We start from the raw sequence: 49,800 nt of genomic DNA, 5'->3' as shown, positions 1-49,800 counted from the left end.
ATACATATAATCAAGGAGGAACATTTACTGTTACCCTTACAGCTTGTGAATATACTTCATATGATACTTGTATTTCAGTACAGAGTGCTACAATAACAATTTATCCGTTACCAGTAGCCTTGTTTATTCCCCCACCAACACAGGTTCTGATTGGCAACCAGGCGTGTTTTAATAATAAATCACTAAATTACGTTCAATTAGAATGGGATTTTGGTAATGGCAAAACTTCTAATTTAACTGATCCCGTTGTGTGTACAAGTTACTCACAAGAGGGTACCTATGATGTAGAATTAATTGCAACGAGTAGTGGAGGATGTAAAGATACGTTTAGATTAATTTCAGCAGTAACGGTTATAAAAGGTACTAAATTATTAATTCCAAACGCATTTACAGGATTAGCAAGCGGTTCATCAAATGGAGAAGAAAATGTTGATCCAACTCTAACAAATATTAGTACGGCAGAAAACCAGGTTTTTTATCCATATATAGTTGGCATATTGAAAAGTTATGAAATGCGAATATTTAATAAATGGGGTGAACTGATATTTGAAAGCCACGAGGAAACAGACTGCCCCCCTGCCGATCCTGACGGATTAAAAAACTGGAAGGGCTGGAATGGATTTTACAGAGGGAAAATGGCCAAACAAGATGTTTATGTATTTACAATTGATGTAGTATTTTGTAGTGGCGATGAATTATCTAAAACAGGTTATGTGATGTTACTTAGATAATTTGTAAATTAGAAAATTAACAAAAAAATCAACGTAATGTATTCTAAAAATATCTCTTACATATTATTGATAACTATTTTGCTTACAACCGGCTTTGGGAAAGTTGGGGCACAAAATATTAAAGAAACTGTTGATTCTTTAGCTACAGATGTTGTTTTCTTTACAATATGGTCAGAAGACGATAAAGCCATTATTTATTGGGTAACATCCTCTGAACACAATAACGATTATTTTACCGTACAGCGAAGTAATGATGGCGTAAATTTTGAAGATTTAATTAATATTGATGGCGCTGGAAATAGCAGTGTTGCACTATATTATACGGTAGTTGATACAAGTCTTTCACCTAAAATCCCTTACCCATACTATCGCTTAAAAATAGTCGATTATGATGGAAAAGCAGCATATTTGCCGGCGTTAGCGCTATATTTTTTCACGGATAAAAATTTACTACAAAATGGTGTTATTGCAAATACAGACTCAATAAGTATAAACAAAAGGGAAAAAAAGCTTAGCACTAAACTTGCAGACTATTATTTTGATGGGGGGCTTTACCAGCGTGCACTTCCTCGTTATATATCTTTATATAAAAATGATATCGCGAATGCCGAATTAAATTATAAAATCGCAATTTGTTATTTATATACCACGAAATATCATCAGCAGGCGATAACATTTTTTGAGAAAGCTATTGAGGCAGGTAAAACCGATGTCTATTTTGACCTGGGATTAGCATACCATTTAGACAGCCGTTTTGACGATGCCATTAAGGCATTTCAGAAATACAGAAATTCTTTAACTGTTAAAGAATATAAGAATTCTGACGTTAACAGATATATTGAGATTTCAAAAAGAGCCAAACAAATGATTGCAAATCCTGTAGATGTGAAAATTGAAAACCTGGAGGAAAATATTAATTCTCCCTATGCCGATTATGTACCGGTAATTACAGCAGATGAATCTGTGATGATATTCACGTCAAGACATGAAGAAAGTACAGGGAGATTATTAGACCCCAACAATGAATATTTTGAAGACGTTTACATATCTTATAAAAAAAACGGAGCATGGACTAAAGCTGAAAAAATTGATACAAATATAAATACAAATACACATGACGCCTGTATTGGCCTGTCTACTGATGGCCAGGAGCTTTTTATCTATAGAACTGATGAAGAACAATTGCTTACCGGTGATATCTATGTTTCCAGTTTAAAAGGAACTTCATGGTCAGTTCCAAGAAAATTAGGGAGAAATATAAATACCAATTGGCAGGAATCAAGTGCAAGCATGACGGCTGACAGAAAAGTTTTGTATTTTTCAAGCGACAGACCAGGAGGATATGGAGGCAGGGATATATATAAGGCAGAGGCGGATCCAATTTATGAATGGGGACCAGCTCAAAATCTTGGCCCCACTATTAACACTCCATATGATGAAGATGAGCCTTTTATACATGTGAATGGCAAAACATTATATTTCGGCTCACAAGGTCACAATACCATGGGCGGTTTTGATATTTTCAAGTCTGAGTTAGGTGAAGATGGATTATGGAGTGAGCCGGAAAATCTTGGTTATCCTATTAATCATGTAGGTGATGACCGTTTTTTCGTTATCTCTGCAAGCGGTGAAAGGGGCTATTATTCATCCGATATGAAAGGCGGTTTTGGAGGACACGACATCTATGTTGTACACATGCCCACTAAAATGGTTGACCTGATCGTAATGAAAGGCGTAATCAGGTCATCTGAAACAAAAGAACCCTTGGGAGCGACAATCATGATGATTGACAATGAGACAAGGAAAACAGAGGGAATTTATCATTCGAATTCTTCAACGGGACAATATATGCTGGTAATACCTCCCGGAAAGGTTTTTGAAATGACAATATTAGTGAAAGGGTACAAACCCTATCATTCAAACTTTGTATTAGAGGGGGAAAATTCATATAAAGAAATTGTTAAAGATTATGAACTTAAGCCGTGGCAGAGCGGAGTACCTGATGAGCAATAGTACGCAGTAGACAGTAGACAGTAGACAATAGACAGTAGACAATAGACAATTGAATATTGATAGTAAACAATATAACAATTTAAAAATGAAACGACTTTTACAACATATAGCCCATTTCCGGTTGTCAATTGCATGTTTTTTCTTCTTTGTCAACTGTCAACTGTTCCCGAGTATCTGGATCAACTGTTTTTCTCAGGATCCGCAATTTTCCCAGTTCTATGCAGCTCCCCTATACCTGAACCCTGCACTTACAGGCACAACACCTTTCGCAAGGTTGGTCGTCAATGCCAGAAATCAATGGAAAAAAAATGTAAACCGTTTTGATTCAAGGGCCGTCTCACTGGATATTAATGTCAGAAAATGGAAAAGTGGTTTTGGATTTTTGGCTACAAGGAGTTACGCAGGAGTTGACAAGCAATGGTACGATGCTATAGGCATTGGTAAAAGTGTAAAGTTACAGAGCCAAACCAATCTGGGTTTTCTGTATTCATACATGCTACCAATTGCCCGGCATTGGTATGCAAGGGGTGGATTGAATTTTTCATACACGTTTAGAAGTTATGATTTTAGCTTGCTCACGTTTAGAGATCAATTTGGCGTTGGTGGCACAATCTCTCCTCTTACACAAGAAGACCGAGGTAGTGATAAGATAAGATACTTTGATTTTTCTGCCGGAGGATTGACGTATTCAAATTTTACCAGGGATAATGCTATTAATTATTGGTTTGGTATTTCAGCGAATCATCTAACCCTGCCCAATCAATCTTTCGTGGAAACTAAAAGTGTTTTACCATTGAAAACAACCTTCCATGCAGGCGCTAAAATACCAATAGGCAGTATTATAGCCAGGAAGAAGAATAGCCAAAGTATTTCCCCGGCAATCAATTACAAGATGCAGGGAAAATTTGACCAGTTAGATCTAGGGATCTATTGGAATTATCGTCCTGTTATGTTTGGAGTTTGGTACAGGGGGCTTCCGGCTATTAAAAAAGATGCTGAAAAGGATGTGCACCATGATGCACTTGTTTTCATGGGAGGAATTAAAGAAGAAAATCTGCTGGGATTTGATAATGACCTGATCATAGGATTTAGTTACGATCTTACAATTTCAAAACTTAGCTCTACTACTACCGGCTCCTTTGAAATTGCAATTATTTACGAATTCATGCTTTATGGCTACAGTAGGGCAAAGAAGCCTAAATTCAAGGAAATGGTTATCCCTTGTCCGAAACTGTAAACACAGATTACGAGAAGTCAGGAGTTTCTGAACTGTAGCGCGATATTTATATCGCGGGATATATAATTTTACCACGAAATAAATTTCGTGCTACAATAATTTCGTATAGTTTATCAGCAATTTCTATTGCCAATTCTCATATCCTCCTGTCCGTTGCTTTTAAGTAAAAAGTAAAAAGTAAAAATAGGGAGGCAGTTTTTTTCATTTTAAATTTTCTTTGTCTTTGGATTTACTTTTATTTTCATTTAAAAACTGCCAACCCACCCGACAAAGTTCCAATCCATTTATAATCGTTTTCATCAATTAATATTGACCATATCTTATTATGTGGAAGCTGTGAATTTGATTGATCATAGACCTTCCAGTTGGTACCATCATATTTCACCAATCCCCCACCCCATGTACCGATCCATAGATTTCCACCTTTGTCAAAGGCAAGCGCACCAATTGAGTTGATGGGCAATCCTGAATTTAATTTATTATATACAATACATTTCTCACCTGGCTGTCCATCTGCCTTTAATTTCACCAATCCATTACCTGTTGCAACCCACTTATTACCAATAGTATCAATTGCGATAATTCCTACACCGCCCTGGGTAGGTAAACCGGAATTTTCCTGGTTATAAACAGTGCATTTTACTTCATCAAAACTTGCTAATCCTCCATAATAAGTTCCAATCCATTTAAGTCCTTGTTTATCAATCGTGACTGACCCAATTTCATCATCAGGTATGCTTGAATTTGAAGTATTATAAATCTTCCACTTATCAGGGGATCCCTCGCTATCACCCTGAACAAACTTCATTAATCCTGCTTCAGACCCAAACCATTTTATTCCTTTTTCATCTATTGTAACAGATTTGACAGGATTATACACATAATCCTGTGCAGATGGATTTGATTTTTGATAAATTGTCCACATTTTTTCTATTTCCCCATCTGGGTCAAACCTGGCAATGCCATCATCGGTTGCGATCCACACCTTTTCACTTTTGTCTATGGCTATTGCATTTACATATTCGTCAGGAAGCTCACAATTCAATGTATTATAAACGGTAAAATCTTTACCGTCAAACTGAACCAGCCCCCTGCTGGTTCCGATCCATTTATTACCTTTTCCATCTATTGTAATTGCTCTGATATAATTGTCTGGAAGTCCGGAGTTGGTGGTATTATAGATGACCCATTTTTTTTCAGCCTCAGGCAACTCTATTTTTTCTTCCGCTGTTTTTTCTTCTGCTTCTGCCACTTTTTCTCTCTCTTCTCCCGCTGCTCCTTCTACCACATCTTCTCTCTCTTCTCCTACTGCTCCTTCTACCACTTCTTCTCCCTCTTCTCCTGCTGCTGCTATAGTTTTGTCGGCAGATTGAGTTTCCTCAAACTGTCTTAGCCTCGAATTAAATTCTTCTTTTACCTTTAAAAACTGAGCTTGCTCCTGCTCAAACATCTTTTTCTTTTCTTCAAAAAATTTCATTTGTTCTCCAAAGTCATTTCTTTGCGCTTCTAACAAATCAATCTCTTGTTCACTAGGTTCAGGCGTCACATTTTTTTGAAAAATGTTTTGTTTTGTCTCTTTAATACTATCTAACTGAACCCTAATTTCCAATTCTTTACTGCTTAATTTATTTTCTCTGGCATTGAGTTCTTTCTCCCTGTTATCCAACGTAAGAGCAATTATTTCAAGTTCTTTTTTAAAATTAAAAAGTTCTTCTTCCTTTTGTTTGATTTTCTGTAAAAAAAGAGGATCCGGGAAGGGCTTATCTTCCGTTACTTCGGTACTCCTCGTAATCGTCAATTCAATGTTAACCAAACTATCTGCTATTGACTTTTTTACGTGGGCTAATGTGTCAATAATAGTTTCTTTCGCTATTTTTTCCTTTTCTTTGTGTTCCGATTCACAGGAAAAAAAGATTATAATAACCGCCCAAAATAATTTATTTTTCATTTTTAATTTGTTATTAGTCTAAAAATATATCCCAAAGAAAATATAATTTTTTTAGAATTCATAGAAATAAATAAAAATTCTTATATTTACAAAATGAAAAAAAGTATATTCTCAATTTTAATTGCCATATATGCTCACTTTGTTTTCGCCCAAGATGCCATTGATTTTTATTTTGTCAATCCTAAAGGGAAAAAGACCTTGCTGAGCAGCCTACAAGGTAAAGTAGTTATACTGAACTTTTGGGGCACATGGTGTGCTCCCTGTATTAAAGAAATTCCAAAACTTAATGCTTTAGTTGATAAATATAAAGAGAAACCAGTAGAATTCCTCGCAATCACCACTGAAGATGAAGAAAAAGTTTTCAACTTTTTCAAAAATAAAGATGTGATCTTTAAATTTCAACAGATCACTAATGAACAAGAGCTTATTAACAAGTACTCTAATTTTGATAGTGAGCAATGGAATAAAGATGCTTTAAAGCAAATTGTTACCGTTCCGCTTCATGTAATAATAGATAAAAAAGGTAAAGTAATTTTTTATCACAAAGGTTCTTTGGAAAGAACTTTAAAAGATGATGAAATGAGCAATTTTAATTCTAACATAATTTATAAATATATAGAGAAGGCATTAGATGGATAGCTGTTAGCTTTTAGCTATTAGCTGTTAGCTGTTAGCAATAGATTTGATAACACAAAATCAAAATGAAGAACTTTAGAAGATTGAAAATTTGGGAACGAGGAATGGAATCTGTTAGCTTTTAGCTATTAGCTTTTGGCTTTTAGCTAACAGCCAACAGCTAACAGCTAACAGCTTTTTGAAGGGTTGCATGAAGAGCAACGCATGATCAACAGTTTCATTATTATACTGAAATTAACAGCTAACAGCTAACCGATAATGGTTGATGGGAATATTCGGTGTATCCTTTATCCGTACATCAAACATCTTACATCTAATAAACTAGCTATTAGAATGCAACGCCATCAAACTTCCTTCCGAATCGTAAAAAAGGGCATAATACCCGATTTTTTTATCAAATTACACAAAAATTATTAATAACATTTAATTTTACGTATTCAACCGATCTAAGCCTTGTTACCAGAATCTGGCAAGCCCCGCACATAAGTTATGTGCGGGGCAAGCAGTAACCAGTTTATTTGATGAATGACAAGTTGTTATATGAAGTTGCACTAGGCTTGCTTTCAGGAATCGGAAATATGCTTACCAAACAATTAGTAAGCTATTGCGGTTCAGCTGAGGCAGTATTCAAAACACCAAAAGGCAAATTATTAAAAATTCCAGGGATTGGGGAGCACCTGGCAAAGGTAATATTAAATCAAAATGTGCTAAAACTTGCAGAAAAAGAAATTAATTTTGCCAGGAAGTATGATATAGAACTGATATTTTACACTCACCAACGTTACCCAAAAAGGCTTAAACAAATTATTGATGCCCCGGAGTTAATTTACTTTAAGGGTAATACAAACCTGGATAATACGAAAGTTGTTAGTATAATAGGAACACGGCAGGCAACAGAATATGGAAAAAGAATTGTAAATGAATTAATAGAAGAATTTACTCAATTCAATGCCCTGATTGTAAGCGGTTTAGCTTACGGTATTGACATAACTGCACATAGACGTGCATTGTATCATCACCTTCCTACAGTGGGAGTAATGGCAAGCGGCATAGACATTATCTATCCTGCTGTGCACCGGAACACAGTAGTAAAAATGCTTGAAAATGGCGGCATTCTTACAGAATATCCCTTTGGTAAAAAACCCGATGCGCCCCATTTTCCTACAAGAAATCGCATTATCGCAGGATTGGCAGATTGTATCATTGTAATAGAAGCCGGAAAAAGAGGAGGAGCACTCATCACAGCCGAAATTGCCAATAGCTATAATAGAGACGTATTTGCTGTACCCGGTAATATCGGTGAGAAATTTTCAGAAGGCTGCAACAATCTTATAAAATCGCATAGAGCAAATTTACTAACATCAATTGAAGACATCAAATATGTGATGAACTGGGTTACAAAACAAGAAAAACTTTCCTCAGGTCCTGGTAATAACCGGGACAAGGGAACTAATAATCTGAGTTATTCGTTTGATATATCAAAATTAACAACTGATGAAGTAAAGATCTATGAATTGCTGAAAGAGGCGGGAGAAATGATGATTGATGATCTCAGCATAAAAACGCAATTACCTATAAGTAAAACAGCTTCGCTTTTGTTGAATTTAGAATTTCAGGGTATCGTTAAAGTCTTGCCTGGGAAAAAGTTTTCTATTAATTAGTAAATGTAAGCAAGAAAGTGGAGATTTGGCAGCTTATTTACAGATTAAATAGAATATGAAAAAAAAAATATTCCTATCCCTTTATTTACACAAGATGGTAAATATTGCATGGTTGCATGGTTGTATGCATCCATGCAATCATGCATTCATGCATTATAATTGTACTGACACAAAAAAGCGAATAGTCATTAAATTTCTTTTTTATCTGTGCTTGTGCATTTTCATCTTTTCTTGCAATACAGATTCAAAAAAAATACCCCGAATACCCGGGAATAAAAGTGATGAACAGGCAGCATTTGAATCTAATCCAGCAAACAAACAGGCAAAAAATATTATTTTCTTAATTGGTGATGGGATGGGGCTAAGCCAAATTTATGCCGGACTGACAGCAAACAGAGGTTCGCTTAACTTAGAACGGATCAAATACATAGGATTGTCTAAGACCAATTCTGCAAATAATTATATTACAGACTCAGGCGCTAGTGCAACAGCATTTGCTACCGGGAAAAAAACCAATAATCTGTCAATAGGTGTTGACATAAATGGTAAGCCATTACCAACGATCCTTGAAATAGCTGAAGCTCATGGCCTGGCTACCGGGTTGGTAGCAACAAGCTCCATCACGCATGCGACACCGGCAGCTTTTATCGCTCATCAACCACACAGAGAAATGTATGAAGCAATTGCTGCAGATTTTTTAAAAACAGATATAGATGTATTTATTGGCGGTGGCAGCAAACATTTTAACCAGAGAAGCGATGGTAAAAACTTAATTGATAGCTTAAAAGTAAAAGGTTACCAGGTTCTTTTTGATATTGATGCCATTGCTCAAATTGATAGCAACAAACTGGCAGGTTTTATTGCTGAAGACCAGCCAGTTAAAATGTCAGAAGGCAGGGGAGACTATTTGTCTAAAGCAGCAATGACAGCGATCAATATATTGAATAACAATGAAAAAGGATTCTTTTTAATGATAGAAGGCTCGCAAATAGACTGGGGAGGCCATGCAAACGATGTTCAATATATTATTGATGAAATGCTGGATTTTGATAAAGTAATTGGGTTGGTATTAGATTTTGCCCGGCAAGATGGTCAAACATTAGTTGTTATCACTGCTGACCATGAAACCGGAGGACTGGCAATAAATGGAGGTGATTTTTTATCCGGAACAGTAAATGGTACTTTTACTACAACTAATCATACAGGAGTGATGGTACCGGTATTTGCTTATGGGCCTGGAGCAGAAAAATTCACAGGGATATATCATAATAATACTATATTTGATAAATTTATTAAAGTATTTGGGTTTAATGATGATTAATAGTTCAAAATTTTGAATTTTGAACTTTAAATTGTAAGATTGCTGATAATAGCTTGAAGTAAGAAATTGGATTAATGAATATTTGATAATGATCAATGGTTCAATGAAGTATCCCCAAAAAAAGAAAACTAAAATCTATTCTAACTGGAGAATAATCTATGGCTTTTTATTAGGAACTTCTTTTGTTTTAATAACCTGGAGTATTGAACTCAATATGTTGATTGGGAACCCCTTTCGTTTTTTTATTTTTAATGTTAGAATTTTGCATATTGATCCTCTGCAATGGTTCATTGATCTGGGAGTTTTTCTGTTAGGGTTATTTACATTTATTATTGGCGTAATAGTTAACTACAGGGTCCTTAAAATACGAAGGGAGAAAAGAAGAATAAGTCATAAAACACGGTAAAGTAAATAATTTTTCCTATTATGTGATAATCCCACTACGAATCGACTCTATCATTTCAATGATCTGCATAAATAACTCATCAGAGATATTTATAGTCGTTGTACTATTATCTACTACTGCCATCTTTCCATCTACTTCCGTAAAATCAGGTTCAGCGTAATGATACACGATCTCTACCTGGTCATAAAGATTTTTCAGTTTCATAAATTTATTAAGTAATTTTCTTACATCAGGGTCAACCTGGTAGACAGATAAAAGCAGCATGATGTTATCAAGGGTTATTTTCTGTTCACCTACCCTTTCTTTTAATTCATCATTACCGCTTTGCTTAGCTACCTGTGATAAGAGGTATATAGATTCTAACCAACCCCCGGTAAGCATTAAGACACTTAACTTTAATTGATCTTGCTCACGTAAATATTTATTCATCCTTTCGTAATTTACAGTAGTCATATATAATAACGAATCTAAGTTTTCACTGTTTAGAGCCACCCTTTTGATTGAATTAAAGTCAAAAACATGACCTATCGAAATTTCATTAGCAAGTTCATAGACAAGATTCAGGTACTCTATCACATCTCTTCTCTGTGCATATATGTTTGTATAGCCAAGATCTGCTCCATAAGTACCAAGATTTATAGCTTTCTTATAGCTTGTTATATATTTATTTTTGTTATCTGCAGGATTTAAAATATTATAAGAATAACCAGTACCAACAGCTTTAAGAAGGTAAGATATTTCTACAGGTGATGGGAAAGAATTTAGAATACTTTCAATTATTTGATTAGACAGGTCTGGGATATTTTCTACTGATACTATTAAATCTCCCACGCTTTCTACATCATACTCCCGTGCTATTTTTTTCTCTTCGTTATTATTAAAACCACAACCTGTTAAAAATAGGGTTAAACTAACGATTAGGATTACAATGATTTTTCTCTGAAAATACATGTTATTAAATTTGTAATGAATTTTATTATTCTATTATAAAATTATCGCTTAAAATATACTATCTTTACACCGTTTAAAAAAGTAATAGATATAGACAGTGATTATCTAAAATGAATAAGCAAAAACAGTTTAATATCACTATTTATTTATATTTCTTTAACAGGGTTTACGAAAAAAAATTAATATTGTTATGAAAAAATACAATTTTAATCCGGGTCCTTCGCTTTTGCCCGGTTACACTATAGAAAATTCGGCAAAAGCTGTGAATGAGCTTTACAATAGCGGATTGTCCATTCTCGAAATTTCTCATAGAAGTAAAGAATTTACCGGGATAATTGAAGAAGCTACAACGCTTATAAAAGAATTACTCAATGTGCCGGACGGGTATTCCGTTTTGTTCCTGCAAGGCGGTGCAAGCCTGCAATTTTGCATGATCCCATATAACCTTTTAGATGAGGGACAAACTGCAGCATATCTTGAGACCGGTTCATGGGCAAAAAAAGCCATCAAAGAGGTTAAGTTTTTCGGCAATGTAAATGTTGTCGCATCTTCTTCCGACTCAAATTACAACTACATCCCCAAACAGTATGATCTGCCGGAAAATGCTGCCTATTTTCATATCACCACCAATAATACCATTTTCGGCACCCAGATCTATGAAGATTATAATGTGAATATTCCATTAGTTGCCGACTTCTCATCAGACATATTTAGCCGTACTGTTGATGTATCAAAATATGCGCTCATTTATGCAGGAGCTCAAAAGAACCTGGGACCAGCCGGAGTTACATTAGTGATCGTTAAAGATGAAATTTTAGGAAAAGTGAAACGGGAAATTCCAACTATGCTGGATTACAGAACACATATAGAAGGCGGTTCTTTATTTAATACGCCCCCCGTATTTGCGATTTATGCCTCTTTACAAACCTTAAAGTGGCTAAAAGAGCAGGGAGGGTTAGCTGAAATGGAAAGAAAAAATATTGAAAAAGCTGATTTGCTTTACGAAGAAATCGACAAAAACCCATTATTCAAAGGAACAGCAAATAAAGAAGACCGTTCTAAAATGAATGTCACTTTCATTATGGACAATCCTGATCTAGAATCAGAGTTCCTGGCGCTCGCTGCCGAACATGATATTATTGGAATAAAAGGGCATCGGTCTGTAGGCGGTTTCAGAGCTTCTATATATAATGCTATGCCTCTTGAAAGCGTTGAGGTATTGGTTGATGTGATGAAGGTTTTTGCTGGGAAACATGAAGTAAGTGAGGTCTAAATTTGAACAGGAAAAATAAAGAATAAATAAAAAACATATATGAACAAAATACTCGCAAATGACGGCATAGACGACTCCGGGAAATCAAAATTACAGGAAGCTGGTTTTCAGATTGATACAGATAATATCGCCCAGGATAAATTGGAAGATGCCCTGAAAAGCTACGATGCGGTTTTGGTACGCAGCGCCACTCAGATCAGAAAAGAGATCATTGACGCATGTCCTGATCTGAAATTAATAGGCAGAGGAGGGGTTGGAATGGACAATATTGATGTGGAATATGCAAGAAGTAAAGGAATTGAAGTTATCAATACGCCTGCTGCGTCTTCCTTATCTGTTGCCGAATTGGTATTTTCGCATCTGTTTGGCCTTGTAAGATTTTTACCTGATTCTAACAGGCAAATGCCCTTGTTTGGTTCTTCTGACTTTAAATCACTCAAGAAACAATATTCCAAAGGAATCGAATTATGTGGTAAAATGCTTGGGATCATTGGACTTGGAAGGATCGGCCAGGAAGTAGCAGGTATTGCTTTTGGTATAGGAATGAAAGTGTTAGCCTGCGATATAATGCTAAATGAAACGAATATTGAGCTTCAAATAGCCCAAGAAAAAATCTCTGTTTCTTTGAAAACTGTAAGTATGGAACAAGTATTAAAAGAAAGCGACTTTATCTCTATGCATGTTCCTTTTAAAAAGGGAGAAAAACCCATGATTGGAAAGGCTGAATTTGAAAAAATGAAAAATGGTGTGTACATCATCAACTGTGCCAGGGGTGGATGTATAGATGAAAGCACCCTGATAAAAGCATTGGATAACGGCAAGGTTGCTTATGCAGGGATTGATGTTTTTGAAGAAGAACCTACACCAAAACCTGAACTTCTGAAGCACCCCAAAGTGTCATTGACTCCACATATTGGCGCTTCTACTATTGAGGCACAGGAAAGAATAGGGTTGGAATTGGCTGATAAGATCATTGAGTTTTTTAATAAATAATTTTGATTTACGAATGACAAATTTTCTACTTCATACTTCGTACTTCGTACTTCGTACTTTCTTACATGGCTATTATAAAACCCTTCAAAGGCGTAAGACCCATCAAAAAGCATGTGCATAAGGTAGCATCAAAACCTTACGATGTACTAAACTCGGCTGAAGCAAGGGTAGCGGTTAAGGGAAATCCTTACTCTTTTTTGCATATTATAAAATCGGAAGTTGATCTGCCCGAAGATGTAAATCCCCACAATCAGGCTGTATATGATAAAGCAAAAGACAACTTTGATAAGTTTATCTCAGATAGCATCTTGTTCCAGGAAAAAGAGGAATGTTATTATCTTTATCAGCAGGTTATGGGTATGCATCGGCAAATTGGACTTTTTTGCTGCTCAGGCATTGCAGATTACAGGAAAAACATCATCAAAAAACATGAACATACACGCCCTTCAAAAGAACAGGACAGGATAAACCATATAAAAACTACCAGAGTACATACAGGGCCTGTATTTTTAACCTATCCTGATGTTTCCGAAATTGGCGAATTAACCAATAACTATATTTCCAACAATACACCCGAATACGATTTTACCGCAGATGATGCTGTTCAGCACACCGTATGGGTGATAAATGACAAGTCAACTATAGATAAGATCACCAAATTATTTAAAACCAAAGTACCCTTCACTTACATCGCTGACGGGCATCACAGAGCAGCCTCCGCATATAAAGTGAGCGATGAAAGAAAAAATCTTAATCCGGACCATACCGGAAATGAAGAATACAACTATTTTCTAACCGTTCTGTTTCCTGCAAACCAATTAAATATTATTGATTATAACAGAATTGTAAAAGATTTGAATGGTTACTCCGAAAAAGCGTTCTTAAAAAAAATATCAGGGTATTTTATTATAGAGCGCATTGAAAAAACCCAGATAAAACCTGTAAAATATCATGAGTTTGGGATGTATTTAGCTCATAAATGGTACGCTTTAATTGCAAAGGATGGCACTTACAAGAATGATGACCCTACTGGCGCCTTAGACGTAAGCATACTACAAAACAATATTTTATCTTCGATTTTAAATATTAACGATCCTAGAACTGACGAAAGGATTGACTTCGTGGGCGGTATCAGGGGATTGGAAGAACTGGAAGAACGCGTAGATAGTGGAGAAATGGCTGTGGCTTTCGCATTATATCCTGTTACGATAAAACAACTCATCAATATCGCTGATTCAGGTAAAGTGATGCCTCCAAAATCTACATGGTTTGAGCCGAAGTTGAGAAGTGGAATAGTTTCGCATTTGTTAGATTAAATCAACCTATGGAATTTAACCTGAACCGACCTCTGATCCTCGCCTCCAATTCCCCAAGAAGACAACAAATATTAAAAGAAGCAGGATTTGATTTAGTGGTAAAAACAAAACCTTCAAATGAAGATTATCCTTCCCATCTTAAAATAGAACAAGTAGCTGTTTATCTCGCGGAATCAAAAGCCAAAGCTTTAAAAGATGAGATCACTAAAGAGATCGTTATTGCGGCAGATACGATTGTTTGCTTACCTGCCCGCCAACACGATAGCTCAAGCCAGGCAGGCGGGAATGATGAGATATTAGGGAAGCCACGAAACAAAAGTGAAGCATTTGAAATGCTAAAAAAGCTCTCAGGGTCTAAACATGAAGTGATAACAGGGGTGTGTTTATTGAGTAGGGATAAAGAAATTTCCTTTTATGATAAAACAGAAGTCTGGTTCAGGGAAATAAAAGAGGCTGAGATCAATTATTATATAGAAAATTATAAGCCTTTTGACAAAGCAGGAGGCTATGGTATCCAGGAATGGATCGGGTTGATCGGTATAGAAAAAATTAATGGCTCCTATTTCAATGTGATGGGGTTACCGGTTCATAAAGTTTATCAGGAGCTAAAGAAGTTCGCAGTTGACAATTGATTCCCCCGGGTACTCTGGGGAATCAACATGCTGTTACTTTAATATTGTGCGAACTACTATAGTTCCTCCTGAAAAACATATTCTAATATTGAAATGATTATCCTTCGCTCATGATCTTATTTCCAATAATTTTTTAAAATTCTATCAACTGCTTAGTGTATACATCTTCCCCTGCAATAAGCTTCAGGATATAAATCCCGGATGAATAACCCAGCTCCTTTGCACTGAAGCTATATTGATACGCTCCGCTTTTTTGTTCCCCGTTAGCCAATACTTCTATCTTTTTGCCCAAAACATTAAATACTTCTAAGAGCACATCTGCTTTTTCAGGTAAAGTATAGCTTATCTGAGTCACACCCGAATATGGATTGGGAAAAATTCGAAACTCGAAACTCGAAACTCGAAACTGATCAATGCCGGTAGGCAATAGCCTGTTGGATACATTTGACCTGGCAGAATTGTAGGTTAATACTTTACTCAGATTAGGATCACAGCCCGTAGGATGCTTTACCACAACAACGTAATAGAGGTCTTCATTAGGAGGTAAAGGGTCTGTCCATGAGGTGAGGTTGCTCGCCATAGAATCTATTTCTTCCCAACCGGTTGATGTTGTGTATCTATGAATATAATAAGTGCCAAAATCGAACCCCTGGTAATGATCCCATATCAAATTGATGGTGTTATTTATTCCCATATTTATGGTGAGGTGCGTCGTCTTGTGCTCTTTGCTCAATTCGGATTCATTATCGCAGGAATCCACTGCAGCTATTTTATACCTCCACGACCTTATGACGGGATTGGATAATGAATCGGTGAAAGCGCTAAGAGCATTAAACGGCACAGCGCCTATGAGGAAATAAACCCCGGCTTGTGTGCTCTCTTTATAAATATTGTATGATTTAATATTGGCCCCCGTCGTCTTCTCCCAAACGATGAGGTTTTTACCACTCGCACTATCCACCGTAACGACACAAATGGAATCTCCGGTGGGTAGGACGCCTAATATTTCCATACTCGCTGTTGCGACACATCCGCTCGTATCTGTTACGGTTACATCATATATTCCTCCCTGGATGTTGAGCAGGTCCTGGGTTATATCGTTATTTGACCATAAATAAGTATAGGGCGTATATCCTCCTGTTACGGTGATATATATTGACCCGCCTGAGGGATTATCACAACTGATATCAATGATTGAATCCACGGTAATGAGGGGGCCGTTTATATTACTGACTGCAACAGCAGCAGAGTCAATACATCCGCTTGCATCTGTAACGGTTACGTTATACACACCTGCTCCCAATCCCGTTGCAGTTGCAGTGGTCTGAAAACCCGTTCCGGCACCCCATTGATAAGTGTAAGCGCCCGTTCCTCCGCCCACGTTCACCGTAGCGCTTCCATCTGTATTGCCACAAGTGGCGTCTATCGTGCTTATCGTTAGGGATAGAGCATCGGGCTCTGTAATTGCAATACTTTGCGTTGCAACACAGCCATTGGCATCTGTAACATTTATCTCATAAGGTCCTGCGGGCAGATTAAAAATGAAATCCCCCGAACTTCCGTTTGACCACTGCAAAGTGTATGGAGGTGTGCCATCGGTTACATTGATACCGATAACTCCATCTGAACCTCCATTGCATGTCACATCTGTTGACGTAACGACAGTAATGGTAGGCCCGTTTGCATCGCTGATGGTGACGTTGGCAAAATTAGAACATCCAACGGCATCGGTCACTGTTACGATATAAAAACCAGATGCCAAACTATCGGCAAATGAGAGCGTATCTCCACTCGACCATGAATAGATATAGGTAGGCGTTCCGTTGCTGACAACAACTGATGCACTTCCATCTGTATTACCGCAAGTGGCATTTGTTATAGTTATATTCAGTATCATTTCAGGGTTTGAATTAACCGTAACACTTGCAGTATCCGGGCATCCAGCGGCATCGGTCACTGTTACAATATACGTACCTGCACATAAGTTATTTGCAATGGAATTTGTCTGTGCCGATGGGTTATTCCAGAGGTAAGTGTAAGGTTGTGTACCTCCTGTTGCAAAGGCAGAGGCAATTCCATCACATTTTGCGAGACATGAAGCAGGCGTTACTCCTGTTATGACGGCTGTTAAGGTATTAGAGGATGAAATGGTAACACTGTCAGAGGCGGTGCATCCGTTGGAATCGGTAACAGTAACAGTATAAGTGTCTGCACATAAGTTTATCAGATCTTCAGTAACTGCTCCATTGGACCAGTTAAAAGTATAGGGCGTTGTGCCGTTTGTAACTGTCAGATTGGCTTCTCCATCACAATTGCCAACACAGCTCGCATCCGTGCCGGCAATGCCGGCAGTAATAATGCATAGTGGTAAATCTAAATCAATAATAATAGTATCGGCAGCAGTACATCCATTTGTATCAGTAACTTGAACTATATAAGTGCCTGCCGAATCGACATTTATAATTTGGGTGCTCTCTCCGGTTGACCAGCCATAGCTTGTAAAGCCAGCCCCTGCATCAAGTGTTATTGAACAACCATTGCAAATCGTTGTGTCTGATCCCAGATTTACTGTTGGGAGAGGATTTACCGTTATAACCACAGAGTTGGCAGGACTTTGACATCCGCTTACAGTTTCAGTGACATAATAAGTAATTGTTCCCACTGTTGATGGCGGAGAGAAAGTCGCACCAGTTCCTACTACATTTGTCAATCCTGCATCATCATACCAGGTAAGTGTTCCACCTGACCCTGTTGCCGTTAGGTCAGCCATTGCATCTCCCTGGCAATAGGTTGCATTTGTTCCTGCTGCTGGCGCTGGCGGTGCACCCGGCTCGCTGATAGTTAATATACTGCCTGTTACAATACATCCGTTTGCATCTTGTACTACTACAGTATAAGTGCCAGCACTCAAGCCGGTAAAATTTCCCGTAGTATTCGGAAAAATAACTCCGCCATCTATGGAATAACTCAATGTGCCCGTACCTCCGATTGCTGTTATTGTGATTGTTCCGTCATTTGCACCGCAGGCAGTGATGTCTGTTGGTGTTTCTGAGATGATGACAATGTCAGGGGGTTCGGTGATAGCTTGGCTCGCAGTGCAGCTATTGCCAGCGGCATCTGTAACAGTCACTGTATGGGTTGTTCCTCCGCAAAGTCCGATTGCCGTGGGGTTTATTCCTCCAGTTGGTGCCCACGAATAAGTATAAGGAAGGATGCCTCCGGAAGCACTCACTGTAGCAGAGCCGTCACAGGCACCGAAACAAAGTACATCTGTAAAACTACTAATGCCTGCCGTACAGCCAGGTGGTGGTGGAGCAGGAACGGTAACGCTATCACAAATTGTGTTAGAGCAAACAACATTATCAAGAATGGTTAAGCATACATAGTAGCTTCCCGCTGCACCATAGGTATGAGCGGGACTTGGAGTGATATCCACAGGACCTCCATCTCCAAAATCCCATGACCGGCTCAAAGGCGGATTGGATGTTGTAGAGGAATCGATAAATGAGACGGTCAAAGTCGTATCAGTAAAGAAACTGAAATTTGCTGAACAAGCAGGTGGTGGTGGTGGTGCAAAATTTAACCTAACAAAAGGCGTTGAAAGAGAAAGATACCATGTACCAGCAGGGCCAAGTGCACCGTCCGTATCCTGCATTAGTGTTGAACCGTTAGGCTGGAAAAGATCACTTCCCGTAGATACCACAAAATTCATAGCGCCATTAGTTGTAGCAAGAACAACAAGATAATCACCCGCTATCAGGTTTATTGGTGCATTCAACAATGGTAAAGTAGTAAAGGCATTAACATCAGTCACAGCATTAACCGTATAAACGGCAGAGGAATCTATAAGTGTGAATCCGGGCAGGCCATAGATTTTGGCTTTCATTGTAGCCCCTGAATCAGAAGCAGGATGAAGAGAAAAGGTAACAGAAGTAACATCCTGTGTATTACTCACCTGGAAAAAATTACCATATTCATAACGATTTCCAGCGCCAAGCCATATGCCGCCAGCCGGTAAAATGCCATTATCCCTTGCAAAAACGGTATCTGATACATCAAAGTTTTCCGAAAGGGTGTCATTTGAAGGATTATCATCTGTGGAATCCGAACTTACAGCGAAATTCACTGTGTAGCTGCCAATCACTGAAGGAGTATAAGTAGTAGCTACAGTTAAAAGTGAATCTACTCCCGATATTAATGTAAGTGGTGTACTATTTCCGGAAAAGGTACCGGCACCTGTAACATTAGCATTAAGTGTAACGTTAGGTTGGGAGTTAATACCAGTATTAGCGACTCTGCCTTCAAAAGTTATAGGGAAAGCTTGAGTTAAAGGTATTAAAGAATAAGAAGTAGAAAATATTGAATTTAAAACAAGTTCGTTAGCAAGGTTTATATCCACTACGATATCATCTATTAACCAATACCATGACCAGTCTCCCGTCCAATGAAATTTGATCATGATACTATCATTTCCAGCTGCAATGAGCGAAATATCAATATTTTCTGATTGAGCATTAGGAGTTGATGTAGCAAACCAGCTTGCCACTGAGGTATAAGTAGTTCCCCCATTATTACTAACAAATACTTCCGCATTGCCACCAAACCCAGCTCGGAAATAATGGCTAAAAGACAAACTAACCGAAGGAAGCGTAGAAGCGTCAATCATGGGTGTTATCAAATCAGCATTTTCAGCGTTTCCGTCACCAGCATAACCATCAGAATCAAAAAAAGCAAAACCATTTGCTCCGGTTGGAGATGATAAAGTAGTTCCATCAGCAGTGCTGAATCCTGCCTGCCACACTCCACCAAGAGGTAAATTAGCAATATTTGACCAAGTGCTAGGTATTGTAGGAATAGCTACGCTGTCAAAATCTTCAGTGAAGATGGGAACCATCAAAATTTTAGATAGAGACGAACCGGTAAATTTTGATGCATTATAAAATTTCTTACCGGTAATTTTAGTCTTAGGTAATGATTTAGAATTTTTATACAGCAATTTCTGATTGTCAAAATTTGCTTGTTGTATTTTAACTGGGATTTGTTGTTGTGCATTCAAACCAAACTGCACAAACAATGCAGCGCTTACAAAAAGCGCTTTTACGGAAGTAATTTTTGTTTTCATAATAAGCAAATTGGTTAAAGGTTAAAAGGTTAAAATTCTATCAACTGCTTAGTGTATACATCTTCCCCTGCAATAAGCTTCAGGATATAAACCCCGGATGAATAACCCAGCTCCTTTGCACTGAAGCTATATTGATACGCTCCGCTTTTTTGTTCCCCGTTAGCCAATACTTCTATCTTTTTGCCCAAAACATTAAATACTTCTAAGAGCACATCTGCTTTTTCAGGTAAAGTATAGCTTATCTGAGTCACACCCGAATATGGATTGGGAAAAATTCGAAACTCGAAACTCGAAACTCGAAACTGATCAATGCCGGTAGGCAATAGCCTGTTGGATACATTTGACCTGGCAGAATTGTAGGTTAATACTTTACTCAGATTAGGATCACAGCCTGTAGGATGCTTTACCTCAACAACGTAATAGAGGTCTTCATTGGGCGGTGTAGGATCGGTATAGGAAGTAAGGTTGCTTGCCAGCGAATCTAAGGTTACCCAGCCGGTTGATACGGTGTACCTGGTAACATAATAGGTAGCAAATGGGAAACCTTCATAATGATCCCATATCAGGTTTATTGCAGGGGGTATTCCTAAATTTATATTCAGGTGCATCGTCTTATGGTCTGCACTTAAATCCGATTCATTATCGCATGAATCTACCACCTGCATCTTGTACCTCCATGACCTGAGCTTTGGGTCTGACAAGGTATCCACAAATACGCTAACGCTGTCAACAGGCATGTTGCCTATCAGGTAATAAACATTTATCTGAGAACTTTCTTTGTAGATATTATATGATTTCACCAGGGTTGTCTGATTTTTCTCCCAAACGATAAGGTTCTTGCCTGTGGCGCTGTCAACGGTGACAAGGCAGATTGTTTCGAGTGGCGGCTGAGCTCCTGTTATTTCAAAACTCTCTGTGGAGAGGCAGTTGGTTGAGTCCGTCACTGTCACATCATAGATACCTGCAGGCAAGCCTGTAATATCCTGTGTCGTATCGCCACTTGACCACAGGTAAGCGTAGGGTTCTGTACCACCTGATACGGTAATATAAATAGCTCCAATTTCCGCACCGCAATCTGCATTTTCTATGAGGTCAACTACAATGGCCGGTCCTCCGAAATTGCTAATAGCTGCTGTAATGGAATCGGTACATCCGTTGGCGTCAGAAACAGTAACGGTATAAATGCCGGCTGTCAGACCGGTTTCTGTGCTATCGGTCCCGCCAGTTGTTGCCCAGCTAAATGTGTAGAGACCTGTTCCTCCTGCAACACTAACCGTTGCGCTCCCATCAGCGCTATCGCAAATTGCGGCTGTTTCTGAAACAGTCAGACTCAAAGCTGCCGGTTGAGTGACTAAGATACTTTTGGTAGAAACACAACCGCTGTTATCGGTAACATTCACTTCATAAGGCCCGGCAGCAAGACTGCTGATGTCCTGGGAGGTGTTTCCATCAGACCAGCTATAAGTATAAGGAGCGATGCCGCCTGTTACGGTAATATTGATAGCTCCGTCTGAACCGCCAAAACAGCTTACGTTAGTCACCAAAGTAGTAGTAATTGTTGCACCCCCAACATTGCTGATAGTGGCAACAGCAAAATTAGAGCAGCCGGTGGCATCTGTAACTGTAATAATATAAATACCTGCAATCAAGCTATCAGCCGTAGCAAGTGTGTCACCGCTTGACCACGAATAAGTGAAGGGTGGCGTACCACCGGTAATGGTGACTGTAGCGCTGCCATCGTTTGTACCGCATGTGGCATTTGTAGTTGCGCTTATTGATAAAGTGAAAGTGGCCGGCTCTTGCAGTGTAACGCTGTCGCTAACTGTACAGTTAATTGAATCAGTTACTGTTAAAGAATAGGTACCGGATGAAAGCAAGGTGATATTGACAGTAGTGGCACCTGTTGACCAAAGATAAGTATAAGGCGAAGTTCCTCCGGAGGCAGAGGAAATTACTGTACCATTGCCAGCGCCACAACTGCCTTCATCTATGCCTGTGAGGGTAACGGAGGGGCCTGGCGCTTCATTGATGGTGACGGCATCGCTTGCGGAGCAGCCAAGGTTATCGGTGACAGTTCCAACATAGATACCCGGAGTTAGTCCTGTGATGGATAGTGTAGTTGCCCCGTTTGACCAGCTATAAGTGTAGGGTGATGTACCTCCTGAAGCGGTCATTACAGCTATACCGTTATTGGCATCGCAAGCGCCTTCATCAAAACCGGTAATGCTTACAGATGGCAGCGGTGGTGAGCCAATGACAGCCGTATCGAAAGCCAAACAAGTATTTGCATCGGTTACAATCACGGTGTAAGTTCCTGATGCAAGCCCGGCAATATTTTGGGTTGTAGCCCCATTAGACCAACTGAAAGTATAGGGAGCAACGCCTCCAAAAACAGATAGAACTGCTGTACCATCGTTATTTCCGCAGCCGGTTTCAGCAATAGAGGAGATGCTCGTAGTGGGAGGTAAAGCGCCTCCTATCGCTGCTGTATCTATAGCTGTACAGTCATTGGAATCTGTGACAGTCACAATATACGTGCCTGCTGAAAGTCCTGAAAGGTTTTGCGTGATGGCTCCGTTAGACCAAAGGAAAGTATAAGGCAAGGTTCCTCCTGTAACAGTCAAGATCGCAATGCCATCTCCCTGGCAGTTGTTTTCAGGAATGGCAGTGATGCCGGTAGTCATAGCAGGTGAGAGGCTGATCGTGATCGTATCGCTTGCTGTGCAGCCACCCGGATCGGTTACTTGTACAGAATAAGTGCCGGAGGATATGACGTTGTAGGTTTGATTGGTAGAGGCATCCTGCCATACATAAGCAGAACCGGTATTGCTAGCATTAAGGATAAGCGTGCCTCCGGTGCAGATGGTGGTATCAGAGCCAAGATTGACTATTGGCAAATTATTGATGGTAATTAGGATTGTGGCTGTGTCAATACAGCCATTTCCATCTGTTACAATTACTTCAAATTGTGTGATCCCCACACTAAGAGGAGTGAAAACCGGGTTGGCTGCTATAAGGTTATCCAAATTAATCCCTGGAGACCAATTGTATGTCAATGGACTTGTTCCCGATGCTGTTGGTGAGCCGCCTAAAATCACTGTGCTTCCGTCATTGCAAATTGAAATATCAACTCCTGCATCTACTATAGGGAGAGGATTTATTGTTAAAATGATGCTGTCTATGTTCAGACAGCTATTTGCATCAATTACTTCTACCCAATAAGTGCCTGAAGTACTTACAACTATTGTTTGTGTAATTTCAATGGTTGACCATAGATATGTAGAACCCACATTTCCTGCATCAAGGATAAAGGTGCCTCCGGTGCAGAGGGTGGTATCTGATCCCAGATTTACAGTTGGGAGAGGATTTACTACTACTGAGGTTGCAGCAGAAGTTCCGCTGCAACCGTTTCCATCGGTTACCGTTACGGAATAAACTCCACCGACACTGACGGTGATGCTTTGAGTTGCAGCTCCTGTGTTCCATGAATAACCGGCAGCAGGGTCAGATGTTAAAGTGACGCTATTACCCTGACAAAATGTTGTCGGTCCGCTTGCTGTGATATTGGCTGTAGGCAGCGGATTAACGGTAACTGTAATAGCTGCTGATGTGTCATAACAACCAAAAGTATTCCAAACCACCACCTGATAATCTCCACCCATAAGTGCATTATAGGTCCAGCCTGTTGCGCCTGTGGCTACACCATTTAACAACCAGTCATAGTTGGCAATACCAGCGGTATCTACTGATAATAAATCCACACTGTCTCCGGCACAGAAGGTTGTTGGGCTGCTTGCTGTGATGATGGCTAGAGGTAGTGGATTTACAGTAATGGTCACATAAGCCGTATCTGAAGAACAGCTATTGGAAACGATCACCCAGTAGGTAGTTGTGAGGGGTGGAACTACAGTGATGATTGCTGCTGCATCTCCGGTACTCCATTGATAGTTAGTACCTCCTGAAGCAGTTAAGGTTGCAACAAATCCGGTGCAAATAGTATCCAGATCTGCAACTACCGATGCCACCGGTATGTTATCGCAATATTTGATGGTGGCAATATCATCATTGGGGACACTGTTGCGGCTATAGCCGGTTACATACACATTGCCTGAATTATCCACAGCTATCGCTGTTGCTAAATCGTCAAAAATCGGATTCCCATAAACCGTATCCCATTGCTGCACACCGCTGGTATTGTACTTTATAGTGGTATAATCAAAAATGCCGGGAATACCACTTTTTCCGGTTACATACACATTGCCTGAAGCATCTACTGCAATGGCTTCTCCGATATCATCGCTGCCTCCATCATAGACAGCAGGCCATAGCTCGGTGCCGGTGTTATTGTACTTTACAGTTACAATATCATCATTGGCGCCATTACTGCTGAACCCGGTTACATACACATTCCCTGAACCATCCAAAGCGATGGCCCTTCCTCTATCATTACCTCCCAATCCACCGTCATAGGGTGTAGTCCATAGCTGCACTCCGGTAAAATCGTATTTTATAGTGACATAATCATAGTTTCCAGGTGCAAATTCGCTCTCCCCGGTTACATACACCCCTGTGGCATCTATGGCAATGGCACGTGCAACATCATTGCCGTTACCAATCCCATTATAGAATTGCCCCCAACCAAAAGTGCCCGAAGGAAGAATATTTATAGTTATAAAATCATCGCCTACTCCTGCCAGACCACTTCCGGTTACATAAACGCCAGTCCCGGTAATATCATCTACAACAATGGCACGGGCGTAATCATTTCCATTCCCGGGTCCGTTATATTGATGCCACCATGCCTGAGTACCGTCAGGATTGTATTTTACAGTGATATAATCAGTACTGCCGATGGGCCCGCCATCTCCCGTTACATAAATACTCCCTGCAGCATCAACGACTATGTCTTGTGCACGTTGATTAGCAAAATTATTAAAGGTCACTGCCCATAACTGCCCTCCGCTGGCATTGTATTTTATGGTTAAATATTCATCACTACCACCACCGTTATTACTATATCCGGTTACATACACATTTCCTGCAGCATCAATGGCTATGGCCTGGGCATAATCATTACCTACAACCAGGACATAGGTCGCAGACCATAGCTCTACCCCGTTACTATCGTATTTCACCGTATAATAATCAGAGAGTCCCCCTCCATCCTGGCTATATCCGGTTACATACACATTTGCCGAATCATCAACAACCATATCAGCTCCCCTATCTCCAGCGCCTCCGTCATAGATCACTTTCCATTTTTCAACGACCTGGGCGTATGCGCATGGCGCATAGAGCATGGCGCATAGAGCCAAACTGCAAATTGACGAGTAAAGGATTAGCTTTTTCATAATATTTATAATTTAAGGGTGGAAATTAAAAATGTAAAGTTAATAATATAAATTCTAAAATGCAATCTAATGAAATACGAAGTACGAATGACGAAGTACGAATTCGTCATTCGTCATTCGTCATAGTTATAGTTGTCTAGTTGGCTATGATTATATACAAGTGTTTTATTTATATTTTCAATAGCCAACTTTTCATTTCGTAATATTGTGCGAACTACTATAGTTCCTCCTGAAAAACATATTCTAATATTTTTTAGAGAGTCCCATCAGAGTCCCCTTTTTAAGATAGTAAAATGTTTGAATTTAGGATTTCCGGGAGACTCTGATTGTACTATTGTAACTTACAATTTGTGTAATTTGAAATGTCCCTGTAAAATTGACCGTTAACAATCAACTCCATTTTTTCTCATGTATTCGTAAATTTTTTCTATTGGAACTTCTTCGCTTTCCATTCCTTCATCAATCCATTTAGCCATCAGGTCTTCGTCTTCTTCTTGCGGTAATACACGCGATTTAAAGCGGTGTTTTTTTAATAAACTCCTTAAATAGTTTTCTTTTTTATCCGGAACATTTACAATTAGTGTTTTCATAGTGAAAATTAAAAATGTAAAGTTAATAATATAGATTCTAAAATGCAATCTAATGAAATACGAAGTACGAATGACGAAGTATCCCGAGTACTCGGGATCATTCGTACTTCGTCATTCGTCATTCCTACTTCGTCATAGTTATAGTCATTATCATCTTTGCCCACAAATCCAAAAGCTGCCCCAACCCACCAGCCGCCCGGAAACCCAATCCGAGCTACTATCTTACTCCCACCTTTTCCTTTTTCTCAAAAACACTTGCTAATTTCTTCCTTGTAGTATCCAGCACCAATGGCGTAGCAATGAAGATCGAAGAATAAGTACCAACAATAATTCCTACCATCAAGGCAAAGGAGAAACCCCTCATCACCTCGCCTCCAAACAAGAACAGTACAACTACTACTGTCAATGTAGTGAAAGAGGTCACCACCGTCCTGCTGAGGGTTTTGTTTATTGCCCTGTTTAATGTGATCTCTATATCTGCCCTGGGATTCTCTCTAAGAAACTCCCTGACCCTGTCAAACACCACCACCGTATCATTGATTGAATAACCGATCACGGTGAGCATTGCTGCTATGAGCACCTGGTCAACTTCATAGTCTATCCCAAACAGGCGTACGATTGATATCATGGATATCACAATCAACATGTCATGAAATAATGCGGCCAAAGCTCCAAGCCCGAATTGCCATTTTCTGAAACGTACCAGGATGTATAAGAATATCGCTATGAGCGCATATATAACGGAGGTTTGTGCATCATTTTTAATATCATCAGCAATGGTTGCCCCTACTTTAGAGGAAGCCAATATTTCAGGTTTATTGTCGCTGTATCGGTTCAAACCACTCATCAATGCAACTTTCACCTTCTCATCGGTTTCTGTTGATTCATCTTCCACTAAGTAGCTTGTAGTGATCTTCAACTGGTTGGTTGCGTCAAAGGTTTTTACTTCAGTGCCTGCATTTTCGAAGTCATCCAATATTGCAGCTTTAACCTTTGAGGCGATCACCGGTTGGTCAAATCTTACGATATAAGACCTGCCTCCTTTAAAATCTACGCCCAGGTTCAGCCCTTTTTGGGTTACAATGCTTATAATCCCTACCAGGATCAAGGTTCCGGAAAGAAAATAAGCTAATTTTCTGCGACTGATGATATTGAAGTCTAAATTTTGAAATAACCTGGCCGAGATGAAGGTAGAAAAAAATAACAGCTTCTCATTTTTTGTCTTCGCCATCCATTCAATTATCAACCGGGTAATAAAAACTGCGGAGAAAAATGAGCAAATAATACCTATCATCAATGTTACGGCAAAGCCTTGTATAATACCAGAACCAAATTTATATAATATAAAAGCAGTCAGGAATGTAGTTACGTTTGAATCTATTATGGCAGTATAAGCCCGATTGTAACCGTCAGCTATGGCATTTACCATTGCTTTTCCGTTTTTCAGCTCTTCGCGTATCCTTTCAAAGATCAGCACGTTGGCGTCAATGGACATGCCAATGGTCAAGACAATTCCTGCTATCCCGGGTAAGGTGAGTGATGCATCAAAAAAAGGCTGTGATAAGATCCCCAGGATAAAGAAAACGTTGATCAACAAGGCGATGTCTGCTACAAAGCCTCCTGAATTATAATAAAGCATCATAAACAACACAACCAAACAAAGACCGGCTATGATACTAATAATACCTTGCTGAATTGCTTCTTTACCCAATGAAGGGCCTACCACCGCCTCTTGTACAATTGTAGTTGGTGTTTTTAGCTTACCTGCATTTAACACGTTAGCGAGGTCTTTGGCTTCTTCAAGCGTAAAATTTCCTGAAATAACGGATTGTCCGTTTGGTATTTCACTCTGGATTACCGGAGCGGAGTAAACATAATTATCCAGCGCTATAGCAAACCTTCTACCTATATTTTCCCGGGTCAGCTTTCTCCATTTTTTAGCTCCGAAGCTGTTCATTGACATACTCACCGCAACCCTGCCTCTTTCATCAAAATCCTGCCTGGCGTTCTTGATCACATCACCGGCTAATTGCGCTTCGCCTCTTCTACCTTTTTTAATCGGGTATAAAGCCAAAAACTCATTTCCATCATCTGCAATGAATGGTTTTACATCCCATAGGAACTTCATATTAGGAGGGAAAATGGCTTTTACTTCCATAGAATTCATGAGCTTGTTTACTCGTGAAGTATCATTAATGTTTGAGCCAATATTTCCTTCCCTGTCTAAGGGAACGAATAAACTGGCTAATAGTGAGCTTTGCTGCTGTGTCAGCGTATCACTTGTGGAAGTATCTTCATCTGTGCCTGTCAACTGTTCTACCAATGAGCGTTCATCTTCAGCAGTATCAGCAGCCCCCCTGCTTCCCGCAATGCTGTCCCGATGTCCACTGGACATCGTCCTCTCCAAGGGGGAGACTTTGCCATCGCTTTTGCCTTGGGGGAGGTCTTCATTAGTTCCGGTCAACTGGTCTGTCAATGACTTCTCATCTTCACTACCGGTATCAGGATCTAAAATATCTTTTTCATCGGTTTCGGATAACAGATCATTCAAAATAGCATCAGAAGCGCCTTCTTCCTCCGTACCTTCATCTGAAACAGTATCGGCTGTAAGAATGTTGTCAAAAGGAGTACCAATCTCATCAAATTTATTCTCAGCCTCCCGTTGTTCTACTTTTACAAGATAATCATTGAGCTGGTTAAAATACGGTGCAAATTCACCCGGTTCCCAAACCTCCCAGAACTCTAATTTAGCAATTCTCTGCAATAATTCCCTGACCCGTGCCGGATTCTCAACACCGGGAAGTTCTAACTGGATCCTGCCTGTGCCTTTTAATTTTTGTATGACCGGCTGATTGACACCAAATTGATTGATCCTTTTTCGTAAGATTTGATATGCCTGGTCTGTGGCGTCTTGCATCTTACTTTCTACGATCTTCATCACTTCTTCATCAGAAGATTCATAGCGGATCAGTCCTTTTGTATTTGTATTTGAAAAAATACGGCTAAGCTTACCATCAGGTTCAATCTCTTTAAAGGCTTTATAAAATAAGCTTGCAAATTTTTCCCGGCTGTTTCTTTGCATCCCACGGGCTTTTTTAATTGCCTGAAGAAAATGAGGGTCTTTACTATTAGCCGAAAGATCATTCAAAATATCAACCGGAGATACTTCGAGCACCACGTGCATCCCGCCTTGCAGGTCTAAGCCTAGGCTCAACTCATTCTTTTTAACCTCTTTATAGGTAAATTCCATACCAACCAGGTTGTAAACCGGCTCATTCCAGATGGAATCAAGGTATGCTTGTTTTTTGCTAAAGTCTATATTGCCCTTTTCGTCTGTTGCAAATTGTGTAGCTTCTTTATTTATATTTCTTGCAATAAAAGTGAAAGAGAGATAAAAAAGGCTTAAAATTGTTATGACGGCTGTAAAGCCTATGATGACTGGTTTGTTTATCATTATAAATATTGTTTATTGGATAATGGAATACTGAATCTTTTAGGCTTGCAAAGGTATGAAAAAATGCCTAAAGTGCCTAAAATGGGTGGTTATTAGTTTGTTAGTTTCAAATATTCAACCAACTTCCGAATAGCTATACCCCTGTGACTGATCTTGTTTTTCTCTTCTGGCTCTATTTCAGCAAAGCTGACATCATAGCCCTCCGGCTTAAAGACCGGGTCATACCCAAAGCCCTTCTGACCTCTTTTTTCAGTAAGAATTTCACCATTAATGATGCCTTCAAATTGAATGTAAGTGAAATCCCGATTTTGTCGGGGCTGTTCTACCTTTCCATCCAATATCAACGTGATAACTGATATAAAGCGGGCTTTACGATCTTTGATTCCTGAGAGGTTTTTCAATAACAGGTTTATATTGTCATCAAAATCACAGCGCTCACCTGCATACCTGGCAGCATACACACCCGGCTGGCCATTAAGTGCATCAACTTCCAGGCCTGTATCGTCCGAAAAGCAGCTGACCTGATAGTTTTTCCAGACGTATTCCGCTTTTTGCAATGAATTGCCCTGTAGTGTTTCCTGATCTTCGGGCAAAGATTCGTTACAGCCGATATCAGCCAGGCTCAAAATTTCAAACTCAAACCCTATGAGCGCCTTGATCTCATTTAGTTTATGAATATTGTTTGTGGCGAAGCAGAGTTTCATATTGTACCTCAACATTTATGTTGAGCTATCTCAATTAAAAATCTAAAACAACTTATATCACGCAATACTTTGAATTACAATATGTCCATTTCCAATCATGCCAATCTTTTACTGAACCTGCATTTAATGGATTTTCCAAAATATAACTAATAATCCTTAGTTTTTCAGCATCATCTCTCACAATATGGTCATAACTTTCATGATGCCAGAATGCCCCTGTACGTCTAAGTTTTTTGTTTGCCTCTCTGGCTGTAGCACCTTTTATAAATCGCATAGTTTCTGCAACTATATATTATTATCTAAAACATCACAAAAGTATAATATAAAAATTTATCATCAAAACAGAAAAAAATGAATAAAAATTATCTTTAGGAAATAAGCCACAATGGCATGGTTTATCAAAAATAATATAAAATATTACAACAATATGTCATTATTTGTTCTAAAAACTCTTTTGGATTATTATTTGTGAAATTGATTGTTACAGGGTTTTGACCCTAAATGCGCTAAAGCACAAGTTTTTTTTAAAAAAATATTTACTTAATATGAACTTTAACAATTACACCATAAAATCCCAGGAAGCCATCCAAAAAGCTTCTGAAATTGCTACGGGCAATCAACAGCAGGCAATAGAAACAGGCCACGTGCTGAAAGCCATTTTATTGTCTGACGAAAATATGATCTCGTTTATCCTTAAAAAACTTGTTATTAACAAAACCCTCCTTGAAAGCAGGCTGGAAGAGCTTGTCAATTCATATCCAAAAATTACCGGCACCCAACCTTACCTTTCAAATGACGCTGCTGCAACTTTGCAAAAAGCAACCGGCTATCTCAAACAGTTCAAAGATGAGTTCGTTGCCATTGAGCACATTTTGCTTGGCCTGCTTGCAGGCAAAGATAAAACAGCCAGCCTTATGCGCGATGTTGGCTTTAATGAAAAGTACCTTTTACAAGCGATCAAAGAATTAAGAGGCAACCGAAAAGTTACCGACCAGAATGCCGAAGCCAAATACAATTCTTTAAAAAGATACTCCATTAACTTAAATGAACTTGCAAAAGCCGGCAAAATTGACCCGGTGATCGGCCGTGATGATGAGATCAGGAGGGTTTTGCAGATACTCAACCGCAGGAAAAAAAACAACCCGATCCTGCTGGGTGAAGCAGGGGTTGGGAAAACTGCGATCGTTGAAGGGCTTGCTCAAAGAATTGTGGATGGTGATATACCTGAAAATCTAAAAACAAAGCAGATCGTTTCTTTGGATATGGGTTTGCTGGTAGCTGGGGCAAAGTATAAAGGAGAATTTGAAGAGCGCTTAAAAGCCGTTATTAAAGAAGTAACCGATTCGGATGGGGAGATCATATTATTTATTGATGAAATACATATCCTCATTGGTGCAGGCGCTGGGGGAGAAAGCGCCATGGATGCGGCAAATTTACTGAAACCTGCATTGGCAAGAGGTGAGCTGCATGCAATAGGCGCTACCACGTTAAAAGAATATCAAAAATACATTGAAAAAGATAAAGCCCTGGAAAGACGCTTCCAAGCCGTGATGGTGGATGAACCGGATGTTCAGGATTCTATTTCTATTCTTCGCGGGATCAAGGAAAAATATGAAGTACATCACGGTGTGAGAATTAAAGATGATGCGATCATTGCTGCTGTAGAGCTTTCAAACAGGTACGTCTCTGACAGATTTCTCCCGGATAAAGCCATTGACCTGATGGATGAAGCTGCCTCAAAACTGATGTTAGAGATGAATTCATTGCCCGAAGAATTAGATGACATCCAGAGAAAGATCATGCAACTGGAAATTGAGCGCGAAGCAATAAAACGCGAAAAAGATAAAGAAAAGGAAAAAAGATTATCTAAAGCAATTGCAGATCTTACAGGTCAGAAAAATGACCTGAAAGCCAAATGGGAAAATGAAAAAAGCGTCATTGAGAATATCCAAAAAGAAAAAGAGAATATTGAACAATATAAACTTCAGGCAGAACAAGCTGAACGGACAGGTGATCTGGGTAAAGTAGCTGAACTGCGTTACGGAAAGATTGTGGAAAGCGAGAAACAACTTGAAGAATTAAAAAAGCAAATGAGCAAGGTTCAAAGCAATGGCGCTATGCTAAAAGAGGAGGTCAGCAGTGAAGATATTGCTGATGTTGTGAGCAAATGGACCGGGATTCCTGTTTCAAGCATGCTGCAAAGCGAAAAGGAGAAATTACTGCACCTCGAAGAAGAGCTTGGCAAACGCGTTGCCGGGCAGGAAGAAGCCATACGGATCATTGCTGATGCCGTGAGAAGGAGCAGGGCAGGGATGCAGGATCCTAAAAGACCTATTGGTTCGTTTATCTTCCTGGGTACCACAGGTGTTGGTAAAACCGAACTGGCAAAAACCCTCGCAGCATTTTTATTTAATGATGAAAATGCATTAGTACGTATTGACCTGTCGGAATACCAGGAAAGACATTCTGTAAGCAGGCTGATTGGGGCGCCTCCGGGATATATTGGGTATGATGAGGGCGGTCAGTTGACTGAAGCAGTGAGACGAAAGCCCTATTCTGTAATATTATTAGATGAGATCGAAAAAGCACATTCTGATGTTTTCAATATATTACTACAAGTACTGGATGAAGGCAGGCTTACAGATAACAAAGGGAGGATAGCAAATTTCAAGAATACAATTATTATTATGACCTCTAATATTGGTTCGCATATTATACAGGAAAATTTTGAAAAGCACAATGATGTGTGTCAGGTGGAAACACCTGACACCACATTTGAAGATACGAAAAACCAGGTATTTGAGCTGATGAAAAAAACCATACGCCCTGAATTTTTGAACAGGGTTGATGAAATGATCATGTTCAAGCCGCTCACGAAGAAGGAGATAAGGAAGATCGTAGATATTCAATTCAAATTGATACAGCAAAGGCTCAAAGGGTCAGGCATTCAACTAAAGGCATCTGATGAAGTGCTCAATCTGCTTGCCAAGCTCGGATACGACCCGCAATTCGGAGCAAGGCCTTTGAAAAGAGTATTGCAGCGAAGGATATTGAATGAGCTATCTAAGGAAATACTGGCAGGTAATTTAAAAAAAGCCGGTAGTACCTCCCGCGCCTGTCCCGATCCTATCGGGGAACCCTTCGGGGAGGATAGCAAAGATATCCCGATTGTGGAAGCGGTGCTTGATGACAAAGGGGAGATAAGATTTGTGAAAAAGGAGGCTGTTAAAGAGGAAATAAATTGATAATCATAAAATAATTTTGTTTTTTTACTAAAACATACTAAATTTGGTGTGCCTGCGCATCCTCCAAGTACTCAGGAGAACACTAAGCAACCGTTGTTAACTTTATGTAAATGGTTAAAAACAGTTAATAGCGGTTAATAATGGTTAATATCGGTTACTTTTTCATATGCTTAATCTTGAAAAAAAGGAGCATATTGCAAAAAAGCAGTGTTTTAAGCAACCGTTGTTAACTGTTGTTAACTGTTATTAACTGTTATTAACTTTAATGTGAGTGTTTATTTGTTAATATTATGTACTTTTAAAAAATGTCAACTTTTTCATCATACTTTATCCAGGGTTTCCATCACATCAGCAGCTTAAATACTTACGACCACATTCTTTTTGTGGCAGCATTGTTTATTATTTATCAAATAGCTGATTGGAAAAAGGTGCTGTGGTTAGTTACCTCTTTTACCTTCGGGCATTTAATATCGGTGGTACTAACTTCATTGAATGATTTTACTATTAATAATCATCTGATTGAATTTCTCCTGCCATGTACCATTCTCATTACTGCTATTTCAAACATTTTTTTTAGAAAGGAAAAATATCAATACAGGTATCCTTCACATAATTTCAGGTACTTCTTTGGCGTTTTCTTTGCCTTCATACATGGGATGGGAATTTCAAATCATCTCAGGCAGGTTTTGGGCAATAGTGAAAACATCATGTTGAAACTTTTTGCCTTTAATATTGGCGTGGAAGTATGTCAAATATTACTTTTGTTTGCTATATTAGCGGCTTCATTCATATTTGTCTATTTTTTCAGAATAACACGGAGAGAATGGAACCTGATCATTTCCGGTGTTGTCGGGGGGATTGCACTTGTGTTGGTGATTGAAAATAGTATATTTTAGATAAACTATTGATTTCCCAAAGCAGTCGGAGCCGGGTGGGACGAACAATCTAACTATAACTAACAACTAACAAACTATAACCAACGACTAACAAACCAATAACTAACATTATCATGAGAAAAATCAGAAACCTGGTAGTAGCAGCTATATTGCTTACTGTCTACTGTCAACTGCCTGCTGATTTGTTTGCCCAGCAAAATATCAGCAACTCAAAATTCCAGCAATTAGTAGAAGAACTCCCTACTCCAAACAATTACAGGACAGCTTCTGGCGCTCCGGGACACAAATACTGGCAGCAAAAAGCTGATTATGTTATTAAGGCAGAATTAGATGATGAAAATCAGCGAATCACTGGTTTTGAAACCATTAACTATATCAATAATTCTCCTGATGCGCTTTCTTACCTGTGGCTGCAATTAGACCAGAATGTAAGAGCAAAAAGTTCAGACTCCTACAAATCCAATACACACACAATAGATGGCGATCTTGAGCTGAACGAATTAGCCTATTTTGTGAATCATGGTAGCTTTGAAGGCGGATATAAAATTGAGCAGGTTAAAGACAAATCAGGGCTGGATTTAAAATATTTTATTAATAAAACTATGATGCGGGTAGATATTCCTTCACCATTAAAACCAGATAATTCTTACACCTTTTCCATAAAATGGAGCTATAATATCAATAACCATGTGGAAATAGGGGGACGCTCAGGATATGAATATTTTGAAGAAGATGGAAATTACCTGTATGAAATTGCGCAATGGTTTCCACGTATGGCTGTATATGATGATGTAAACGGCTGGCAGAACAAGCAGTTTCAAGGCAGGGGCGAGTTTGCGTTATCATTCGGAGATTATAAGGTAAGCATTACCGTACCGGCAGATCACATAGTGGCAGCCACAGGAGAATTGCAAAATGCGGATGATGTGCTAACAAAAAAACAGATCGAAAGACTGAAAAAAGCCCGGAGTAATGATCAGCCTGTACTTATTATTACCCAGGATGAAGCTGTACAAAATGAAAAATCCAGGTCAGATAAAAAGAAAACCTGGATCTTTCATGCCAACAACGTGCGTGATTTTGCCTGGGCAAGTTCAAGGAAATTCATCTGGGACGCCATGGGTGTGAATATCAACCAGCCTCGCACCAAAGGTCAGGGTAGCAACAAAGTGCTTGCCATGTCATTTTATCCAAAGGAGGGGAATCCCCTCTGGGGAAAATACTCTACCAGAGTGGTTGCTAATACGTTAAAAATCTATTCAGTATATAGTGTTGACTATAGTTACCCTGTTGCGATCTCTGTTCATGGGCCGGTTTGGGGCATGGAATATCCTATGATCTGCTTTAACGGTGCCCGCCCTGATCCGGACGGTTCCTATGATGAGGCGAAGAAAAACAGCCTCATATCGGTGGTCACCCATGAAGTAGGGCATAATTTTTTCCCCATGATCATCAATTCGGATGAAAGGCAGTGGACATGGTTAGATGAAGGGCTGAATAGCTTTGTTCAGGGGCTTGCCCTTAAAGAATGGGATCCTCAATTCCGTCCAAAAAGGGGAGGCATAAAGAACATAATCAGCTATATGAAAGGTGATAAATCCAAAATGGTTCCGATCATGACCAATTCCGAATCACTTTTACAGTTTGGCAAAAATGCTTACGGAAAAACTGCTGCTGCGCTGAATATTTTGAGAAATACGGTGATGGGTAAAGAATTATTTGACTATGCTTTTAAGGAATATTGCAGAAGGTGGGCATTCAAACGTCCGATGCCTGCCGACTTATTCCGTACCATGGAAGATGCTTCAGGGGTAGACCTTGACTGGTTCTGGAGAGGCTGGTTTTTTACTACCGATCATGTAGATATGTCAATTGAGAATGTTGCATTGTTAAGATTAGAAGCCTCACTCCCTAATTCCCTCGTCAAAGGGGAAGGAGAAAAGCATCACTCCTTAAATAAATTAAACGATAATAACGTTGAAAATAGCCACCTATCAGATATTCATACCGAATACCCGGGATTCGATATAGCAATTTTAGATAAGGCTGGTTATGAAAGTTTATACAATGACCTTACCGGTGAACAGAAAGATCTGTTAGGAAAAGGCTTAAACTTATATGAGGTGAAATTTAATAATATTGGGGGCCTGGTAATGCCCTTGATCCTGCAAATCAGCTATGAAGATAGTTCGGAAGAAGTGATAAGAATACCAGCCGAGATCTGGAAGAAAAATGATAAACAGGTCAGCCAGGTATTTGTATCAGAAAAAAAAGCCGTGTCTTTCAAACTTGATCCGTTATCAGAAACAGCCGATACTGATGTTAATAACAATTATTTCCCAAGGAGGGTAGGGGAGGGTAGGAGGGAATAAGGAAATGCAGTTGGCAGTTGGCAATAGACAGTAGACAATATGACAATAGACAATGACTATGACAAGGGGTGGTTATCATCGGATGACTCTCCAGGTTGTGCGTTTGGGTCATCCGATGAATTTGCTGGGAATAAGGGAATAAGGAAATAAGGGAATAGAGGGAATAAAGGCAAGGTTGTGGCAGTAGCAGTTGACAGTTCAATTGACAGTTAATTGATAAGTTTATAATAAAATTACTAAATCTAAAAATAATTCAATAATGTTCGGGGTGTAGCGTAGTCCGGTTAGCGCACCAGGCTGGGGGTCTGGGGGTCGGGAGTTCGAATCTCCCCACCCCGACACTGGGAAAAATGGAAAATGGATATTAATTCTTGATTTTGAAACCACTAATTACACTAATTAAGAATTTCACTAATTTAGTGTAATTAGTGTCTGTCTATAATGTCAAAAATATTCGTTAATGAAAATCCAAAGTTTCAACATTAAGTTGGCAGTTGGCAGTCGGCAGTTGGCAAATTTGCTGACTGCCGACTGTGGACTGCCGACTTTTTAATCAACTTACGAGGTTATGTTTTTACTATAATATATTAAACATTCGACTTTATAGACAGACACTAATTAGTGGTTTCGGATTTCGGATTTTTATTTTCTTCCATCTTCCATCAACCATTTTCCATAAACTCTACCTTGCCCGTTTCCACATCATACATCCCGCCAACAATCCCTATCTCTGCATTTCCGATCATTTCTGCTAATATTTGGCTCCCTTCCTTAATGGCATTTATTGTCATAAAAACGTTCCTTACAGCTACCTTCTGCACAAACCCGCCATTTGTTGTACTGTCATCTTTTTCATTCTTAACAGAATCTACCGCAGGCTTTATTTTGCTGATAAGCGTTGTCAGGTTTCCCAATTTTACGTCATCACATGCGCCACGTACTGCCCCACACCGGCTATGGCCTAACACTACGATAAGCGCTGAATCCAGCACTTTACAGGCAAACTCCAGGCTTCCAAGTATATCGTCATTCACAATATTACCTGCGATGCGCACATTCAAAATATCGCCAATGCCCTGGTCAAAGATCAGTTCAGGAGGCACACGCGAGTCAATGCATCCGAGCACTACCGCAAACGGGCGCTGCCCCGAAGCTGTTTGCCTGACCTGTTCCAGCAAGTCACGGTTAATTTGGTTGTTGCTAACAAACCTTTGGTTACCTTCCTTTAATAATTCAAGTGCTTTTTCAGGGGTTTGCATTGCTTATGATTCTTTCGTTTGAATAAACATTTTATTGCTTTTATAAATTATATGGCATTAAATTTTTATCACATATGGTAAGATACCTCCGCCTTTTTAATTTCGTGCAGATCATCAATAATTTTTTTAAATCCATCCTTGCTCTCTTCAAAGTTATGTTTCAGCCACTTGGTGCAACCACGAAAGCTTGCAAACAGATACGATTCGGGTATCAATCCGGGAACCACATTCAACTTTCTTAACATGTCCACCGGCTGTTCCTTGATCCCTGTCATCAACACCACAATATCTTTCTTCTCAAGCCCAAGTATTACCTCTTCCAGCGCATACAAACCTGACTGGTCTATGTAAGGAACTTTTTCCATCCTCATGATAACTATTTTAACTTCAGGCAAGGCTTGGGTCATTTGCTGAAATTGAGCAGTAAACCCGAAAAATAAGGGTCCGTCAAGGTGTTTGATGTAAATCTTATCTTCAATTTTATCTGAAATCTCTTCTTCATCTTTCCACGGTAATTCCTTTTCAAACTTAGTAATGGAAGATATTTTTGATTCGTCACTCACTATATCACTCATTTTCTTCATGAACGCCAGGGATGCGAGAACCATTCCCACAGCCACTGCAGTAAGCAGGTCCCCGAAAACAGTGATCGCCAGTACTATAACCAATATCATCGCCTCTGCCCTGGGCACATGAAGCAGGTGTTTCAGTCCCTTATAGTCAATAATTCCAATTCCCACCGTAATCAAAATACCGGCAAGAACACACAACGGGATATGGGCAGCATATTTTCCGGCACCAAATAACACAACAACAAGCAGCAAACCATGCACAAGACCCGCCAGTCGTGTTTTGCCTCCTGCATTAATATTCACCACAGTTCTCATGGTAGCGCCTGCACCTGGAATACCTCCAATCAGTGCAGATGCCATATTACCAATACCCTGCCCTATCAGCTCCCGGTTACTGTTATGTTTAGTCTTGGTGACGTTATCGGCTATCACCGAAGTAAGCAGCGAATCAATTGCACCCAATGCAGCAAGAGTGATGGCAAACTTCACGATCAGCCAGTAGTTTGAAGGTTCTATTGACAAGATGGAAGCAATCTTTAATTCAGGAAGTCCTGTAGGAATATCTCCTATTATAGGAACATCAATTTTAAGAAAAAATGCAGTTAGTGTAACAACAACCAAAGCAACCAACTGGCTGGGAACAACTTTCGTAATTTTCGGAAATAGGTATATAATAACAATTGTTAAACCGCCCAATCCTACCGCACTTATATTCATTGCTGTAAGAGGTTTAGAGAAGTGAATAATAATATCTATTGTGCTTTTTTCAGAATCATGACCCAAAAAAGGATACAATTGATATAAGATGATGATCGCTCCTATTCCGCTCATGAATCCTGATAATACCGGGTAGGGAATAAACTTCACATACTTGCCTACTTTTAAAATACCCAGGAGAATTTGAAACCCTCCTGCCAGCAAGAAAGTAGCGATAATGACACCCATGCCATTCTGCACGCTTCCGGAAAGCACAATTACTGTTCCGATGACTGCTGCCGATACTACGGTCATCGGCCCGGTAGGCCCGCTTATCTGGGTGGCTGTTCCTCCAAAGATTGCCGCCAGGATCCCAAGCACTATTGCACCATAAAGACCGGCAACAGCTCCCATGCCCGATTGAACGCCAAAGGCAAGCGCCAGCGGCAGCGCAACAATGCCTGCTGTTATTCCACCGAATAGATCTCCTTTTATATTACTGAATTTCAAAATTTTGGTTATTGTTATAAATTTTTTTTGAAAATATTGCGATGCAATATTAACAAATTTGGTGAAAATAAACCTCGTGGATATGTAATTTTTGTATTTATTATTATCTTTGTAAAACAAAAAAGTATTAACTATAGCAAAATAACGTGCTCAAATTCTATATTAGAATTATGATAAACTACAAAGATTACATTACCATTGAGTCAGGAAAACGGTCAGGTAAACCTTGTATAAGAGGGTTCAGGATTACAGTTTATGATATTTTAAACATGCTTGCCGATGAAATGACTTTCGAGGAGATAATGGATGATTTTCCAAAAATTACAAAGGAGGATATTCTTGCTTGTTTAGCTTATGCTGCTGATCGGGAACACAAAGTTACAGTATTAAGCCCATGAAATTGTTATTTGACAACAATCTATCTGATAAGTTAATAGCAAGACTTGATGATCTTTTTCCAGGCTCAACGCATGTAATGATAAAAGGATTAGATGAATCTGATGATCAAGAAATTTGGATTTTTGCAAAAAAAAACGGTTTTACGATAGTAACAAAAGACTCAGATTTTAACGACTTAAGTGTAACAAGAGGCAGCCCACCCAAAGTGATTTGGTTGAAAATAGGAAATTGTAGAGTCCCTTATATAGAGAATATAATCCGAGATAATATTAAAGCCTTGAATGAATTCCTTGATGACCCCGAAATAGGAGTAATCGAGATTTACCGATTCATGCTGACAAGTCACTGAAACTGATATTGTCCGGTACTAAAGACGTCTGACAATCCCTGCTGTTATTCCACCGAATATATCTCCTTTTATATTACTGAATTTCAAAATTATTGGCAATATTTTATTATTTACTGAATAGTTACGGTTTTTTAATACCTCAGCATACTTTTTCGCATGGCATTCAGGCCATGCGCTATGCTCAACGCGCATGCGCTAGATATTCCTCCACGTCATGATATTCTAACCCAAAAGTCTCTGCTACACCTTTATAAACAATATCTCCATTAATAATATTTAACCCCAATAACAGTTCCAGGTTTTCACTGCATGCTTTTTCCCATCCTTTATTTGCGAGTTCTATGGCATAAGGGAGCGTAGCATTGGTTAGGGCTAACGTAGAAGTATAGGGAACCGCACCGGGCATATTGGCAACACAATAATGAACAATTTCATCAATTACAAAAGTGGGTTTCTGATGTGTGGTAGGTTTGCAGGTTTCGATACAGCCACCCTGGTCAACGGCAACATCAACCAATACCGTACCCGCTCTCATTTCTTTAAGCATTTTACGAGTGATAAGATTGGGTGCTTTAGTGCCTGGTATCAGAACTGCCCCAATAATAAGGTCTGATGTTTTTATCGCTTCCCTGATATTATAATGGTTAGAAACAATGGTAATGACGTTGGCAGGCATAATGTCGCTCAAATATCTTAGTCGCTGCAAGCTTATGTCCATAATAGTTACGTTAGCTCCCAATCCTGCTGCCATCTTCGCAGCTTGAGTACCAACGATACCTCCGCCTAGGATAAGTACATTTGAAGGATTTACTCCAGGAACACCGCCCAATAATATTCCTCTGCCTTTTTGAGGCCGTTCCAGGTATTTGGCTCCTTGTTGAACTGCCATTCTACCTGCTACTTCAGACATGGGTACCAACAATGGCAAAGAACCATCAGCTTCTTCGACAGTTTCATAAGCCAGGCAAACTGCTTTGGACTTCATCATAGCATTGGTAAGTTCTAGCGAGGAAGCAAAGTGAAAATAAGTGAAGATAAGCTGATCCTTCTTAACGAGATTATATTCCTGCTTAATAGGCTCTTTTACCTTGATGATCATATCTGCACGATCATAAACATCTTCAATAGTTGGTAATATTTGTGCACCTGCAGAAGCATATTCATTATCATCAAATCCGCTTCCAATACCTGCTGTTGTTTGTACAAAGATGGTATGTCCGGATTTCTTTAATTCCGCAACACCTGCAGGCGTAAGCGCTACACGGTTTTCATCTTCTTTGATCTCTTTGGGGACTCCTATTATCATTGCGGATTGCGAATTTCGGATTGTAGATTGCAGATTGTGATAACAATTTCGGTTTTTCTCCCGAGTACTTTGGATCGGTTTTTAGGTTTTCGGTTATCCGGTTCCCAGTTTTCAGCTTACCGGTAAACCCCGCACATAAATTTATGTGCGGGGTAAACTGATTATTATTTAAACGGAACCGAAGCTTTGTCTTCCCTGAGTATGCTTTGAGAGACAAGGCTTTCAACTAAATCGGCTATTAAAGTAATGTTAAATCCCTGTTGGGTCAGATCATTTGAATTAATCGTAACCACTTCTTTGAGTACGCTTTTGCCCCTGGGGGTGTAAGTCAGCGTTAATTGGGCAGTTTCTCCGGGTTTAATCACCTGTTTGGATGCCTGATGGGTTACACACCTGCAGCGGCTCTGAACATTAGTGATCTTCAGGTCATTTTTCCCTTTGTTTGAAAAAGAAAATTTGTAGCTTACGGTCTGACCAATCTCTACTTTCCCGAAATTGTGGGTTGATTTTTCAAATTGAATGACGGGAGATTGAGCAAGCTCCTCCGGGGTAAGTACTCTTGCCGGCTTTTTATTAACAACTCCATTGATACGGAGCACCTTGGTAGGCGTCTGGGAATTTGAGGTAATTGTAATGCTTTTGGCAAATGTTCCGGGCCTTCCTTTGCTGTTGTATTGAGCTTTGACTTTTCCTGTTCCGCCAGGCGGCACCGGTTCTCTTGTCCAAAATGGTGTGGTGCAGCCGCACGATGCTTTTACGTTGGAAATGATGATGGGCTGGTTGCCTGTATTTTTAAAAACAAATTCATAAATTGCCAGCTTACCTTCTTCCACAGCGCCAAAATCGTGCGATTCTTTTTCAAACTTAAAGGTACCCTGGCAATAGCCATACGATACGATAAGTGTAAATACTGATAATAATACTAGATGCTTTTTCATGATAATTATTTTTTTGGTTTGGATGCGCAAAGATAGAGGGAAAAACTGTTTTTTCCTAAAGTTTTACAAAAATATTGGTAATGAAGCGATTAAAATGTAGACCGGCCGTGGCCGGAGGCTTTAATTTATCTCGCAAAGGCGCAAAGAGCGCAAAGTTTATTTATTTTTTAAAACCATTAAAACGGTTAGGTTATTACTTGTTTTTTGAGCCCCCTCGATAAATCGAGGGGTTAATGGTATTTTATTCAAGGATTATTTTTTTGTTGATTGTTCCTTGCTTAGTTGATAGTTGTAAATTATATATTCCTTTTGCATAGCCACTCATATCTATTTTATTTTGATAGCTGCCTGTAAAATCAGTTAGATTTTCCTGATAAATTATCTGACCTTTTATGTTAATTATTTTGAGATTGATTTGCTGCTTTTCTGTTATGTTGAATGTTACGGTGAATTCTCCGGTGTTTGGATTTGGGTGAACTTTTAATTGATTATTGTTGATTGTTGATTGATTATTGATGCCAGTTGAGATAGTTACTGCAATTGAATCTGTGGCTGAACAGCCATTTGTATCTGTGATTTGTACTATATAAGTGGCTGTTGAATCAACTGTTATGGTTGGTGTGGTTTCTCCTGTTGACCAGTCATAGCTTGAAAAACCTGCACTCGCATCAAGCGTTATTGAACAACTATTGCAAATAATAGTATCTGCACCGAGATTAACAGTTGGTAATGAATTAACTATTAAGGTTGTAGCAATTACGCTATCGCAACTATTGACAGTGGTTAAGCTGTCATAGTATGTTCCGGCTATCTTGCGATAAACAGCAAATATCGAAACGCTGTCGCCATCGCAGATAGTTTCATTAGGTGTGTTAATGGTATAAGTTGGATTGACGATTAAGGTTGTAGCAATTACGCTATCGCAACTATTGGCAGTGGTTAAACTGTCATAGTATGTTCCGGCTATTTTGCGATAAACAGCAAATATCGAAACGCTATCGCCATCGCAGATGGTTTCATCCGGTGTGTTAATGGTATAAGTTGGATTGACGATTAAGGTTGTAGCAATTACGCTGTCGCAACTATTGACTGTGGTTAAACTGTCATAGTATGTTCCTGCTGTTTTGCGATAAATACCACCTATCAAAACGCTATCGCCATCACAGATGGTGTCGTTAGGTGTGTTAATGGAATAAGTTGGATTGACGATCAAGGTTGTAGCAATTATGCTGTCGCAACTATTGGCAGTAGTTAAGCTGTCATAGTATATTCCTGCGGTTTTGCGATAAACACCACCTATCAAAACGCTATCGCCATCACAGATGGTGTCGTTAGGTGTGTTGAAAGAATAAGTTGGATTGACAATAATTATAACACCGGATGAATCACTGCAACTGCCGCTATCTGCAATAAGACTGATGGAATAAGTACCTGCTATATTAAATGTTCTTGAAGTATCGGTAGCCGTACTAAAAGGAGTACCGTTTTGCTGCCATTCATAAGTAATAGCTCCTGTGCTGGTATTGGTGAAATTGATGATTTCTCCTTCACAAATCGTTGTTGCGCTGGAAGTAAAAGAGGAGGTAATTCCACAAGTATCTGCGTTCCATCTGGCAATATAATTTGCGTTTATACCACCTGCGGTTGTGAAATCACCACCCGCATAGAGTTCACCATTATACTCAATTAATGAATAAACCCAACCATTCATTCCTGTCCCTACTGGATACCAATTTGTCCCGTTCCATTTTGCAATATAATTTGCTGCCACTCCACCTGCGGTTGTAAAAAGACCTCCTGCATAGAGTTCATTGTTATAGTTGGTTAAGGACTCAACATCAAAGTTCATCCCGGTTCCTACTGAATCCCAGCTTGCTCCATTCCATCGAGCGATCCTATAAATGCTCATTGCTCCTGAATTAATAAAAGTCCCTCCCGCATAAACCTCACCATTAAACGAATCTATAGCCAACACCTGATCTGCAAAGGGATCTCCAAGTCCACTTCCTAAAGAATCCCAGCTTGTCCCATTCCATTGTGCAATATTAATAGCGCTTACTCCACCTGCAGTAGTAAATAGACCACCAACGTATAGAACAGTATTAAGCGCGGCTAAAGACAGAACAAAAAGATTAGTTCCTGTTCCAACAGAACTCCAATTACTTCCATCCCATTTTGCAATAGTTGGTGCACTCACTCCACCTGCAGTTGAAAAAAATCCTCCTGCGTAAAGTGTATTATTGTAAACGGCTAATGTCATGACATCAGAATCCATTCCGGTTCCTACAGAATCCCAGCTTGTTCCGTTCCATTTTGCAATGTATTTGGCGCTTATTCCACCTGCCAATGTAAAAGAACCTGCCGCATAGAGTGTATCATTATAAATTGCTAATGCTTGTACACCACTATTCAATCCTGATCCTAAAGAATCCCAGCTTGTTCCGTCCCATTTAGCAATATTATTGGCGCTTACTCCACCCGCAGTGGTAAACCCTCCACCGGCATAAAGGATATTATTAACTGTATCTACAACAAATGCCCCTACACCACCATTCATTCCCGTTCCCACAGAATCCCAGGTTTGGGCTTTTGCTTTAAAGGATAAAGTGATTAAACTTAAAAGCAAAATTGCGATTATTGATTTTAATTTGTTCATCTCTATAAATTTTTGGGAATTATACCAAAAAATAGCAAAACCCCTGGTTTAAATAAAACTTTGAAAACAAAGATAAAATGCTTTTTTTAAAAAAACAAAACTTGCCAAGTATATTCCAAATTTATAATGGAATTCCCTGGCAAGTTTATATAAAATTTATTTTAATAGCAATTTTTCAATTCTAATAATGCCGTTCTCTGTTTCTAACTTGTAATAGTAAATACCGGTTGGCAGATCTTCTGCATTGAATTGAATGGAATACAAATTATTTTCCTCCATTGTTCCCTCAAACAACGTAATAATATGCTTACCCATTATATTAAACACCCTTAAGGTAGCATACACTGTTTCATCTAAATCAAATTGAATAATTGTTGTTTCGGAAAATGGATTTGGATAAGCTGATAATCTTAGCTGGGGATCATTATTACCACCAAATGCAATGCTATCACACGCTCCTAAGTTATCTCCGTGCGCCAAATGTGCATCAACTGCATTAGAGCTTACAAAGATCGTATGTGAATTAGCAGGATTTCCGGGTGGAATATGGCATATTGCTACTTTGGCTCCTGCCGTATCATTTCCACCTCCAACAGGGGTTATAATGATACAATCGGATGCATCAAAAGGCGTACTATCCAATAGAATACCCGTAATGGTTAAAACTATTGTATCACCCCCGCTGACAGGGCCAAGTGTGCTCACAATATCCTGGGTTTTGAATTTCAGGGTCAGGTCATCAAAACCATCGGCACCGCCAGTAGTGCAGTCACAAACATCTACTTTGTTCACTACAGGTGTGCTAACATCTTCAATATTTGACCTGATAGGAGAAATTCCCTGAAGCAGCACTGAAGAAACATCAATATCATTGACATCAAAATCTGCTGTGCCAAGGATCGCAATTGGTAGAACGCCATTGCTTTTTACATTCAATGGATTCGGACAGGAGGTTGGCTTGATGTCTAAATTAACCACCTCTTCTACTTTTGGAACAGCAACAGCGCTGAATACGCGTGAGAAAAAGTTAACATCAGTAGAGCTACTGGACCCTTGATAATACATGCGTAATGTGTCTCCTGGAAATTGAACAATTGAAGTTGTTAAGATCGTGCCACTTTCCAACAAAAAACCGTCAGGATGGTTGCCAGGAAGCAGTCTCACACCTGGGTCATCGGTAAAACTTAAACCATCTGAAGATCTTGCGCTTAATATTTTACTATAGTTTGGCCTTGAAAAGTATATGACAACTGTGCTATCTGGCAAACGAATGGCAGCGAATTCAGCCGCATTTTCAATACGTCTGCCAGATTCAACACTCCAAGTTAATCCATTAGTCGAAGTTGCACTCCCGATAAAATTCTCATTTCTAACGCGATAATACATACGCAAAAGACCACCTGGTAATTCAATAACGACAGGATCAACAACAAGGTTAGTATGTGACCCAGGAACACTGATCAGTCGGAAGCCGGCTTCTACTACCCAAGTCAATCCGTCAGATGATAATGCACTTTTTATTGCCCCTGTCAAACTGGCTTCATAATACATACGGAAAAGGGTGTCAGATACTTTGATAATGTGAGGGTGGAAACCAAATCCCGGAAGCCTGTCCCCGGTATCTTTGACCCATACAAGTCCGTCTGTGGATGTGGCGCTATGCATCTCCTTAAAATTTTGTCTAAGTTGATCATAGTATATACGCAATGTACCATCCGGGAAACGATAGACGTAGGGAGTGTGAAGGCCGCGCGGTGCAGCTATGTCAATAGAATCAAAATTAATGCGAATTCCAGACTCTTTAACCCAGTTATCTGATGGAAAGATAGTCACATCTAAATGTTGGGCATGAACAGAAACCTGTGTAATTGTAATTATCAGCAAAGATACTCCCAGAGTAATCAATGCTGATGCAGTTTTGTTTAAAAACTGTTCGAACTTAATTGTAAAATTTTCCATAATGAATTTTTTTAAAGGTTTAAATTAAATAAGGCGCAAAGATATAAAGAATTATCTCAAATAAAAAACAAATTTTGTAGATATTTTTTTCACAAAACAATAAATCCTAAATTTCGCAAGTTAAAAATATTGGCGTAAGATTAAGTTACAGGATATTTAATATCCAAGAAAAATATCGATTATTTTAAAAATTAAAACTTTGTATATTTGAAAAATTAAAGAAAATCCTGGAAATCTTAAAGGTAAATAACGTAGTAAAAAGGTATGCTGGGCATACCGCCCTGAATAAGGTAAATATCAGTGTGCCAAAGCAAAGCATATTCGGTTTGCTTGGACCGAATGGTGCAGGCAAGACAACATTGATACGGATCATTACTAAGATCATCGGGGCTGACAGTGGAGAAATATATTTTGATAATGAACCGCTTGCTGCCAGACATGTTTACTCTATAGGTTATTTGCCCGAAGAAAGAGGCCTTTATAAAAAGATGAAGGTGGGAGAGCAGCTTCTCTACCTCGCTCAATTAAAAGGCATGCCTAAGAAGGATGCCCTTGCAAAACTAAAAGGCTGGGTTGAAAAATTTGAATTAACCGCCTGGTGGAATAAGAATGTAGAAGACCTCTCTAAAGGAATGCAGCAAAAAGTGCAGTTTATAAGCACAATCCTTCACAAACCGAAACTGATCATCCTGGATGAGCCTTTTTCAGGATTTGACCCGATCAATGTTAACTTAGTAAAAGATGAGATCCTGAAGTTGCGCGAACAGGGCAGCACGATCATATTCTCTACCCACAGAATGGAATCAGTAGAGGAACTTTGCGACCATATAGCTCTGATCAACAAATCAAAAACCATATTAGACGGCCCTTTAACTGAGATCAAAGATCAATACAAAACCGATACATATATGGTTGTAGGGCGACATTTATGCCGCAAGGCAGACGACAAAACCGATAAACCTGATAAGCTATTAAATGCAGATGATCCCTTGCGCTTGCTCATGACAGATTTCAAAATAATTTCAATGGAATGGTTGGAAAATAATAGTTTTAAAGCCACCATTAAGATCACCTCAAAGCGCAGTCCAAACGATCTCTTGGCAGAATTGTTAAAAAATGTTGAAATACATAGTTTCAATGAAAAAATTCCGGGTATTAACGATATATTTATTGCAAAAGTGAAGGGACATAACGTTGTAAATTGATTTAAAAATGAAATTCCTAAATATTGAGCGGAGTAAAAATAATAAGTTAGTTATTGGGTACTGGGTGCTGGGTACTGGTAGAATGAATACTGTCAGAAAGAATTACTAATAACCCAGAACCCAGTAACCAGAGCCCAGTAGCTGTTCATTAAGTGCACAAAGGATAGGTTTGAATATAAGTTTCATTTAAAATATTGAAATTCCGATACAATAAATAATGAACAAGATTTTATTAGTAATTAAACGCGAATACCTCACCCGTGTAAGAAAAAGGTCATTTATTATCATGACCATTCTCGGGCCAATATTATTAGCATCGTTAATGATTATCCCGTTTTGGCTTACCATGGTATCTCAGGAAGCCAAGATAATAGATGTGAGGGATGAAAGTAATCTTTTTACAGATAAAATTAAAAACTATAAAAATCTTACCTTTAACTTAATAACTGCCTCAATAGAAGATGCGAAAGTTAACTATTTACAAAGTGACCACTACGGCCTGCTTTACATACCCGCATTGGATATTGATGATCCTAAAGGAATAGAGTTTTATACCAGGCAAAATCCGGGCATTGAAGTTCAAAGTTATATCCAAAGGATTTTAAAAGAAGAGATTGAAAGCAGAAAACTGCAAAAAGCAGGAATTGACAGAGAAACACTGGAAAATATTAAAACCAAAATTACTATCAACACCATTAAATTAAGCGAGGAAGGTGAAAAAGACAGCAGTGCAGTCGCTTCTACTATTGTAGGGTATTTTGCCTCTTTTATGATCTATTTTTTTATATTTCTTTATGGCGTCCAGATCATGAGAGGTGTTATTGAAGAAAAAACAAGCCGTATTGTTGAAATTATAATCTCATCAGTAAAACCTTTTCAACTGATGATGGGCAAGATTACAGGCATAGCGCTGGTAGGATTAACCCAATTGCTCCTTTGGGTAATATTGACATTTGGTATTACCTCTGTAATTTTTAGTTTTCAACAAACAGACAATTTCAAAGATGAACAGATCCAAACAGCAATCAACGAACCCGAAAAAACCGGGCAGTCTTCAAAAATGTTTGAAATAATAAAAGCTATTCAGTCAATAAATATA

At 39.1% G+C, this 49,800-nt stretch carries 30 protein-coding genes, 1 tRNA gene and 2 pseudogenes; 18 read left to right on the top strand and 15 right to left on the bottom strand.

Features of this window, described 5'->3' with window-relative positions; genetic code table 11:
• Positions 1-731 (top strand): hypothetical protein (locus FVQ77_07440; protein MBW8050158.1); only part of this gene is annotated, 731 nt, incomplete at its 5' end.
• A gap of 36 nt (positions 732-767) precedes the next feature.
• Positions 768-2,744 carry a tetratricopeptide repeat protein gene (locus FVQ77_07435; protein MBW8050157.1) on the top strand — a complete coding sequence of 659 codons (1,977 nt, stop codon included), beginning with the start codon at positions 768-770 and terminating at the stop codon, positions 2,742-2,744.
• Here the strand turns inward: FVQ77_07435 and FVQ77_07430 are convergent.
• A complete protein-coding gene (locus FVQ77_07430; protein ID MBW8050156.1) occupies positions 2,676-2,897 on the bottom strand; it encodes a hypothetical protein in 222 nt (73 codons plus the stop codon). The two genes, FVQ77_07435 and FVQ77_07430, sit on opposite strands and share 69 nt — an antisense overlap.
• Here FVQ77_07430 and FVQ77_07425 point away from each other — a divergent pair.
• Positions 2,830-3,981 carry a type IX secretion system membrane protein PorP/SprF gene (locus FVQ77_07425; protein ID MBW8050155.1) on the top strand — a complete coding sequence of 384 codons (1,152 nt, stop codon included), beginning with the start codon at positions 2,830-2,832 and terminating at the stop codon, positions 3,979-3,981. The genes FVQ77_07430 and FVQ77_07425 overlap by 68 nt on opposite strands.
• A gap of 241 nt (positions 3,982-4,222) precedes the next feature.
• On the opposite strand, the gene FVQ77_07420 is transcribed toward FVQ77_07425, so the two are convergent.
• Positions 4,223-5,929, bottom strand: coding sequence for a hypothetical protein (locus FVQ77_07420; protein ID MBW8050154.1), 1,707 nt, complete (start codon positions 5,927-5,929; stop codon positions 4,223-4,225).
• Between the two features lie 93 nt (positions 5,930-6,022).
• Between FVQ77_07420 and FVQ77_07415 the strand changes: the two genes are divergently transcribed.
• The 3 genes from FVQ77_07415 to FVQ77_07405 all read left to right on the top strand — a co-directional run bounded on the left by FVQ77_07415 (position 6,023) and on the right by FVQ77_07405 (position 9,547).
• A complete protein-coding gene (locus FVQ77_07415) occupies positions 6,023-6,568 on the top strand; it encodes a TlpA family protein disulfide reductase (protein ID MBW8050153.1) in 546 nt (181 codons plus the stop codon).
• Positions 6,569-7,086: 518 nt separating this feature from the next.
• The gene (gene dprA, locus FVQ77_07410) at positions 7,087-8,226 is read left to right on the top strand and encodes a DNA-protecting protein DprA (GenBank protein MBW8050152.1); all 1,140 of its coding nucleotides are present in this window, start codon (positions 7,087-7,089) and stop codon (positions 8,224-8,226) included.
• Positions 8,227-8,374: 148 nt separating this feature from the next.
• Complete coding sequence (locus FVQ77_07405; protein ID MBW8050151.1) at positions 8,375-9,547, top strand: alkaline phosphatase; 1,173 nt, start codon at positions 8,375-8,377, stop codon at positions 9,545-9,547.
• A gap of 424 nt (positions 9,548-9,971) precedes the next feature.
• Here the strand turns inward: FVQ77_07405 and FVQ77_07400 are convergent, their stop codons facing one another.
• Complete coding sequence (locus tag FVQ77_07400) at positions 9,972-10,904, bottom strand: hypothetical protein (GenBank protein MBW8050150.1); 933 nt, start codon at positions 10,902-10,904, stop codon at positions 9,972-9,974.
• Positions 10,905-11,094: 190 nt separating this feature from the next.
• Between FVQ77_07400 and serC the strand changes: the two genes are divergently transcribed.
• From serC to maf, 4 genes are all read left to right on the top strand, one after another.
• A complete protein-coding gene (serC, locus tag FVQ77_07395) occupies positions 11,095-12,177 on the top strand; it encodes a 3-phosphoserine/phosphohydroxythreonine transaminase (GenBank protein MBW8050149.1) in 1,083 nt (360 codons plus the stop codon).
• A 39-nt stretch (positions 12,178-12,216) separates the two neighbouring features.
• Entirely contained in the window at positions 12,217-13,170 is a 954-nt protein-coding gene (locus FVQ77_07390; protein ID MBW8050148.1) for a 3-phosphoglycerate dehydrogenase, read from the top strand.
• 65 nt (positions 13,171-13,235) lie between these two features.
• Positions 13,236-14,486, top strand: a complete 1,251-nt coding sequence (locus FVQ77_07385) for a DUF1015 domain-containing protein (protein MBW8050147.1) — start codon at positions 13,236-13,238, stop codon at positions 14,484-14,486.
• Between the two features lie 8 nt (positions 14,487-14,494).
• Positions 14,495-15,118 (top strand): septum formation protein Maf, encoded by a 624-nt coding sequence (maf, locus tag FVQ77_07380; protein MBW8050146.1) that lies wholly within the window; start codon positions 14,495-14,497, stop codon positions 15,116-15,118.
• 133 nt (positions 15,119-15,251) lie between these two features.
• On the opposite strand, the gene FVQ77_07375 is transcribed toward maf, so the two are convergent.
• The 6 genes from FVQ77_07375 to FVQ77_07350 all read right to left on the bottom strand — a co-directional run bounded on the left by FVQ77_07375 (position 15,252) and on the right by FVQ77_07350 (position 30,613).
• Positions 15,252-20,240: a T9SS type A sorting domain-containing protein gene (locus tag FVQ77_07375; protein ID MBW8050145.1), complete on the bottom strand. Its 4,989-nt coding sequence runs from the start codon at positions 20,238-20,240 to the stop codon at positions 15,252-15,254.
• A 29-nt stretch (positions 20,241-20,269) separates the two neighbouring features.
• Positions 20,270-25,591 carry a T9SS type A sorting domain-containing protein gene (locus tag FVQ77_07370; protein ID MBW8050144.1) on the bottom strand — a complete coding sequence of 1,774 codons (5,322 nt, stop codon included), beginning with the start codon at positions 25,589-25,591 and terminating at the stop codon, positions 20,270-20,272.
• A 383-nt stretch (positions 25,592-25,974) separates the two neighbouring features.
• On the bottom strand, positions 25,975-26,181 hold the full coding sequence (locus tag FVQ77_07365) for a hypothetical protein (protein MBW8050143.1): 207 nt from the start codon (positions 26,179-26,181) through the stop codon (positions 25,975-25,977).
• Between the two features lie 217 nt (positions 26,182-26,398).
• Positions 26,399-29,635, bottom strand: a complete 3,237-nt coding sequence (secD, locus tag FVQ77_07360; GenBank protein MBW8050142.1) for a protein translocase subunit SecD — start codon at positions 29,633-29,635, stop codon at positions 26,399-26,401.
• Positions 29,636-29,727: 92 nt separating this feature from the next.
• On the bottom strand, positions 29,728-30,339 hold the full coding sequence (rdgB, locus tag FVQ77_07355; GenBank protein ID MBW8050141.1) for an RdgB/HAM1 family non-canonical purine NTP pyrophosphatase: 612 nt from the start codon (positions 30,337-30,339) through the stop codon (positions 29,728-29,730).
• Positions 30,340-30,391: 52 nt separating this feature from the next.
• Positions 30,392-30,613: a hypothetical protein gene (locus tag FVQ77_07350; GenBank protein ID MBW8050140.1), complete on the bottom strand. Its 222-nt coding sequence runs from the start codon at positions 30,611-30,613 to the stop codon at positions 30,392-30,394.
• Between the two features lie 271 nt (positions 30,614-30,884).
• Between FVQ77_07350 and clpB the strand changes: the two genes are divergently transcribed.
• The 4 genes from clpB (at position 30,885) to FVQ77_07330 (ending at position 37,191) form a co-directional block, all read left to right on the top strand.
• The gene (gene clpB, locus FVQ77_07345) at positions 30,885-33,584 is read left to right on the top strand and encodes an ATP-dependent chaperone ClpB (protein ID MBW8050139.1); all 2,700 of its coding nucleotides are present in this window, start codon (positions 30,885-30,887) and stop codon (positions 33,582-33,584) included.
• Between the two features lie 305 nt (positions 33,585-33,889).
• Positions 33,890-34,480: a HupE/UreJ family protein gene (locus FVQ77_07340; GenBank protein ID MBW8050138.1), complete on the top strand. Its 591-nt coding sequence runs from the start codon at positions 33,890-33,892 to the stop codon at positions 34,478-34,480.
• Between the two features lie 113 nt (positions 34,481-34,593).
• Positions 34,594-36,852, top strand: a complete 2,259-nt coding sequence (locus FVQ77_07335; protein MBW8050137.1) for a M1 family metallopeptidase — start codon at positions 34,594-34,596, stop codon at positions 36,850-36,852.
• 264 nt (positions 36,853-37,116) lie between these two features.
• A tRNA-Pro gene (locus FVQ77_07330) sits at positions 37,117-37,191 on the top strand.
• A gap of 323 nt (positions 37,192-37,514) precedes the next feature.
• Here the strand turns inward: FVQ77_07330 and FVQ77_07325 are convergent.
• Positions 37,515-38,141: pseudogene (locus FVQ77_07325) on the bottom strand (carbonic anhydrase).
• Positions 38,142-38,179: 38 nt separating this feature from the next.
• Positions 38,180-39,892 carry a SulP family inorganic anion transporter gene (locus FVQ77_07320; protein MBW8050136.1) on the bottom strand — a complete coding sequence of 571 codons (1,713 nt, stop codon included), beginning with the start codon at positions 39,890-39,892 and terminating at the stop codon, positions 38,180-38,182.
• Positions 39,893-40,062: 170 nt separating this feature from the next.
• Here FVQ77_07320 and FVQ77_07315 point away from each other — a divergent pair, with 170 nt between their 5' ends.
• Positions 40,063-40,287, top strand: coding sequence for a DUF433 domain-containing protein (locus FVQ77_07315; protein MBW8050135.1), 225 nt, complete (start codon positions 40,063-40,065; stop codon positions 40,285-40,287).
• On the top strand, positions 40,284-40,637 hold the full coding sequence (locus tag FVQ77_07310; GenBank protein ID MBW8050134.1) for a hypothetical protein: 354 nt from the start codon (positions 40,284-40,286) through the stop codon (positions 40,635-40,637). The genes FVQ77_07315 and FVQ77_07310 overlap by 4 nt, the downstream gene beginning before the upstream one ends.
• Before the next feature lie 181 nt (positions 40,638-40,818).
• On the opposite strand, the gene ald is transcribed toward FVQ77_07310, so the two are convergent.
• The 4 genes and pseudogenes from ald to FVQ77_07290 form a co-directional block, all read right to left on the bottom strand.
• The gene (gene ald / locus FVQ77_07305; GenBank protein ID MBW8050133.1) at positions 40,819-41,943 is read right to left on the bottom strand and encodes an alanine dehydrogenase; all 1,125 of its coding nucleotides are present in this window, start codon (positions 41,941-41,943) and stop codon (positions 40,819-40,821) included.
• A gap of 575 nt (positions 41,944-42,518) precedes the next feature.
• Positions 42,519-42,881 (bottom strand): annotated as a pseudogene (locus FVQ77_07300) (DUF1573 domain-containing protein).
• 241 nt (positions 42,882-43,122) lie between these two features.
• Positions 43,123-45,537, bottom strand: coding sequence for a T9SS type A sorting domain-containing protein (locus FVQ77_07295; GenBank protein ID MBW8050132.1), 2,415 nt, complete (start codon positions 45,535-45,537; stop codon positions 43,123-43,125).
• Between the two features lie 156 nt (positions 45,538-45,693).
• Positions 45,694-47,496, bottom strand: a complete 1,803-nt coding sequence (locus FVQ77_07290; GenBank protein MBW8050131.1) for a T9SS type A sorting domain-containing protein — start codon at positions 47,494-47,496, stop codon at positions 45,694-45,696.
• 227 nt (positions 47,497-47,723) lie between these two features.
• Between FVQ77_07290 and FVQ77_07285 the strand changes: the two genes are divergently transcribed.
• Together FVQ77_07285 and FVQ77_07280 are read left to right on the top strand one after the other, a co-directional pair.
• Entirely contained in the window at positions 47,724-48,701 is a 978-nt protein-coding gene (locus tag FVQ77_07285) for an ATP-binding cassette domain-containing protein (protein ID MBW8050130.1), read from the top strand.
• 217 nt (positions 48,702-48,918) lie between these two features.
• The coding region (locus FVQ77_07280; protein MBW8050129.1) for an ABC transporter permease at positions 48,919-49,800 on the top strand (882 nt) is incomplete at its 3' end.

The sequence above is a fragment of the Cytophagales bacterium genome (assembly GCA_019456305.1).
Classification (GTDB): Bacteria; Bacteroidota; Bacteroidia; order Cytophagales; family VRUD01; genus VRUD01.
This window is presented reverse-complemented; position numbering and strand designations above follow the sequence as displayed.

What these genes read in the sequence shown, in the direction of transcription:
- FVQ77_07435 (MBW8050157.1), top strand. Translation starts at nt 768, where the DNA reads ATGTATTCTAAAAATATCTCTTACATATTATTGATAACTATTTTGCTT.
- FVQ77_07425 (MBW8050155.1), top strand. Translation starts at nt 2,830, where the DNA reads ATGAAACGACTTTTACAACATATAGCCCATTTCCGGTTGTCAATTGCA.
- FVQ77_07420 (MBW8050154.1), bottom strand. Translation starts at nt 5,929, where the DNA reads ATGAAAAATAAATTATTTTGGGCGGTTATTATAATCTTTTTTTCCTGT.
- FVQ77_07415 (MBW8050153.1), top strand. Translation starts at nt 6,023, where the DNA reads ATGAAAAAAAGTATATTCTCAATTTTAATTGCCATATATGCTCACTTT.
- dprA (MBW8050152.1), top strand. Translation starts at nt 7,087, where the DNA reads ATGAATGACAAGTTGTTATATGAAGTTGCACTAGGCTTGCTTTCAGGA.
- FVQ77_07405 (MBW8050151.1), top strand. Translation starts at nt 8,375, where the DNA reads ATGCATTATAATTGTACTGACACAAAAAAGCGAATAGTCATTAAATTT.
- FVQ77_07400 (MBW8050150.1), bottom strand. Translation starts at nt 10,904, where the DNA reads ATGTATTTTCAGAGAAAAATCATTGTAATCCTAATCGTTAGTTTAACC.
- serC (MBW8050149.1), top strand. Translation starts at nt 11,095, where the DNA reads ATGAAAAAATACAATTTTAATCCGGGTCCTTCGCTTTTGCCCGGTTAC.
- FVQ77_07390 (MBW8050148.1), top strand. Translation starts at nt 12,217, where the DNA reads ATGAACAAAATACTCGCAAATGACGGCATAGACGACTCCGGGAAATCA.
- FVQ77_07385 (MBW8050147.1), top strand. Translation starts at nt 13,236, where the DNA reads ATGGCTATTATAAAACCCTTCAAAGGCGTAAGACCCATCAAAAAGCAT.
- maf (MBW8050146.1), top strand. Translation starts at nt 14,495, where the DNA reads ATGGAATTTAACCTGAACCGACCTCTGATCCTCGCCTCCAATTCCCCA.
- FVQ77_07375 (MBW8050145.1), bottom strand. Translation starts at nt 20,240, where the DNA reads ATGAAAACAAAAATTACTTCCGTAAAAGCGCTTTTTGTAAGCGCTGCA.
- FVQ77_07370 (MBW8050144.1), bottom strand. Translation starts at nt 25,591, where the DNA reads ATGAAAAAGCTAATCCTTTACTCGTCAATTTGCAGTTTGGCTCTATGC.
- FVQ77_07365 (MBW8050143.1), bottom strand. Translation starts at nt 26,181, where the DNA reads ATGAAAACACTAATTGTAAATGTTCCGGATAAAAAAGAAAACTATTTA.
- secD (MBW8050142.1), bottom strand. Translation starts at nt 29,635, where the DNA reads ATGATAAACAAACCAGTCATCATAGGCTTTACAGCCGTCATAACAATT.
- rdgB (MBW8050141.1), bottom strand. Translation starts at nt 30,339, where the DNA reads ATGAAACTCTGCTTCGCCACAAACAATATTCATAAACTAAATGAGATC.
- FVQ77_07350 (MBW8050140.1), bottom strand. Translation starts at nt 30,613, where the DNA reads ATGCGATTTATAAAAGGTGCTACAGCCAGAGAGGCAAACAAAAAACTT.
- clpB (MBW8050139.1), top strand. Translation starts at nt 30,885, where the DNA reads ATGAACTTTAACAATTACACCATAAAATCCCAGGAAGCCATCCAAAAA.
- FVQ77_07340 (MBW8050138.1), top strand. Translation starts at nt 33,890, where the DNA reads ATGTCAACTTTTTCATCATACTTTATCCAGGGTTTCCATCACATCAGC.
- FVQ77_07335 (MBW8050137.1), top strand. Translation starts at nt 34,594, where the DNA reads ATGAGAAAAATCAGAAACCTGGTAGTAGCAGCTATATTGCTTACTGTC.
- FVQ77_07310 (MBW8050134.1), top strand. Translation starts at nt 40,284, where the DNA reads ATGAAATTGTTATTTGACAACAATCTATCTGATAAGTTAATAGCAAGA.
- ald (MBW8050133.1), bottom strand. Translation starts at nt 41,943, where the DNA reads ATGATAATAGGAGTCCCCAAAGAGATCAAAGAAGATGAAAACCGTGTA.
- FVQ77_07295 (MBW8050132.1), bottom strand. Translation starts at nt 45,537, where the DNA reads ATGAACAAATTAAAATCAATAATCGCAATTTTGCTTTTAAGTTTAATC.
- FVQ77_07290 (MBW8050131.1), bottom strand. Translation starts at nt 47,496, where the DNA reads ATGGAAAATTTTACAATTAAGTTCGAACAGTTTTTAAACAAAACTGCA.